49 protein-coding genes, 1 tRNA gene, 2 pseudogenes and 1 riboswitch (2 of these 53 cut by a window edge) are annotated in these 56976 nt (G+C 71.5%); of the genes and pseudogenes, 22 read left to right on the top strand and 30 right to left on the bottom strand.

The window, feature by feature from the left end:
* On the bottom strand, positions 1 to 4065 hold the 5' portion of the coding sequence (locus tag C1A17_RS12740; RefSeq protein WP_146000638.1) for a DUF4011 domain-containing protein. The gene continues 930 nt to the left of window position 1, outside the view; the window shows 4065 of its 4995 coding nt (coding positions 1-4065); it begins with the start codon at positions 4063 to 4065; its stop codon lies off the left edge, out of view.
* Positions 4066 to 4216: 151 nt separating this feature from the next.
* On the opposite strand from C1A17_RS12740, the gene C1A17_RS12735 reads away from it, so the two are divergent.
* A tRNA-Arg gene (locus tag C1A17_RS12735) sits at positions 4217 to 4289 on the top strand.
* Positions 4290 to 4333: 44 nt separating this feature from the next.
* Here C1A17_RS12735 and C1A17_RS12730 read toward each other — a convergent pair.
* The 4 genes from C1A17_RS12730 to C1A17_RS12715 form a co-directional block, all read right to left on the bottom strand.
* Positions 4334 to 5071, bottom strand: a complete 738-nt coding sequence (locus C1A17_RS12730) for an EcsC family protein (protein WP_101653326.1) — start codon at positions 5069 to 5071, stop codon at positions 4334 to 4336.
* A gap of 109 nt (positions 5072 to 5180) precedes the next feature.
* A complete protein-coding gene (locus C1A17_RS12725; protein WP_101653325.1) occupies positions 5181 to 6722 on the bottom strand; it encodes a hypothetical protein in 1542 nt (513 codons plus the stop codon).
* Entirely contained in the window at positions 6719 to 7360 is a 642-nt protein-coding gene (locus C1A17_RS12720) for an ABC transporter ATP-binding protein (RefSeq protein WP_245873742.1), read from the bottom strand. Before C1A17_RS12720 ends, C1A17_RS12725 begins: the two co-directional genes overlap by 4 nt.
* A 41-nt stretch (positions 7361 to 7401) precedes the next feature.
* Positions 7402 to 8403: a universal stress protein gene (locus tag C1A17_RS12715; RefSeq protein WP_245873741.1), complete on the bottom strand. Its 1002-nt coding sequence runs from the start codon at positions 8401 to 8403 to the stop codon at positions 7402 to 7404.
* 341 nt (positions 8404 to 8744) lie between these two features.
* Here C1A17_RS12715 and C1A17_RS12710 point away from each other — a divergent pair, with 341 nt between their 5' ends.
* Positions 8745 to 9017: a GlsB/YeaQ/YmgE family stress response membrane protein gene (locus C1A17_RS12710; protein WP_101653322.1), complete on the top strand. Its 273-nt coding sequence runs from the start codon at positions 8745 to 8747 to the stop codon at positions 9015 to 9017.
* A gap of 91 nt (positions 9018 to 9108) precedes the next feature.
* On the opposite strand, the gene C1A17_RS12705 is transcribed toward C1A17_RS12710, so the two are convergent.
* The 5 genes from C1A17_RS12705 to pdxH form a co-directional block, all read right to left on the bottom strand.
* Complete coding sequence (locus C1A17_RS12705; RefSeq protein WP_101653321.1) at positions 9109 to 9612, bottom strand: HNH endonuclease; 504 nt, start codon at positions 9610 to 9612, stop codon at positions 9109 to 9111.
* Between the two features lie 458 nt (positions 9613 to 10070).
* On the bottom strand, positions 10071 to 10949 hold the full coding sequence (locus C1A17_RS12700; RefSeq protein ID WP_180953328.1) for a C40 family peptidase: 879 nt from the start codon (positions 10947 to 10949) through the stop codon (positions 10071 to 10073).
* Between the two features lie 2 nt (positions 10950 to 10951).
* A riboswitch (cyclic di-AMP (ydaO/yuaA leader) is annotated at positions 10952 to 11092 on the bottom strand.
* A gap of 199 nt (positions 11093 to 11291) precedes the next feature.
* The gene (locus C1A17_RS12695) at positions 11292 to 11990 is read right to left on the bottom strand and encodes a metal-dependent transcriptional regulator (protein WP_101653319.1); all 699 of its coding nucleotides are present in this window, start codon (positions 11988 to 11990) and stop codon (positions 11292 to 11294) included.
* A 172-nt stretch (positions 11991 to 12162) separates the two neighbouring features.
* The gene (locus C1A17_RS12690; protein WP_101653318.1) at positions 12163 to 13632 is read right to left on the bottom strand and encodes an aldehyde dehydrogenase family protein; all 1470 of its coding nucleotides are present in this window, start codon (positions 13630 to 13632) and stop codon (positions 12163 to 12165) included.
* Between the two features lie 105 nt (positions 13633 to 13737).
* Positions 13738 to 14409 (bottom strand): pyridoxamine 5'-phosphate oxidase, encoded by a 672-nt coding sequence (gene pdxH / locus C1A17_RS12685; protein WP_101653683.1) that lies wholly within the window; start codon positions 14407 to 14409, stop codon positions 13738 to 13740.
* 149 nt (positions 14410 to 14558) lie between these two features.
* Here pdxH and serC point away from each other — a divergent pair, with 149 nt between their 5' ends.
* On the top strand, positions 14559 to 15692 hold the full coding sequence (gene serC / locus C1A17_RS12680) for a phosphoserine transaminase (protein WP_101653317.1): 1134 nt from the start codon (positions 14559 to 14561) through the stop codon (positions 15690 to 15692).
* A 104-nt stretch (positions 15693 to 15796) separates the two neighbouring features.
* Here the strand turns inward: serC and C1A17_RS12675 are convergent, their stop codons facing one another.
* The 4 genes from C1A17_RS12675 to C1A17_RS12660 form a co-directional block, all read right to left on the bottom strand.
* The gene (locus C1A17_RS12675) at positions 15797 to 16303 is read right to left on the bottom strand and encodes a DUF456 domain-containing protein (RefSeq protein WP_101653316.1); all 507 of its coding nucleotides are present in this window, start codon (positions 16301 to 16303) and stop codon (positions 15797 to 15799) included.
* A gap of 1 nt (position 16304) precedes the next feature.
* Positions 16305 to 17234, bottom strand: coding sequence for a DUF3027 domain-containing protein (locus C1A17_RS12670; RefSeq protein WP_101653315.1), 930 nt, complete (start codon positions 17232 to 17234; stop codon positions 16305 to 16307).
* Positions 17234 to 17608, bottom strand: a complete 375-nt coding sequence (locus C1A17_RS12665) for a cold-shock protein (RefSeq protein WP_101653314.1) — start codon at positions 17606 to 17608, stop codon at positions 17234 to 17236. The genes C1A17_RS12670 and C1A17_RS12665 overlap by 1 nt, the downstream gene beginning before the upstream one ends.
* 97 nt (positions 17609 to 17705) lie before the next feature.
* Positions 17706 to 17921 (bottom strand): hypothetical protein, encoded by a 216-nt coding sequence (locus tag C1A17_RS12660; RefSeq protein ID WP_101653313.1) that lies wholly within the window; start codon positions 17919 to 17921, stop codon positions 17706 to 17708.
* A 160-nt stretch (positions 17922 to 18081) separates the two neighbouring features.
* On the opposite strand from C1A17_RS12660, the gene C1A17_RS12655 reads away from it, so the two are divergent.
* Together C1A17_RS12655 and C1A17_RS12650 are read left to right on the top strand one after the other, a co-directional pair.
* Positions 18082 to 20289 carry a helicase-associated domain-containing protein gene (locus tag C1A17_RS12655; RefSeq protein WP_101653312.1) on the top strand — a complete coding sequence of 736 codons (2208 nt, stop codon included), beginning with the start codon at positions 18082 to 18084 and terminating at the stop codon, positions 20287 to 20289.
* Positions 20286 to 21992 (top strand): DNA repair helicase XPB, encoded by a 1707-nt coding sequence (locus C1A17_RS12650; RefSeq protein WP_101653311.1) that lies wholly within the window; start codon positions 20286 to 20288, stop codon positions 21990 to 21992. Before C1A17_RS12655 ends, C1A17_RS12650 begins: the two co-directional genes overlap by 4 nt.
* 68 nt (positions 21993 to 22060) lie before the next feature.
* On the opposite strand, the gene C1A17_RS12645 is transcribed toward C1A17_RS12650, so the two are convergent.
* Complete coding sequence (locus C1A17_RS12645) at positions 22061 to 23026, bottom strand: EamA family transporter (protein ID WP_101653310.1); 966 nt, start codon at positions 23024 to 23026, stop codon at positions 22061 to 22063.
* A gap of 182 nt (positions 23027 to 23208) precedes the next feature.
* Between C1A17_RS12645 and C1A17_RS12640 the strand changes: the two genes are divergently transcribed.
* The 11 genes and pseudogenes from C1A17_RS12640 to pspAB all read left to right on the top strand — a co-directional run bounded on the left by C1A17_RS12640 (position 23209) and on the right by pspAB (position 33049).
* A complete protein-coding gene (locus C1A17_RS12640) occupies positions 23209 to 23760 on the top strand; it encodes a CGNR zinc finger domain-containing protein (protein ID WP_101653309.1) in 552 nt (183 codons plus the stop codon).
* Between the two features lie 45 nt (positions 23761 to 23805).
* Positions 23806 to 25545 (top strand): FMN-binding glutamate synthase family protein, encoded by a 1740-nt coding sequence (locus C1A17_RS12635; RefSeq protein WP_101653308.1) that lies wholly within the window; start codon positions 23806 to 23808, stop codon positions 25543 to 25545.
* Between the two features lie 87 nt (positions 25546 to 25632).
* Positions 25633 to 26394 (top strand): response regulator transcription factor, encoded by a 762-nt coding sequence (locus C1A17_RS12630; protein ID WP_101653307.1) that lies wholly within the window; start codon positions 25633 to 25635, stop codon positions 26392 to 26394.
* Positions 26395 to 26490: 96 nt separating this feature from the next.
* Positions 26491 to 27399, top strand: a pseudogene (locus C1A17_RS14850) (histidine kinase dimerization/phospho-acceptor domain-containing protein); the annotation flags it as partial.
* A gap of 3 nt (positions 27400 to 27402) precedes the next feature.
* Positions 27403 to 28122: pseudogene (locus C1A17_RS14845) on the top strand (sensor histidine kinase); the annotation flags it as partial.
* Between the two features lie 38 nt (positions 28123 to 28160).
* On the top strand, positions 28161 to 29705 hold the full coding sequence (locus C1A17_RS14720; protein WP_101653305.1) for a S1C family serine protease: 1545 nt from the start codon (positions 28161 to 28163) through the stop codon (positions 29703 to 29705).
* A gap of 249 nt (positions 29706 to 29954) precedes the next feature.
* Positions 29955 to 30245, top strand: coding sequence for a WXG100 family type VII secretion target (locus tag C1A17_RS12615; RefSeq protein ID WP_101653304.1), 291 nt, complete (start codon positions 29955 to 29957; stop codon positions 30243 to 30245).
* Positions 30246 to 30397: 152 nt separating this feature from the next.
* Positions 30398 to 31216, top strand: a complete 819-nt coding sequence (locus C1A17_RS12610; RefSeq protein ID WP_101653303.1) for a PspA/IM30 family protein — start codon at positions 30398 to 30400, stop codon at positions 31214 to 31216.
* A complete protein-coding gene (gene pspAA, locus C1A17_RS12605) occupies positions 31213 to 31497 on the top strand; it encodes a PspA-associated protein PspAA (protein ID WP_101653302.1) in 285 nt (94 codons plus the stop codon). The genes C1A17_RS12610 and pspAA overlap by 4 nt, the downstream gene beginning before the upstream one ends.
* 38 nt (positions 31498 to 31535) lie before the next feature.
* The gene (htpX, locus tag C1A17_RS12600) at positions 31536 to 32453 is read left to right on the top strand and encodes a zinc metalloprotease HtpX (protein WP_101653301.1); all 918 of its coding nucleotides are present in this window, start codon (positions 31536 to 31538) and stop codon (positions 32451 to 32453) included.
* A gap of 14 nt (positions 32454 to 32467) precedes the next feature.
* Complete coding sequence (gene pspAB / locus C1A17_RS12595) at positions 32468 to 33049, top strand: PspA-associated protein PspAB (RefSeq protein WP_101653300.1); 582 nt, start codon at positions 32468 to 32470, stop codon at positions 33047 to 33049.
* A gap of 46 nt (positions 33050 to 33095) precedes the next feature.
* Here pspAB and C1A17_RS12590 read toward each other — a convergent pair whose 3' ends face one another.
* The 3 genes from C1A17_RS12590 to C1A17_RS12580 all read right to left on the bottom strand — a co-directional run bounded on the left by C1A17_RS12590 (position 33096) and on the right by C1A17_RS12580 (position 35190).
* Entirely contained in the window at positions 33096 to 33311 is a 216-nt protein-coding gene (locus C1A17_RS12590; RefSeq protein WP_101653299.1) for an RNA-binding S4 domain-containing protein, read from the bottom strand.
* 114 nt (positions 33312 to 33425) lie between these two features.
* Complete coding sequence (locus C1A17_RS12585) at positions 33426 to 34238, bottom strand: hypothetical protein (protein ID WP_101653298.1); 813 nt, start codon at positions 34236 to 34238, stop codon at positions 33426 to 33428.
* Positions 34239 to 34431: 193 nt separating this feature from the next.
* Positions 34432 to 35190, bottom strand: a complete 759-nt coding sequence (locus C1A17_RS12580) for a sulfite exporter TauE/SafE family protein (protein WP_101653297.1) — start codon at positions 35188 to 35190, stop codon at positions 34432 to 34434.
* Between the two features lie 39 nt (positions 35191 to 35229).
* On the opposite strand from C1A17_RS12580, the gene C1A17_RS12575 reads away from it, so the two are divergent.
* The gene (locus C1A17_RS12575) at positions 35230 to 35919 is read left to right on the top strand and encodes a DUF1707 SHOCT-like domain-containing protein (protein WP_101653296.1); all 690 of its coding nucleotides are present in this window, start codon (positions 35230 to 35232) and stop codon (positions 35917 to 35919) included.
* A 189-nt stretch (positions 35920 to 36108) separates the two neighbouring features.
* Here the strand turns inward: C1A17_RS12575 and groL are convergent, their stop codons facing one another.
* From groL to mmsB, 6 genes are all read right to left on the bottom strand, one after another.
* On the bottom strand, positions 36109 to 37740 hold the full coding sequence (groL, locus tag C1A17_RS12570) for a chaperonin GroEL (RefSeq protein WP_101653295.1): 1632 nt from the start codon (positions 37738 to 37740) through the stop codon (positions 36109 to 36111).
* 252 nt (positions 37741 to 37992) lie between these two features.
* On the bottom strand, positions 37993 to 38196 hold the full coding sequence (locus C1A17_RS12565) for a cold-shock protein (RefSeq protein WP_101653294.1): 204 nt from the start codon (positions 38194 to 38196) through the stop codon (positions 37993 to 37995).
* Positions 38197 to 38498: 302 nt separating this feature from the next.
* Positions 38499 to 39098, bottom strand: coding sequence for a LytR C-terminal domain-containing protein (locus tag C1A17_RS12560; RefSeq protein WP_101653293.1), 600 nt, complete (start codon positions 39096 to 39098; stop codon positions 38499 to 38501).
* Positions 39099 to 39101: 3 nt separating this feature from the next.
* A complete protein-coding gene (locus C1A17_RS12555) occupies positions 39102 to 39401 on the bottom strand; it encodes a DUF3263 domain-containing protein (protein ID WP_101653292.1) in 300 nt (99 codons plus the stop codon).
* A gap of 185 nt (positions 39402 to 39586) precedes the next feature.
* The gene (locus C1A17_RS12550; RefSeq protein WP_219618281.1) at positions 39587 to 41053 is read right to left on the bottom strand and encodes an aldehyde dehydrogenase family protein; all 1467 of its coding nucleotides are present in this window, start codon (positions 41051 to 41053) and stop codon (positions 39587 to 39589) included.
* A 45-nt stretch (positions 41054 to 41098) separates the two neighbouring features.
* Positions 41099 to 41995, bottom strand: a complete 897-nt coding sequence (mmsB, locus tag C1A17_RS12545) for a 3-hydroxyisobutyrate dehydrogenase (protein WP_101653291.1) — start codon at positions 41993 to 41995, stop codon at positions 41099 to 41101.
* 171 nt (positions 41996 to 42166) lie between these two features.
* On the opposite strand from mmsB, the gene C1A17_RS12540 reads away from it, so the two are divergent.
* Complete coding sequence (locus tag C1A17_RS12540) at positions 42167 to 42847, top strand: uracil-DNA glycosylase (RefSeq protein WP_101653290.1); 681 nt, start codon at positions 42167 to 42169, stop codon at positions 42845 to 42847.
* On the opposite strand, the gene C1A17_RS12535 is transcribed toward C1A17_RS12540, so the two are convergent.
* Both C1A17_RS12535 and C1A17_RS12530 read right to left on the bottom strand, forming a co-directional pair.
* Positions 42812 to 44632, bottom strand: coding sequence for a threonine/serine exporter family protein (locus C1A17_RS12535; protein ID WP_101653289.1), 1821 nt, complete (start codon positions 44630 to 44632; stop codon positions 42812 to 42814). The genes C1A17_RS12540 and C1A17_RS12535 overlap by 36 nt on opposite strands.
* The gene (locus tag C1A17_RS12530) at positions 44629 to 45900 is read right to left on the bottom strand and encodes an amidohydrolase (RefSeq protein WP_101653288.1); all 1272 of its coding nucleotides are present in this window, start codon (positions 45898 to 45900) and stop codon (positions 44629 to 44631) included. Before C1A17_RS12530 ends, C1A17_RS12535 begins: the two co-directional genes overlap by 4 nt.
* Before the next feature lie 28 nt (positions 45901 to 45928).
* On the opposite strand from C1A17_RS12530, the gene C1A17_RS12525 reads away from it, so the two are divergent.
* The 3 genes from C1A17_RS12525 to C1A17_RS12515 are packed head-to-tail and all read left to right on the top strand — an operon-like array spanning position 45929 to position 48756.
* The gene (locus C1A17_RS12525; protein WP_101653287.1) at positions 45929 to 46978 is read left to right on the top strand and encodes a ketopantoate reductase family protein; all 1050 of its coding nucleotides are present in this window, start codon (positions 45929 to 45931) and stop codon (positions 46976 to 46978) included.
* 24 nt (positions 46979 to 47002) lie between these two features.
* The gene (locus C1A17_RS12520) at positions 47003 to 47824 is read left to right on the top strand and encodes an SGNH/GDSL hydrolase family protein (protein WP_101653286.1); all 822 of its coding nucleotides are present in this window, start codon (positions 47003 to 47005) and stop codon (positions 47822 to 47824) included.
* Complete coding sequence (locus C1A17_RS12515) at positions 47821 to 48756, top strand: alpha/beta fold hydrolase (RefSeq protein ID WP_101653285.1); 936 nt, start codon at positions 47821 to 47823, stop codon at positions 48754 to 48756. The genes C1A17_RS12520 and C1A17_RS12515 overlap by 4 nt, the downstream gene beginning before the upstream one ends.
* A gap of 110 nt (positions 48757 to 48866) precedes the next feature.
* On the opposite strand, the gene C1A17_RS12510 is transcribed toward C1A17_RS12515, so the two are convergent.
* Complete coding sequence (locus C1A17_RS12510; protein WP_101653284.1) at positions 48867 to 50207, bottom strand: hemolysin family protein; 1341 nt, start codon at positions 50205 to 50207, stop codon at positions 48867 to 48869.
* A gap of 87 nt (positions 50208 to 50294) precedes the next feature.
* The gene (locus C1A17_RS12505) at positions 50295 to 51773 is read right to left on the bottom strand and encodes an NCS2 family permease (RefSeq protein WP_101653283.1); all 1479 of its coding nucleotides are present in this window, start codon (positions 51771 to 51773) and stop codon (positions 50295 to 50297) included.
* A 221-nt stretch (positions 51774 to 51994) separates the two neighbouring features.
* Between C1A17_RS12505 and C1A17_RS12500 the strand changes: the two genes are divergently transcribed.
* On the top strand, positions 51995 to 53143 hold the full coding sequence (locus C1A17_RS12500; RefSeq protein WP_101653282.1) for an SPFH domain-containing protein: 1149 nt from the start codon (positions 51995 to 51997) through the stop codon (positions 53141 to 53143).
* 344 nt (positions 53144 to 53487) lie between these two features.
* Here the strand turns inward: C1A17_RS12500 and C1A17_RS12495 are convergent, their stop codons facing one another.
* Both C1A17_RS12495 and C1A17_RS12490 read right to left on the bottom strand, forming a co-directional pair.
* Entirely contained in the window at positions 53488 to 55203 is a 1716-nt protein-coding gene (locus C1A17_RS12495; protein WP_101653281.1) for an HNH endonuclease, read from the bottom strand.
* Between the two features lie 756 nt (positions 55204 to 55959).
* Positions 55960 to 56976: the 3' portion of a S1 family peptidase gene (locus C1A17_RS12490; protein WP_146000637.1), read on the bottom strand. The gene runs 798 nt beyond the window's last position; only the last 1017 of its 1815 coding nucleotides appear in the window; the start codon falls outside the window, past its right edge; the stop codon is at positions 55960 to 55962.

Genomic DNA, 56976 nt, shown 5'->3' with positions numbered 1-56976 from the left:
CTCACCCCGCGGTGCGGCACCGCGACCGCCGGAGGCGGCGTCGGCGAGCAGGCCGGGGAGCGCCCGTGCACCGTGGCGCAGCCGGGCCATCTCGAAGTCGTCGGCCTCGAAGCACGAGACGATGGTGAGCTTGCGCCGGGCCCGCGTCACCGCGGCCGCGAGCAGCCGCTCGCCGCCCGGCCGGGACAGGGAGCCGAAGTTGTAGACGACCCTCCCCTGCCGGGTCCGCCCGTAGCCGAGGGAGAAGATCACGGCGTCGCGGGCCATGCCCTGGATCCGCTCGCAGTCGGTGACGACGAACGGCTCCTTCGTCGTGTCGGTGAAGAACGAGGCGACATAGGGATAGGCGCGGATCGCCTTCTGGATCGCGGTGGCCACCCGCTGCGCGTGCCACGGGGTGAGCGTGACGACGGCGAGCGACTGCCGGGACCGGGTGCGCGCGTGCTTGAGGACGAGATCGACGACCCGGTCGACCTCGGCATCGAGGCTCTCGACCTGGCCGGTGGCGGTGTCGGGGCTGCCGAGCGCATCGGGGACGAAGGAGAACTCGACGCCCGAGCCCTCGTTCGTCAGCGCGGTCGGCAGGCTCGAGATCGTCGACCCGTAGAAGCGCCGGTTGACGAGGTCGACGAGGCCCGCCGGCGAATGGCGGTAGCTCGTGTGGAGCCGGAAGGACGGGAGGAACTCCGCGAGCGCGCCGAGCACGCTCGGTGTGTCCTCGCTGTCGCGCTGCCCGCGCCGGTCGACGGCGACGCTGAATTCGCGGGGACCGAGCAGCCGATCGTCACCGAGGGCGATGACCTGCTTCGAGCGGGCGATCGCGGGGAGCACCTCGGTCACCGACATGCGGCCGGCGTCGGCGATGATCACCGTGTCGAACAGCGGCACGTCGGCGAAGTACTCCGGCACCTGGAACGGGCTCATCATCCACACCGGGGCGAGCGCGGTGAGCACGTGCGGCGCCTGCTCGCTCAGCGGCTCGACGTGGAGGTGGCGGGCGCGCAGCGCGTCGCGCACGGCCTGCGCCTCGTCCCGGTGCTCCTCGATCGCCCGCTTCCAGCCCTGCCCGTGGCTGAATCGCAGGCGTGCGGCTCCGGCGGCCACGTACTGCTTGTCGCAGATCCGGTAGTCGGCGACGGTCCGGTGGAGCTCGGCGCCGTCATGGCCGCCGACCTGCGGATCCGCGGCGGCGAGCTGCTTGAGCACGGTCGCCCAGTAGGCGAGGTCGAACTCCTGGACGACGAGGTCGTGGGGCACCCGCCGGTCGCGGAGGTCGGTGAGCAGGTCGCCGAGGCCCCGGTCGCGGAGATCGGCGTCGATGCGGGTGCGGGCGGGGAGATCGGCGAGGCTCTCGCGGTCGTCGCCGAGCGCCTCGAGCCGGGCCTGTGCCTCCTCGACGAGCATGCCGCCGAGGTCGCCGCCGTCGGGGGTGTCGGCGAGCACCGGCTGGAGCTTGCGGAAGTCCGCGTCGATCTCCTGGTGGAGCTCATCGGCCTCGAGCAGTCCGCGCGGGATCTGCGGCCGGATGTCCCGGCCGGCGATCTCGCGGAGCTCGGCGCGCTGCTCGGCGACCGCGCGGAGGGCCGCGTGCATGTCGTCGACGGTCGAGCCGGGGCGGAGGAACTCGCGCGCGGCCTTCTTGTAGCGGTTGCGCTCGAACATCCCCATATCGACCCCGTGCTCCCGGCGGTACTCGGCGCTGCCGGTCGCGGCGATGAGGTCGCTGAGATTGTGGTCGTAGACGTCGGGCGAGAAGCGGTCGAGGGTCCTCCGCACGCCGAGCAGCACGCGCAGGCAGCGGCCCCAGGCGTCGACGGTGCGCGCCGGGTTGAGTCCGGCCTGGCGGAGCAGGGGTTCGACGAGCTCGACGAGCGCCGGGATCTTGCGTCCGGCGCGCTCGGCCACGCGCCGGGCGGCTTCGGCATCCTCGTTGCTCGCGAACCGGGCGCCGAACCACACGGTGTCCTCGACGTCGAGGATGAACGCCCCGAGCCGGGAGAGCTCGACGAGCCGGGAGCGCAGCTCCTCGCGCTCGGACGCGCTCGCCTCGACGACCGAGGACGGGAACCGCACGGCGGTCGACGGCCCGGGCTGCTCGGCGGTGAGCCGGGCGAGGTGGCGCATGGTGGACACCACGGACACACCCCAGGGCTCACGGATCCGGTGGAGCGATTCGGCGTGGTCGGCGAGGACCGCGCGCTGCTCGTTGAGCGTGGCGAGCAGGCCGCCGAGGTCGGGGCGCGGCGAGCGCTCGGCCCCGGCGATGAGTGCGATGAGGCGAGCATGGAGATCCGTCGGGGTCATTCGGCCGTCGACGGCGAAATCCCCGAGGCCGACCCGCTCGAGCCGGGCGGCGAAATCATCGAGCGCGTCGGAGTTCTGCGCGAGGTAGAGCACGCTGCGCCCGGTGTGGGCGAGGGTCGTGGCGATCGCGACGGCGACCTGGGTGGCGCCGGTGCCCGGAGGCGTGTCGACGACGACGGACTCCCCCATGACCGCGGCATCGACGACGGCCTGCTGGTCACCGTCGACGTCGATCGCGAGGAACTCCTCCTGCGGCTTCCGGTCGGGCAGCGGGCGCGGGAGCTCACGCGGACCCGCGGCGACGGGCTCGTCCTCGGATCCGTCCTCGTCGGCGGCTTCCGCGGAGGCGCGCTCGGCGGCCCGGGCCTCGGCGGCGGCGCGCCGCTCGGCGCGTTCGCGGGCGGCGGCCTTGCGGGCCGCGCGCTTCCGCTCTTTGACGCCGACCGGCACAGCGGTGCTGCCGGTCGATGCGGTGCCTGTGGATCCGGCGGGCTCGTCGCCGGAGGCGGAATCGTCGCTCGCTGTGGACTCTTCATCCGCAGCGGACTTCTCAGCGGCCGACTGCGGAGCGGGAGCGGCGGTCGCTCCCCCCGCCTCGGGGTCGATGTCCCGGGCGCCGTCCGAATCGGACTCGACGTCACCGGTCTCCCCACGGGCAGAGCCGTCCGCCTCGCCGGCACTACCGGCCGCGGCGCGAGCATCCGAACCGGCGTCGTCCGCATCCGCGCTCGCGCGCTCCGCGTCGGTGCCGGATTCATCGTTCGCGCGCCGATCCGCGGACCCGGCCGCGGAGCCGTCGGCGCCGGCTGCGGTCTCGTCGGACCCAGCGGACTCATCTGCGGTGCTCGCCTGCGCGGCAGCGGTCGGCCTCTCCGCGTCCGCGGCACCGGCCTCACCGGCCGCGGACCGGGACGCCCCGGACTCCGCCGAGGGGTCGCCGGAGCGATCAGGCGCCGGGCGGTCCCCGACGGCGAGCGGCTCGGTCGGCTGCCCCTCGTCCGCTGCGGGAGCATGGGCGGCGGGACCGCCGAAGCTCCGGCGGGCGGCCTCGTCGCCGGCGAGCGCGCGGAGCACCGGGTGCCCGGCCGGCAGCTCCTCGCCGACGAACGGGCTCGTGATGTTGGCGAAGGTCGAGACGACCAGCCGCTGGTTGACGAGCAGCCCCGGGATGCCCTTGGCGAGCGCCCGCAGGCGCTCGAACACCGGTGCCGGGTCGAAGCCGTGGCTGTATCCGGTCGACTCGACCCATTCGTCGACGTCGATCGTCACCCCATGATGGCGCTCGAGATACGCCACGAGCGCGGGGTTGATCGTGATCTCGTCGTCGAGCACGATCTCGAAGTCCTCGACCCGGCTGCCGCGGGGCACGAGCTGCACGTGGCGGAGCATGACCGGGGCGATGTACTCGGTACGGGTGCCGGACTCCTCCCGGTTCCACGTGGCGAAGCCGATGGCGAGGTGGGCGGTGTTGATGCCGCGCTCATTGGCGAGCTGCTCGGCCTTCTGGCGGATCGAGCGGGCGCGCCGCCGGGCGTCGGACAGCAGCTCCTGGTCGCGGATCAGGCTCGACAGGCGGGTGGGCCGGCCGGCGAGCAGCTGCGCCAGCCCCGAGGGGTGGGCGCCGGTGAGCTCGATCGAGCCGTCGCGGGAATCGCGGAACTGGAGCATGGTGTCCCGACCGCCGATCCGGGCAGCCTGTTCCTTCCATGCAGCGAACGTCGCGCCGACGGAGGTCTGGGGAGTCGAATCGGAATATGACACAGGGCGAGCCTATCGGGATCGGCCCTGCGATCACCGCCCGGCGCACCGTTCCCCGGGAAGTTTTCGCCGTTCCCAGGCTGGTAGACTTGCCGTGCGCCGAACCCGGTGCGCCCCCGCTCTCCGGGAAGGCGCCCTGTTCCGTGCGGCGCGGGCCCCCGTAGCTCAGGGGATAGAGCACCGCTCTCCTAAAGCGGGTGTCGTTGGTTCGAATCCAATCGGGGGCGCACTTCCTTCTCACCGGGGCGATGACGCCCCGCACCTGCGGACCTCAGGTCTGCGGGAACATCGTCTGCGCGGCCTTCGCGATCTTCTTCAGCTGGCTGCGATCCGTCGCCGCGCCGATGACCCCGCCGAGGCCCGGGATCGCCTTGCCGAACAGCCGCACCGACCGCAGACCGAAGCGACGCCGGATGCGTCCGCCGATCGCGCTCGCCACCGCGGAGATCTGCGGCTGCGGCAGCCGCTTGGCGACCTGTGGGCTCGCGAACCCGGCCACCGGACCGAGGCCGATGTTGCGGAGCACGTCCCCGGACTCCTCCCCGACGAGAGCGGCGAGCACCCGGGTGCGGACCTCGTCGTCGGACAGGTCGTAGCCGCGGACCGCGGCGATCGCGGCGACCATCCGGGTCGCCTGCACGTAGAACTCGAAGACGTTCGTCGGGAGCAGCACGGGCAGCGTGATCGCACCGCCGAGCCCGGTGAGGAACCCGCCCGCGGTGACTCGGCGCCGGTGGCTGCGGATGATGCGCCTGATCGCGAGATCGGGGTTCCGCTTCGCGCGTCCCCGCTGGGCCTTCCTGGCGAGCTTCTCCGCGGAGTCGAAGGTGAACTTCCCGTCGATGCCGATGTCGCGGAACGCCTCGACCATGCGCTGCAGCGCACCGCCGTCCTCCGCCTGGGGGTCGGCACCGGACTCGGAGCGCGGAGCCTTCTTCGCCTCGGCGACGGCCCGGCGCGTGGTCTGTGTGTCCGCCTGATCACGGCGCAGGAGGTTGAGGATGCCCATGGCGACTCCGGTCTGAGGTAGGTGGCTGGTCCCCTCCATTCTGTCGTGCCCCGGCCCTCCGCGCATCTCCGGTCGGCAAGGCGACTGGTCGGAATGACCGGCCCGGACCTCACTCCGCGGCGCGCGCGGCGAGCCTGGATCGCAGTCCGACGAGGAGCACCGCGAGCATCCCGCCGAACACGGCGCACGCGATGACGGCTCCCCCGGCGGCGAACTGGCCGACGATCACCGCTCCGGCCGCTCCGACGAGAAGCACCGCATCGAAGTGCCAGAGCACGACGAGGACCATGACCGGGTCGCCCACCGGGCTCGGCACGGAGGATGACAGCAGGGAGGCCGGCATCCGACCCTTCGCACTGTCGTACGCCCGCGCGGCGACGACGAGGAGGCCGAGGAGCACCGCGGCGGGCACGCCGGCCCACCCCGCCCCGGCGAGGAGGGCGGCGAGCAGCGCTCCCGCCCCGGCGGCCGCCGGCACCGCACCGAGCGGCAGGAGCGCGTGGAGGACGTAGAGCCGGCGCGTCGAGTACCCGTAGAGCGGCGGTGCGCCGACGGTCTCCGCCGCGTGCCGGAACCCGGCGCAGAGCACCGCGGAGGCCGCGAACAGCAGCGCGGCGGCAGGTGCGGCGAGCACCCACACGGGGACGAGCGCGGTCGACGCGGCAGCCACGCACAGCGCTCCCGCGACCGTGACCCCGGCCACACCCACGAGGAGGGCTGCGGGCGTGCGGGAGGCGCCCACGAGATCGCGCAGCAAGAAGCGGAGGGCGGCAGAGCGCGCCCGCACCGCGCGTCGGCGCCTGCCGGTGACCGGCGCCGCGCGATAGACCGCGAGTGCGGCGGTGAGGTCGCCGGCCCCGGCCGCGGCTCCGGCCGCCTGCCGGCGTGCGGCCTGGGCGGCGAGGTCGTCCGCCTCGATCCGGTCGAGCAGCCGCGGCACACCGGGGACGAGCGACCCCGCGAGTCCGCAGAGGAGCACGACGGGCAACCAGGCGAGAGGCCCCGCGGCGCTCGCGGGCCAGGCGAGGCCGAACCAGCCCCAAGGCCCGAGCCACCGCAGCGGCCAGACAGCTGCCGCGGCCGCCGCGAGCACCGCCGCGGCCCCGGCTCCCGGGCCGATCCCCGGCACGCGCGCCTGCCCGGCGAGCCAGACGACCGCGCACAGGATGCCCAGACCCGCCGCCGCGACGACGAGCCGGACGACGGCGGGCACGGGCACCCCGGCGGACACGACGAGCACCGCGCCGACTCCCCCGGCGACGACCGCGAGGACGCCGGTGACGAGGACCGCGGAGACCAGGAAGGCGCGTCGCAGCGCGACCCGCCTCGGCACATCGGTGCGGGCGAGGAGGAGGACCGCGAGCGGGGCGAGCGCCACCGGCCCGCGGAGCCGCCCGAGCAGCGCGGATCCGGCGAGGAGCGCCCCCGCCGCGGCGCACGCCCAGCCGGATGCCGCGGAGGACAGGAGAGCGGCGGACGCCTCGGGGGAAGCGAGGACGAGCACGGCGCCGCGGACGAGCGGCACCCCGAGGACGAGCACGAGGAGGACGACGGCATAGGCGATGACGGTGATGTCGTCCCGGGTCGGCGCCGCGCCGCGCTGCCGGTGGAGCCGGCGCAGGAGCGCGAGGCGGGAGTCCGCGGTCCTCACGAGGGCGGCGCGGCGAGTGCGACGACGTCGTCGGCGACGGCGTCGACGAGCACCGGCGAGTGGCTGACGAGCACGATCGTCGTCCCGCGATCCCGCCGCCGGCGCAGCGCGGCGGCGACGAGCCCGCGGTGCTGCTCGTCGAGCCGCTGCTCGGGTTCGTCGGCGAGCAGCACCGCGAATGGCCGCACGAGCGTGAGGACGAGGGCGAACAGCTGCCGCTGGCCCGAGGACAGCTCGTGCGGGAAGCGGGCGGTGAGATGGCCGATGCCGAGTTCGGCGAACACGGCGTCGACCCGCTCCTCGGCGTCGGGAAGGTCGATGCCCCAGGAGGCGGCGACGAGCACGGCGTGCTCGCGGAGGGTGAGATCGCGGGCGAACGGCGGCGGCCCGAGGTGCGCGGCGACGGTGCGCCGGAACTCCGGGCTGCGGTCGCAGGCCGACCGCCCGGCGATCGTCGCGGTCCCGGTGGTCGGTCGGCTCAGGCCGGCGAGCACCCGCAGGAGGGTGGTCTTGCCCGCCCCGTTGGGTCCGGTGACCGCGAGGGCACGCCCGGGCTCGAGGTCGAAGGACGTCGGTGCGAGGAGCACCTGCCCGTCGAGGCCGACGCCGAGGCCGCGGGCCTCGACGCCGGGGTGCACGGCACCGGGATGCGGACCGACGGGGTCGGCGACACCGGCGCTCAGCGGGGCACCCGGACCACCATGGTCGGGCAGGCCGAGTACGGCAGCACCGACTGCGAGGTCGAGCCGAGGAGCAGGCCGGCGAAGCCGCCGCGACCGCGCGAACCGATGATGAGCACGTCGGCGGTGTCGGAGGCGCGGACGAGCACCTCAGCCGGCTGCCCGTCGAAGAGCGTCCACTGCACCTGCAGGTCCGGATGCTTCTGGACGACGGCCGAGCGCGCCGCCTCGAGCTTGTCGGCTCCCTCGTCGAGGAAGCGCTTCATGTCCCCGGTGCTCGGCAGCCACTCGGGGCCGACGACGGTCGTGGTGAGCACGCCGACGATGTCGAGCGGGGTCCCGCGGTGCAGGGCGTGCTCGGCGGCCTTCCACAGGGCCGGCGACCCCTTCGCGAGCGAATCGACGCCGACGACGACGGAACCGGTGAAGTCGAGGCCCGGGACCGCCTCGGCGGACTCGTCGTAGGGCCGCAGCTCTCCGCGGCTCGACCGGACCGGGCGCGAGGAGCTGTGCTTGGGAGCACCCTCCCGGTCGGGCGTCCAGCCGACGGGCACGACGATCGTCGGGCAGTGGGAGTGCGCGGGCAGCGCGCTCGAGACCGTGCCGAGGAGCCGACCGGCAAATCCGCCGCGACCGCGCGAGCCCACGACCGCGAGTGAGGCCTGACGGGACTCCTCGACGAGCACGCCGGCGGCGTCGCCGATCTCGATGACGGCCTCGACGGGCACTCCGGCGGCCTTGACCTCGGCGGCGGCCTCCTTGAGCGACGCCGTGACCGAGGCGCGGATCGCGGTGTCGTCGATCGGCACGTAGGACACGTCGATCGTCGCGGCGGCGACGCTCGGAACCGTGTACGCGCCGACGAGCCGGATCGAGCGGCCGAGTGCCTGCGCCTCGCTGATCGCGAACCGGAGTGCATTGCGACTCGCCTTCGAACCGTCCACTCCGACCAGCACGGCCTGGGGATCGGCGACATCGGGTGAGCTGTGGTCGTCGGTCACGGCGTCTCCTTCGGGGTTCGGCCGGCACGGTGTCCGGCGGAGCTGCGCGGTGTTCTCGATCACACCGGTGCGACCACGATACCTGCACCGCGCGCCTCTGTGTGCGGCCCTCCGGGAGCGTGATTGCGGGCATCTCGCGCTTCGAGCACGCGGAAGCGGAACCGGTCGGCCCGCCCGTTCCGCGACGCGTCGCGGACGGCGAACATTGAGGCTCACAAGCATCCTTGATATGTTTATCCGGTAATCGTCAGGATCTACTCCTGCTCGGCGCGGAACCGCGCAGCGCAGGGAACCGGCAGTCGCAGACGGCCGTCGGACGTCCAGAGACAAAGGAACAACTCATGGGTATTCTCGCTTTCCTCATCCTCGGCCTCATCGCCGGCGCCATCGCCAAGGCGATCCTCCCGGGTCGTCAGGGCGGCGGCTGGCTCGGCGCCCTCGTGTGCGGCGTCATCGGCGCCCTGCTCGGCGGCTGGATCGGTTCGGCGCTCTTCGGCGTCGGAGTCGACAAGTTCTTCTCGCTGAGCTCGTGGCTGCTCGCCATCGGCGGTGCGCTCATCGTGCTCGTCATCTGGGGCTTCATCTCCGGTCGCGGAAGCCGCGCCAACCGCTGATCTCCCAGCCTGACAGGGCGGTGCAGTTCCTCCGGGAACCGCACCGCCCTTCTGCGTTCCCGGGCGGTATCGCCGTCCGGCACCGCGCGCCTCAGGCGGCGGAGCCGTATTCGAGGAAGGGTCGCCACGCCTCCGCCGGGGAGTCGAGGTCGCGCAGCCACCACCGGCCGGTGCGCGGCGCATCGGGGACGAACCCGAGCCGCCAGCCCATCTCCTCCGGCGTGCGATCGCCCTTGACGTTGTTGCAGCGCCGGCAGCAGGCGACGAGGTTGCGCCACGTGTTGCCGCCGCCGCGCGAGCGCGGAACGACGTGATCGACCGTGGTCGCGTGTCCGGCGCAGTAGGCGCAGGCGAAGCCGTCCCGCCGGAGCACGCCGCGCCGCGAGAGCGCCACCGACCTCCCCGCGGGAGGACGCACGTAGCGGCGGAGGATGATCACCGAGGGCTGGGCCATCGCGAGGTGGGCGCTGCGCACGGGAGCGGAGTCGTCGGCGGCGAGCACCGAGGCCTTGCCGGCGAGGACGAGGACGACCGCCCGTCGGAACGACACCACCGACATCGGCTCGTAGCCCGCATTGAGGACCAGGGTCTTCATCCCCGGCCCCGGAGAACGGAGAAGGCGCCGCGCACACGCGCAGCGCCTTCGAGGCAGGGTTCGATCGCTATCGAGTCGGTGTGGTCGTCGACGAGCAGATCGGAGATCGGACCGGGACCGGGGCGCACGCCGCTCACCGGGCCCGCGCTGCGGGCCGACGGCCGCTGTGGATGTGGAACGGCGCTCACGCGACCCCCTGGGCTTCTCGCGATGTGTTTCCGGCTGGCACCAGAGTAGCCGAGCGATGCCGTCGCGCAAGGGCTCTGCACTGCGACGATGCAGGCCGGCACCGTGATTTCCCCGCCGGTTCACCCGCCGTTCGGCGGCCGGCCGCGGACCCCGGAGACGACACACTCCAAAGCACAACACGCTCCCGGACACGACGGAACCCGCTGCCGGGTGGACCATGACCCGGGCAGCGGGTTCCGTGCGGTGGCCGGGCGCGCCCGGCGGGTGGATCAGAGAACGCGGATGTACTGGACCGAGCCCATCCACGAGTGGCTGCGGTACGAGGTTCCCGAGCTCGAGGAGCCCGCGTCGTACATCATGCCGTTGCCGGCGTAGATGCCGATGTGGCCGGGACGGTAGACGAGGTCGCCGGGGCGGGCCTCGGAGGCGGAGACGACCTTGCCGGCGGCCTTCTGCGCACCGGAGGTGCGGGGCAGGTTGACGCCGACCTTCTTGTAGACGTAGCTCGTGAAGCCGGAGCAGTCCCAGCCGCTCGGGGTGGTGCCGCCGTAGACGTAGGGCACGCCGGTGTACTGCTTGGCGATCGCGATGACCTGCTGGGCCTTCGAGCCGTCCGGCACGGAGACGCTGTCGCTCTTCTCGGACTTCTCCGAGTCGGAGGAGCGCTCATTGCTGCGCGAGGTCGAGGACCCGCGGTCGGAGGACTCCGAGGAGCCGGAGGTCGACTCGGTCGCCTCGCTGCTCTGCGCAGGGGCCGGCTCGGGCTCGGGCTCGGGCTCCGGCTCGGGCTCGGGCTCCGGCTCGGGTGCGGCGGTCGAGGTGGTGTTCGAGACGGTCGAGGTGCCCGGCAGCGCGGCATCCTCGTCCTCGGCCTCGGCGGCCTCGGGGACGACGGTGGCGGCCTGGTTCGAGAAGGCGGTGTCGGTGTTCGCGTCCGCGGCCTCGGCGGAGACGACGGCGTCGGACTTCTCCTCGCCCTGCGTGGCGGCCGGGAGGCCGACGGTGACGATGAGTCCGCCGGCAGCTGCGACGACGGCCGCACGGCGGCCGACGACACCGGAGTTGGCGCTGAGCGCCTCGGTGAGCTCGGTGAGCGGGGTCTTGACGGGGGTGCTGGCCGCGCGGCGGCCGTGCTTCTTCTGTGCCACAGGTGTCCTCTCCATGAACCTACGGGGTGAGCTGTCGGGCTCGAGCTGGAGATGCTCGGCCACTCGTGAGTGGACTTGGCCCCGAGTCCCGTGTCCGGGACGGTAGGTGGTTCCCCCGCTGCCGCCTTCTGGTCCTGGTGTGTCCGGGGAGGAGCGGCACTCGGTTGCCTCCGCGGAGACGGACCCGGTGGGATCCGACTGGTCAACCGTAAACGATCCGTCACCCCAATGTCACATTTGGATCACGAGATCTGGACCACCGTGGGGCCCTTCTCACCATCACCCCTGGTGAAAGCCGTGATCGCGAGGCGAAATTTCTGTTACGAAACCTCGTGTCGACCGTTATGAAGCCGTGTCCGAGCGGCTCACGAAGACGTTCTGCGCGGTCTCGATGGGCAGATCGAGCACCGTCGCCGCCTCGGGCGCGCGCAGGGTGATGTACTCCCCTGCCGGCTCGCAGGTCACGGTGACGCCGGGCAGGATCCCGGTGTCGCGCAGCTGGGCCAGCAGATAGGTGTCGACCTGCAGCGGCTCGGCGAGCCATTCGATCCGCACCTCGGCCCGGCCCTCGCCGGGACACGCGGCGCTGAGCGGCTCGACGGACACCCCGGCCGGAACATCCGCATCGAGCTCCGCGAGGCCGGGGATCGGGTTGCCGTAGGGACTCGTCCGGTGCTCGGGGAGCATCCGCACGAGGCGCCGCTCGACCTGCTCGCTCATCACGTGCTCCCAGCGGCAGGCCTCGTCATGGACGAGCTCCCAGTCGAGCCCGATGACGTCGGCGAGCAGCCGCTCGGCGAGGCGGTGCTTGCGCATGACCGAGGTCGCGAGCGCCCGCCCGGTCTCGGTGAGCTCGAGGTGCCGGTCGCTGCCGACGACGAGGAGTCCGTCGCGCTCCATCCGGGCCACGGTCTGCGAGACGGTGGGGCCGGAGTGGCCGAGGCGTTCGGCGATCCGGGCGCGCAGCGGGACGATGTCCTGCTCCTCGAGCTCGACGACGGCCTTGAGGTACATCTCGGTGGTGTCGATGAGATCGTTCACTGGCGCTGGCCCTCCTCTGCGGTCACCGGATCAGTCTAGCCCGCGCCGCGCCCCTGCCGGGGCCGCCCGCAGCGCATCGAGAGCCGCCGCGGCCTCCCCCGCCGGGACATGCCGAGGGGCGTCCGCGCACCCGCGGACGCCCCTCGGCTCGGTCGATGGCCCGACTCCGGTCTCACCCGGCGTTGATGTACGCGGTCTTGTGCACGGTGAAGAACTCGCGTGCGGCACGACCCTGCTCGCGCGGGCCGTAGCTCGATCCCTTCCGGCCGCCGAAGGACGTGTGGTAGTCCACGCCGGCGGTCGGTGCGTTGACCATGACCATGCCGGCGTTCGAGTGGCGCTTGAAGTGCGCGGCGCGAGCGAGCGAGGTGGTGAAGATCCCCGAGGACAGCCCGAAGGACGTCCGGTTGGCCACGGCCAGCGCCTCGTCGTAGTCGGCCACCCGGATGACCGAGGCGACGGGACCGAACACCTCCTCGCGGTTGATCGTCATGTCCTCGGTGGTGTCGGTGACGAGCGCGGGTGCGAGGAAATAGCCGTCCGTGCCGGTGTCGACGACCGCTCCCCCGTGCACGGTGCCGCCCTCGGAGGCTGCAATCTCGAGGTACTTCCGGTCGGTGTCGAACTGCGACCGGGACACCACGGGGCCCATCGTCGTCGCCGCGTCGCGGGCGTCGCCGACGACGAAGGCGTCGATCCTCTCCTTGACCCGGGCGACGAACTCGTCGTGGATGTCGGCGGTGACGATGAGCCGGCTCGAGGCCGTGCACCGCTGGCCGGTGGAGAAGAACGCGCCGGTGACCGCGGCGTCGACCGCGGCGTCGAGGTCGGCGTCGCCGAGCACGACGAGCGGGTTCTTGCCGCCCATCTCGCACTGCACCTTCGATCCCGCCGCCGAGGCGTTGGCGATGACGCCCTCCCCGACCCCGACCGAGCCGGTGAAGGTCACCGCGTCGACGTCGGAAGACCCGGAGATCGCGTCGCCGACCACGCGGCCGGGACCCATGACGAGGTTGAGGACGCCGGCGGGCAGTCCGGCGTCGACGAGGATCCGGACGAGCTCGTGGGCGCTCGCCGGGACGAGCTCGGCGGGCTTGAACACCACGGTGTTGCCGTAGGCGAGCGCCGGGGCGATCTTCCACGCGGGGATCGCGATGGGGAAGTTCCACGGGGTGACGATCCCGACGACGCCCACCGGCTCGTGCGTCATCTCGACGGTGAGGCCGGGCCGCACCGACTCGACGATCTCCCCGGTGTTGCGCAGGGTCTCGCCGGCGAAGAACTTGAAGATCTGGGCGGCGCGGGTGACCTCGGCGGTGGCCTCCGCGATCTGCTTGCCCTCCTCGCGGGCGAGGAGCTCGCCGAGCTCGCCCGCCCTCTCCTTGAGCGCGGTGCCGGCGGCGTCGAGGATGTCGAAGCGCTGCTGCACGGGCCCGGTCGACCAGGCGGGCAGCGCCTCCCGGGCGGCGGCGATCGCCTGCTCCACGGTGCTCGCATCGGCCCGCGCGAAGCGGCCGAGCACGTCGGAGGTGTCGGAGGGGTTGACGTTCGCACTGCGGTCGTCGCTGCCGACCCAGCGGCCGGCGATCCAGTTGTCGAACTCGGCGTCGGGTCCGTAGGCGGGAACGGTCGTGTCGGTCATCGCGGTGTCCTTGTCGGTGAGAAGGGGTGGGCGGCTGCGGTCATCGGAAGGTCGGGGCGGTGCGGTGCAGGGACCGGATCGGCGCCAGGGCGGGGCACCGGTCGCTCAGGGGTCGAGGCGGGTGAGGGTCCAGTCGCCCGCCTCGTCGAGCGCGGCCGGCCCCTGCACGGCGGTGTAGGCGAACCGGTCGTGGAACCGGTTGGCCTGTCCCTGCCAGAACTCGATCCGGTGCACCGCCACCCGGTAGCCGCCCCATTCGGCGGGGCGCGGGACGGCGGTGTCGGCGAACTCCGCGGCGACCCGGTCGTAGGCCTCCTGCATCGCCTCCCGCGAGGCCACGGGCTGCGACTGACGGGAGGCGCGGGCTCCGATCTGGGCCCCGCGCGGGCGCTGCGCGAAGTAGGCGTCGGACTCCGCGGCCGAGGTGCGCTCCGCGATCCCCTGCACCCGCACCTGGCGGTGCATTCCGTGCCAGGGGAAGACGAGTGCGACGCGGGGGTCCGCCGCGATCTGACGGCCCTTGGCGGAGCCGTAGTTGGTGAAGAAGGTGAATCCGGCGGGCGCGAACCCCTTGAGGAGCACGATGCGGGCGTCGGGCCCGTCCGCCGCGGCGGTGGCGAGCAGCATCGCATTGGCCTCGCCGATCTCGTCCTGCGCCTCGCGAAACCACTGGGTGAAGAGGGCGAACGGGTCGGTTCCGGCGGCGGCCCCGCCGCGGGAGCCGTATTCCACGCGCTGCCCGGCGAGCGCGGACAGGGATGAGCGGTCATCGGTCATGGTGACCACAGTACTGCCGGGCGGACGCCGCCGCACCACCTCCGGAGCCGCGAGCTGCGACCGGTGCGGAGCGCTCCCGGGCACCGGGTGTCCGAGGGGTGATCCGGAGCGCGGCGGCACCGATGCACCCAGGTAGGATCCTCGGTGTGATGAACGCAGAGCAGACCGTGAAGATCCCGTCCGAACTCCTCCCGGCAGACGGGCGCTTCGGCTCCGGCCCGGCCCGGATCCGCCCCGCCCAGCTCGAGGCCCTGCAGAAGCTCGGCGTCGAGGTCATGGGGACCTCGCACCGCCAGGCCCCGGTGAAGAACCTCGTCGGGCGCATCCGCACCGGGATCACCGAGCTCTTCGACCTGCCCAGCGGGTACGAGGTCGTGCTCGGCAACGGCGGCTCCACGGTCTTCTGGGACGTCGCCGCCTTCGGCCTCGTCCGCGAGCGCGCCGCCCATGCGGCGTTCGGCGAGTTCGGCGCGAAGTTCGCCAAGGCCACCCGGACCGCTCCGCACCTCGCCGACTCGGCAATCACCGAGGTCGAGCCCGGCACCGGCGCGGTGCCGACAGCGGTCGAGGGGGCCGATGTCTACGCGTGGCCGCACAACGAGACCTCGACCGGCGTGGCGACGACGATCGCACGGCCGACCGGGATCGACGAGGACGCCCTCGTCGTCGTCGACGCCACCTCCGCGGCCGGCGGGCTGCCCGTCGACATCCGCGAGACCGACGTCTACTACTTCGCCCCGCAGAAGAACATGGGCTCCGACGGCGGCCTGTGGCTCGCGATCATGTCCCCGCGCGCGATCGCGCGCGCCCACGAGATCAAGGACTCCGGCCGGTGGATCCCGGCCTCGCTCGACCTCGTCACAGCGATCGAGAACTCGGCGAAGAACCAGACGTACAACACCCCGGCGGTGGCCACGCTCGCGCTGCTCGCCGAGCAGATCGAATGGATCAACGGCAACGGAGGGCTGGCGTGGGCGACCGAGCGCACCCGGCGCGCCTCGGACGCGGTCTACGCGTGGGCCGAGGAGAACCCGGTCGCCTCCCCGTTCGTCGCCGATCCGGCCGACCGCTCGGCCGTCGTGTGCACGGTCGACTTCGCCGACGACGTCGACGCCGCGGCGATCGCGAAGATCCTCCGCGCCAACGGCATCGTCGACGTCGAGCCCTATCGCAAGCTCGGCCGCAACCAGCTGCGGATCGCGACCTTCGTGTCGGTCGATCCCGACGATGTCACGGCGCTCCTCGGCTGCATCGACTACGTGCTCAGCGCCCTCGGCAGGTGATCATCCGGCCGCTTCCGCCGGGCCGGTGAGGTCCGGCGGGAGCGCTGAGCCGGTGACGCCCGGCGGGCGTGGCCGGATCAGAGCATCCCGGCGGGAGCGTCGGATCAGAACATGAAGTGGGCGATCGTGCCGGCGGCGAACGCCCCGGCCGCGACCGCCGCACAGCTGAACTCGACGACGATCCCGATGCCGGCGGCCTTGATCGCCGCCCAGCTCGAGTCCCAGGCGGTGCGCGCCTCGCGCACCCGCAGGTATTCCGCGAGGTAGAGGCCCGCGACGAAGCCGACGAGCAGACCGACGACGGGGATGACGAAGAACCCGACGACGGCGAGCAGTCCGCCGATGACGAGCGAGGAGTTCGGCACCTGCTTGGCCTTGAGGCGCCGGCCGGTGAGGACGAGCGAGGCGCTCATCCCGATCGCGACGAGCACGACGACGACGGCGAAGGCGACCCACACCGGGGCGCTGCCGAGGACGAGCGCCCAGATGAGCGCCGCGATCGCGATGAGGATCGAACCCGGAAGCACGGGGACGACGATGCCGACGCAGCCGACGAGGATCGCCGCGCCGGCGAGCACGGTGGTGATGACGTCGACGGTCGTCGTGTCCACGTCAGCTCCCCGGGTGCGCGGCCCCGGCGGAGACCGTGCCCGCGGAGTCCGCGGGGTCGGAGACGTCGACCGTGTCGGCGAGGTCGTCGATCACCGGCTCCGCCGAGTCGGGCGTCTGCCGGTCGACGTCGGTCTCCGAATGGGCGCCGCAGCCGGAATCGAGCGCGACGACCCGGCCGTCGAACGGCGACCAGCCGTTGGCGCACACGCCGAACTGGGTGCGCAGGCTCCCGGCCATGGGCATGAGGTACCCGCACGTCGAGCACTGGGCGGAGGCGCGCTTGGCGTACTCCCCGTCCGGACCGGCCTCGGAGTCCTGCCAGCGCAGCGCGGCATTCGAGATCCCGTGGGCGGACAGCACGCGCCGCCGGCCGAGTCCGAGCTCGAAGATCGGCACCTGGTCCACGGCGTCGTCCTCGTCGAGCGGAACCTGCTCGAAGCCCTCTTCGAGGTTCGGGTCGTCGTCGACCTTGGGCAGGGTGTCGCGCGCGCCGAGGTCGCCGGGCCGCAGGCGGTCCTCCCACGGCAGCCAGCGCGGTGCGACGAGCGCGTCCTCACCGGGCAGCAGCGCGGTCTCGCACACGGTGATCCGCTTCGAGCGCGGGGCGCGGGCGAGAACGGCGACCCAGTGCCAGCCGCGGTAGGCCCGCGCGGTGCAGGCGAAGGAGTGGGTGGCGAGCCGCTGGCCCTCCATCACCGCGCCGAGGTGCGCGCCGATGTGATTCGGGTCGGCGGCCTCGGCGATCGCCTCCCGGGCGATGTCGACGGCGTCGAGGAGCAGGGCGTCCGCCGCCGGCCGTGCCTGGCGGCGCGGGGCGGTCCGGCGATCCTCGGGAGCCGGGGCCTGTTCAGCCGACGCGGGCGCCGGGGCGTCCGCGGATCCGGGCGCGGATTCCACGCCGGACTTCCAGCGGGAGAAGAGTTCCGACATCAGCCCTCCAGGTCGTCGGCGATGGCGCGCAGTACCTCTGCCACCTTATGCGAATGCCCGCTGTCGGGATAACGGCCCTTGCGGAGGCCGTTCGAGGTGTCGTCGAGGAGGCGGATGACGTCCTCGATCATCATCGCGGTCTTCTCCGGATCACGGCGCATGCGCTTGACCGCCGGGGTCTCGATGAGCCGGGCCTTGAGCACCTGCTTGCCCTTGCGCCCGTCGACGATGTCGAAGTCGAGGCGGGTGCCCTGCTTGACCTCGGCGCCGTCCGGCAGCGCGGTGGAGTGGAGGAACACCTGTTCCCCGTCGTCGGCGGTGATGAATCCGAAGCCCTTGTCGGTGTCGAACCATTTGACTCGTCCGGTCGGCATGATGTCCTTTCCGAGGTGCGGTGTACGGGTGGCGGCGGGTGCGCCGAGGAGGTGCGGCGGAGACGTCTCCGGGCCGGCGGGGCGGGCGACCGGGCGCTCAGGCCCGGCGGCGGCGTCCGATGGAGCGGACGAACTCGACCACCAGCAGGAGGAACGCCACCGGCAGCGTGATCATTCCGATCCACGTAGCGACGGCAGACGGCGTGCCGCCGGAGACGCCGACGATGACGACGAGCGCGAGGGCCGCGAAGCCGACGATGCTGAGCACCACCGCGGTCGCGGTGATGACGGTGTCGGTCGTCGTCGCTGTCATCTCGGCACCTCCTCCAGTGCGCTGCATCGGGTGCGCCGCGGGCGCGGCGGGCCGCGCGGTCCGGCGAGCGGACTCGCGCGCGGGCTCCCCCAGTGTAGCCGGATCGCACGCACCCCGGCCGTCCGGGGCCCGCCCGGCGCAGCGGACTACACTGGATGCGATGCCGCAGCTCATCTCCTTCGCCTCCTGGCTCGCCCGTGCCGAGGACTCCTGGTTCGTCGCCCTGTGCGAGGCCCGGCCCGATCTCCTGCGCACCGACACCCCCGATGTCCGGGCGCTCGCCGCCCGCGCGGCGTCCCGGGCCGCCGTCGCCGCCGCGGTGGAATCCCTCGACACCCCCGCGCTGCGCGCCCTCCATCGCGCCGCGGTCGCCGCGCGCGTCGACCCCGCGGTGCCCGGTGCGGAGCTCGGTGCCGATCCCGCGGCACTGCGCCGCCTGCTCGAGCTCGGCCTCGTCTGGCCGGCCCGCGCGGCCGACGTCGCGACCCCGCTCGACGCCGCGTCCTATCGGATCCACGCCGAGGTCGTCGGCCTCCTCCCGACCTCGGCGGCCGACCGCGCGCAGGAGATCCCGTGGCTCACCGGCGAGGCCCCGGCGCCGGCACCGGCCGTCCGGATCCCCGGGCCGCTCGTCGCCAATGCGCAGGCCGCGGCGGTGTCGGGGGTGCTCGCCGGCGTGCTGTCGGTGCTCGACGCGGTCGACGACGACCCGCCCTCCCAGCTCACGAGCGGCGGGATCGGCAAGCGCGAGGTGCAGGTCCGGGCCCGGGCCGCGCGCCTCGAGGTCCCGCACGCGACCTTCCTCCTCGAGCTCGCCGGCGCCGCCGATCTGCTCGGCGTCGGCGGATCGGACCTCGACCCCCAGTGGCTTCCCACCGCGGAGTACGACGCCTTCATGGAGCTCGACAGCGCGGAGGCCTACGGCAGGCTGCTGCGCACGTGGCTCACCGGCACCGTCGACACCACCCATGTGCTCGCCGGCCGCACCGGGCGCGGCGAGCGCGTCCACTCGCTCACCGCGGCCGCCGGGCGAGGCCGTCTCAATCCCTATGCCGGGTTCCCTTCCGCACTCCCCCAGCTCCCCTATCTCAAGCACCTCGTGCTGTCCGCGCTCCTCTCCGCGATCCCGGACGACGACCCGCAGCCGGCCGCGGCGGAGCCCGCGCACGACGACGGATCCCCCGCGGCGCACGCGGTCGCGTTCCCCGCGTTGCTCGCCCGTCTGCGCTGGGAGCGGCCGCTCGCCGCCGCGCTCTCCGAGGACACGCTCGCCCAGGTGCTCCGCGAGGCGCAGGCGCTCGGTCTCGTGTGCAGCCCGCTCGGCGATCCGCACGCCCACGGCCTCACCGCGTTCGGCCGGCTCACCGCCGCGGCGCTCGCCGCCGCGATGGAGCACGCGGCGGCACCGGCCGGGTACGAGCCGGGTCGGGTCGACCTCGGCACGGAGCTGCTGCCGCGCATCGCCGCCGCGCTGCCGGAGCCGCGGACGACGGTGCTCGTCCAGTCCGATCTCACCGCAGTGGCGGCGGGTCCCGTCGCGCCCCGGCTCCACGCCGAGCTCGACGACATCGCGACGGTCGAGGCGCGCGGCCAGGGCACCGTCTACCGCTTCACCTCCGAGTCGGTGGCGCGCGCCCTCCAGCGGGGCCGGTCCGCCGCCGACGTCCTCGCGTTCATCGAGCGGATCTCCTCGACCGGGGTCCCGCAGCCGCTGCGGTACCTCGTCGAGGAGGAGGCCGCCCGGCTCCGCCGCGTCCAGGTGGCGGCGGCGCGCGCGGTGCTCGTCGTCGACCGCCCCGACGATCTCGACCCGCTGCTCGCCGATCCGCTGCTCGCCGGTGCGGGACTCGAGCGCGTCGCTCCCACGGTGGCCGTGGCGGCCGTCTCCCGGGACCGGCTCGCCGCCCTCCTCGCCGCGGCGGGACAGCCGACCGTCACCCACGGCCGTGCTTCGACCACCCGGCAGCGCGCCTCCCGCCGCCGGGCTCCGACCGCCGTCACCCGGACCTCCCTGCGGGTCCCGGACGCCGAGCGCGCCGCTTTCATCGACGGCCTGCGCCGGTCCCGGTTCGCGGCGCCGGGAGCGGACGGCGGGACCGGGGACGACTCCCCGCTCGGGGTGCTCGACGTCCTGCGCGAGGCCCGCGCGGCCGGGCGCACCATCGACGTCGACGTCGTCGCGGCCGACGGGACCCGCCGGCGCCTCGCACTCACCCCGACGCAGATCACCGCGGGCCGGGTGCGCGGGATCCGGCGCGCGAGCGGCCGCGACACCGAGATCGCCCTCGCGGTGTCCCGGATCGCAGCTGCCACCCCGCACCCCGCGGAGCCGGCGGGCTCCGACGCCCCGGTCCGAGGTGCCGGATGAGCGGCCCCCTCATCGTCCAGTCGGATCGGACGATCCTCCTCGAGGCCGCACACCCGGACGCCGCCGAGGCGGCCGTCGCGATTGCGCCCTTCGCCCAGCTCGCCCGCACGCCCGAGCACGTCCACACGTACACCATCACCCCGCTCGGACTGTGGAACGCGCGGGCCAGCGGGCACGACGCGGAATCCGTCGTCGACACCCTGCTCGAGTTCGCCGGCCACCCGGTGCCGCACGAGGTGCTCCTCGACATCGTCGACATCATGGACCGGTTCGGCGTCCTCACCCTCCTCGCCTCCCCGGTCCACGGGCTCGTCCTCGAGAGCGCCCGGCCCGAGCTCCTCGACGAGCTCGTCGACCGGCCGGAGACCGCGGGGATCCTCGGATCCCGGATCGACGCCTCGACGGTCGCCGTCCACCCCTCGGAGCGCGGCGAGCTCAAGCACCGGCTCCTCCGGCTCGGCCACCCGGTCGCCGACCACGCCGGCTACGTCGACGGCGAGGCGCATCCCATCGGCCTCACCGCGGACTCCGCACCCGGCGGCGCCGGTCCGGACCGCACACCCGGCGGCGCCGGCACGGCGGGGACGATGGAGCCGGCCGGGACCTGGCACCTGCGCGACTACCAGCAGCGCGCCGTCGACGCCTTCCTCACCGGGGAGTCCGGGGTCGTCGTGCTCCCCTGCGGGGCGGGCAAGACGGTCGTCGGCGCGGCGACCATGGCCGCGGTGGGGACGACGACCCTCATCCTCGTGACGAACTCGGTGTCGGCCCGGCAGTGGAAGGCCGAGCTGCTGCGCCGCACCTCGCTCACCCCCGACGAGATCGGTGAGTACTCCGGCACCGTCAAGGAGATCCGGCCGGTGACGATCGCGACGTACCAGGTGCTCACCACCCGGCGGAAGGGGTCGTATCTCCACCTCGAGCTCCTCGACGCCCGCGACTGGGGACTCGTCGTGTACGACGAGGTGCACCTGCTGCCCGCCCCGGTGTTCCGGCTCACCGCGAGCCTCCAGGCGCGGCGGCGCCTCGGGCTCACCGCCACCCTCGTCCGCGAGGACGGCCGGGAGGAGGAGGTGTTCTCGCTCATCGGGCCCAAGCAGTTCGAGACGCCGTGGAAGGAGATCGAGCGGGCCGGCTACATCGCCCAGGCGACCTGCCACGAGGTGCGGGTGCGGCTCGATTCGGGCACCCGGATTGCGTACGCCCGCGCCGACGGCGAGGACCGCTACCGGCTCGCCGCGTGCTCGGATGCGAAGGTGCCGGTGGTCGAGGACCTCGTCGCCGCCCACCCCGAGGCCCAGGTCCTCGTCATCGGCCAGTACCTCGATCAGCTCGAGGAGCTCGGGGCCGCGCTCGGGGCACCCGTGCTCACCGGGCGGATGCCGGTGAGCGAGCGCACGCGGCTGTTCGACGCCTTCCGCACCGGGGAGATCCGGGTGCTCGTCGTGTCCAAGGTCGCGAACTTCTCCGTCGACCTCCCCGAGGCCTCGGTGGCGATCCAGGTGTCGGGCGCCTTCGGGTCGCGGCAGGAGGAGGCGCAGCGGCTGGGCCGGATCCTGCGGCCCAAGGCGCATGCGGAGCCCGCGACGTTCTACACCGTGGTCGCAGCCGACACCGTGGACGAGCACTTCGCCGCCCACCGGCGCCGCTTCCTCACCGAACAGGGGTACGCATACACGATCCGCTCCGCCGACGACGTCTGAGGAGCCCGCGCGGGCCGGTGCTCCCCGGCTCGCGGCTCGGAGATCCCCGACCCACGGATCGGAGCGCCTCAGCTCACGAGTCGGAGCTCCTCGGTGCGCGGCGCGACGTCGTCGACGACGACCTCGCGCACCGGCGCCCGGTCCTCGCCGAGCTTGATGAGGACGACGCCGGCGATGATGCACACGCCGCCGATGAGCTGCACGAAGCCGGGCAGCTCGGCGAGCACGAACCAGGCAACGACGACGGAGAACGGCACCTCGGTGAGGTTGACGAAGCTCGACACCGTCGCGCCGATGAGGCGCAGGCCCATGACGCCGGTGAGGTAGGCGCCGGCGGTCGCCGCCACGAGGAGGCCGACCGCCGCCCACCACGGCACGCTCGCCCCGCCGAGGTCGACGGGAGCGGCGGTGAAGGTGAAGTCGAGGATCCCGGTGGGCCACAGGAGGAGCATGGTGCCCGCGCCCACGCCCATGCCGAGTCCGGTGAGGGCGACGGGCGGGATGCCGATGTCGGACTTGGCGCCGATGAGGAAGTACGCGCACAGGCACACCGCGGCACCGAGCGCGAGCAGGACGGCGCCGACGTGGAGGTCCGCTCCGCGCGGGTCGAGGACGAGGACGAGCCCGGCCATCGCGGCGACCATGCCGGCGAAGGTCGCCGGGGCCGGGCGCACGCCGGTCCGCATCCACAGCCAGAACACGATCATCAGCGGCGCGGTCATCTCGAGCAGCAGCGCGACGGCGACGGTGAGGTGCTCGACGGCGAGGAAGTAGAGGAGCTGCACGCCGACCATCGCGACGACGCCGTAGAGGACGACGGTGCGCCAGTGCTCGACCACCGCGCCCCAGCGGCCGCGCATCGCGATGAGGGTGGGGACAGCGAGCACGATCGCGCAGCCGAGCAGCCGGAGGAGCACCACCGCCCCCGGGGTCCAGCCGACCGCGTACATCGCCTTGGCGACCGGGCCGGACGCGGCGAACAGGAACGACGACAGGAGGGTCAGTCCGAGACCCAGATAGACCTGCTGCTTCATGGTGTCCTCCTCACGGGATCATCACGGGAGTGACCTGCGTCACTCATGAGTGTTCGATGGTTGACTCCTGACACGGAGCCGCCGAATCTCAGTAGACACGACGACGGAGTCATGAGTCAAGTACATGACGGTACTGACATCATTGGCCGCCGCATCGACCCTCCGGGTAGACTGTCCGGACCATGTCACTCACCCACGAAGTGCGGACCAATCTGCTCATGCTCGTCGACCTGGTCAACAGCGGCCGACCGGGCGTCGAGGAGCTGCCCGACCCCGAAGCGCTCGCCGCGTTCACCGCGCGGCACGGGTTCACCGGCACCCTGACCGGGACGGAGGTCGAGCTCGAACGGGTGCGCGAGGTGCGCTCGGAGTTCACCACGGTGTTCGATGCGGACTCCGTCGAATCCGTCGCGGCGCTCGTCAACGCCACCATCCAGCGGTGCAATGCGCTGCCGCAGCTCGTCATCCACGACGGCTGGGGCTGGCACCTCCACGCCGTGGCCCAGACCGCCCCGATCTCCGACCGGATCGCCATCGACTCCGCCCTCGTCCTCGTCGATCTCATCCGCGAGGAGGAGCTCTCGCGCCTCCAGCGGTGCGCCGCCGAGGACTGCGACGGCGTGTTCGTCGACTTCTCCCGCAACCGCTCGAAGCGCTACTGCGACCTCGGCAACTGCGCCAACCGGACCCACGTCGCCGCCTACCGCAGGCGCCAGGAGTCCGTCGACGCCTGACAAGCGACCCTGCCGGGGGTCCCGGCCCGGCGCTATGGTGGATCCATGGTCGCCATCGCAATCCTCATCGGACTCCTCGCCCTGGTCGCCGCAGCCGTCGCGCTCGCGGTCCTCGTCTCCGGCTGGTGGTGGCTGCTCGCCGGACCGGCGATCCTCCTGCTCGTCGTCGCGCTCGTCGACATCACCCAGCGCGAGCGCGCGATCCTCCGCAATTTCCCGCTCCTCGGACGCGGCCGGTACCTCATGGAGACCATCCGGCCGATGATCCAGCAGTACTTCGTCGAGCGGAACTACGACGGCAAGCCCTTCGACCGGGACGTCCGGCAGCTCATCTACGAGCGCGCAGCGGGCACCCACTCGGTCAAGTCGTTCGGCACCGAGCTCGAGGTGCGCGCACCCGGGTACGAGTACCTCGTCCACTCGGTGCAGCCCGGCCGGATCCCCGAGGGCGAGCACCGCGTGCGCCTCGGCGGCCCGCAGTGCACCCGGCCCTACGACGCCTCGCTGCTCAACATCTCCGCGATGAGCTTCGGCTCGCTGTCGAAGAACGCGGTGCTCGCGATGAACCACGGCGCGGGCAAGGGCGGCTTCCTCCACGACACCGGGGAGGGCGGGCTGACGAAGCACCACCTCGCCGGCGGCGCGGACCTCATGTGGGAGTTCGGCAGCGGGTACTTCGGCTGCCGCGACGCGGAGGGGAACTTCTCCCCCGAGGAGTTCACCCCGAAGGCGCGGCTCGATGCGGTGAAGGCGATCACCATCAAGCTCTCGCAGGGGGCCAAGCCCGGGCTCGGCGGCGTGCTGCCGGCGGACAAGGTCACCGCCGAGATCGCCGAGGCGCGCGGCGTGCCGATGGGCCAGGACTGCATCTCCCCGCCCGGGCACTCCGCCTTCGGCACCCCCCGGGAGATGATGGAGTTCATCGGCCGGCTGCGCGAGCTCTCCGACGGCAAGCCCATCGGCTTCAAGCTCTGCGTGGGCATGCGCCGCGACCTCCTCGCGCTGTGCAAGGCGATGCTCGAGACCGGGATCCTGCCCGACTACATCATCGTCGACGGCTCGGAGGGCGGCACCGGCGCGGCGCCGCTCGAGTACGAGGACCACATGGGCACCCCGCTCGCCGAAGGGCTCCGACTCGTCCACAACGCCCTCATGGGCTGCGGGCTGCGCGAGCACATCCGGCTCGGCGCCGCCGGCAAGATCGCGAGCGGCCACGACATCGTCCGGATGCTCATCCAGGGCGCGGACTTCTGCATGTCGGCCCGGGCGATGATGATGGCCGTGGGCTGCATCCAGGCCCAGAAGTGCCACACCAACCACTGCCCCACCGGGGTCGCGACCCAGGATCCCAAGCTCGCCCGCGGCCTCGACGTCACCTCGAAGTCCGAGCACGTGTACCGGTACCACAGGGCGACGATCGAGGAGACGAAGCAGATGCTCTCGACCCTCGGCGTCGAGAGCCCCGCGGAGCTCGACTTCCGGATGCTCCGCCGCCGCATCAGCCAGACGGAGGTGGTGTCGTACCAGACGCTCCACAACTGGCTCCGGCACGAGGAGCTGCTCACCGATCCGCCGCGCGGCTGGGCGGCGGACTGGCAGGCCGCCTCAGCCGACCGGTTCGGCCCGGATCCCGCGCTCCGCGGCGCCCGCTACTCCGGCGACCGCGACCGCGACGGCATCCCCGACGTCGGCCTCGAGCAGACCGCCGGCTCCGGCGACTCCTCCGGCTCCGAGGGCAGGGACATCCTCCAGGACGCCCCGGACGAGAAGAGCCACCATGCCTGAGCACTGCGCTCCATTATGTGACCCAGATCACATTCATGTCCAGGTGACGTCCAGGAGACTCCCAGACCGAGGCTCCATACTCGAATCATGAACTCCACGCATCATGACGCCCAGGACGTCGAGGCCACCCTCCTCGTCGTCGACGACGAACCCAACATCCGCGAACTGCTCTCGACCAGCCTGCGGTTCGCCGGCTTCGACGTGGTGTCGGCCGCGAACGGCACCGAGGCCCTCCGACTGGCGGAGCAGACCGAGCCCGACCTCCTCGTCCTCGATGTCATGCTCCCGGACATCGACGGCTTCACCGTCACCCGCCGTCTGCGCCAGGCCGGCCGCCACATCCCGGTCGTGTTCCTCACCGCGCGCGACGACACCTCCGACAAGATCACCGGCCTCACGGTGGGCGGCGACGACTATGTCACCAAGCCGTTCTCCCTCGAGGAGGTCGTCGCCCGCATCCGCGCCGTGCTGCGCCGGACCCACAGCCTCGAGGAGGAGGAGACCGCGGTCATCGAGGTCGGCGAGCTCGAGCTCGACGACGACACGCACGAGGTGCGCCGCGGGGGCATCCTCATCGACCTCTCCCCCACCGAGTTCAAGCTCCTGCGCTACCTCATGCTCAACGCCAACCGGGTGCTCTCGAAGTCCCAGATCCTCGATCACGTGTGGGAGTACGACTTCGGCGGGGACACCGGCATCGTCGAGTCCTACATCTCGTATCTGCGGCGCAAGATCGACACCGCTCCGACCACCGACGAGGCGGGCAACCCGGTCGAGCTCACGTGGACCCCGATGATCCAGACCAAGCGCGGTGTGGGCTACATGCTCCGCACCCCCGACAGCAAGTAAGCGGACCCCGTCATCTCCGCCCCCGTCAGACACCGCCGCCGGGACCGGACGGTCATCTGGGAGGAATGGTCGCTCACGACCAAGCTCCTCACCATCATGATGACCCTCATGGTCCTCGTGCTGTCCGGCACGAGCGCCTGGGTCCTCGAGAACCTCCGGGCGAGCCTCATCGAACGCACCGACCAGCGGCTCATCCAGGCCTCCGAGGCGCTCGCGATCCAGGCCGCCGACCAGGTGCTCGTCCCCTCGCCGCTGCGGACCCCGGAGAGCACGACGCCGTCGGAGAGCTCGCTGCGCAGCCTGCTGCCGGGCTCGTACTACGTGCAGTTCTACACGACGGACGGCGAGACGATCTACGATCCGGTGGCGCCGGAACCGGACAACACCCCGCGCCTGCCGACCATCGACTCCGACACCGTGACGACGATGCAGGGGCGCCCGTTCACCGTCAACGGCACCGGATCGCAGTGGCGCGCCCGCGCGCTCACCGTGAGCGGATCCGACCTCCTCGTCGCGATCGCGGTGCCCTTCGACCGCGAGGTCGACGCGATCAGCGAGCGCGCCCGCAACACCATGGTCGGCATCGGGCTGCTCGCCCTCGCTCTCGTCGCCGGGGTCGGGTACTTCGCGATCACCAACACCTTCCGGCCGCTCAAGGCGATCGAGGAGACCGCCTCGCGGATCGCCGCCGGCGACCTGAGCCAGCGCGTCTCGACGTACCCGCCGGGCACCGAGCTCGGGCGGCTGTCCTCCGCGCTCAACACCATGCTCGGTCGGATCGAGGACTCGTTCGACGGCCAGACCCGTTCGGAGAAGCGGATCCGGCAATTCGTCTCCGACGCCTCCCACGAGCTGCGCACCCCGCTCGTGACGATCCGCGGGTACGCGGAGCTCTACCGGCAGGGCGCGGTCACCGACCCGGAGCACATCGCCCAGGCGATGGACCGGATCGAGGCCGAGGCCAAGCGGATGGGGGTCCTCGTCGACGATCTCGTGCTCCTCGCGCGGATGGACGAGCTGCGGCAGACGGAGACCGGCCCGGTCGACCTCGCGGCGATCGTCCGCGATGCCGCCGCGGACGCCGCCGCGCAGGACCCCGACCGCGACATCAGCTTCATCGGGCTCGACGGCGAGGACGCCCGTCCGGTGCCGGCGGTCATCGGCTCCGACTCGAAGATCCGCCAGGTCATCGTCAACCTCGCCGGCAACGCCGTACGCCACACGCCCCCGGAGACCGCGATCGAGTTCGCGCTCGGCGTCGTCGGCCTTCCGGACCCGGAGCCCGCCGCCCCGGAGTCGAAGCCCGAGCGCGGCTTCGTTACCGGGCCGGTGCGGATCTTCCGCCGCGACTCCGCCGAGGAGCGCAAGCAGGCGGCGGAGAAGAAGCGCGGGGCGAAGGCCGAGAAGGCCGAGGAGCGCGCCGCGGCCAAGCAGACCGGCGTGGTCGTGCGGACCCGCACCGAGGAGCAGCCGATCGTGCCGGACTTCTCCGCCGCGGGCGGCGTGAGCGTGAGCGAGAACCTCCGCGGATTCCCCGCCGGTCGCGTCCGCTTCGAGGTGCGCGACCACGGCGAGGGCATCGACCCCGAGCTCGCTCCGCGGATCTTCGAGCGCTTCTACCGCCTCGATTCCTCCCGCAACCGCGACACCGGGGGCTCCGGCCTCGGTCTGTCGATCGTCAAGGCGATCATCGATTCGCACCGGGGCGAGATCTCCGTGCACCCGACCCCGGACCCCGAGTCCGATCCGACGAGAAAGGACCAGGCATGAGCAGCAATCCCCCCTTCCCGGGCACCGGCGGAGGTCACCCCGGCGGACCGGGCCGGCACTCCCAGCAGCAGCCCCCGACCTTCGGCCCCGGCACGGGCGCCGGCTCCCCGCCCCCGCAGGGGGGTGCCGGGCAGCCGTATCCTTCCGGCCCCGGCCGGCCGTACCCGCAGCAGCCGCCCGTCGGCACGGGATTCGGCAGCGGCGGCGCACCCGGTGCCACCGGCCCCGCGCACGGAGGATCCGGAGCGCCCGGCGGCCGGCCGGCGGGCGCGTCCGGTTTCGGCTCGCCCGCCCCGGGAGCCGGCGGATACGGCACTGCCGCCCCGGCCCACACCTCGAGCAGCGCTCCGACGAGCAGCTACGCCGCGGCCAGTCCCGGCCCGCAGTCCGGCGGCGCTCCTGCGCAGCAGCCGCCCGAGTCGGCTCCGGCTGCCGCGCAGACCCGCCGTCGCGGTCCCGGCTGGCTCCCGCTCATCGCTTTCGCACTCCTCGCGGCGCTCATCGGCGGCGCGCTCGGCATCGGCACCGCGTTCTACCTCGACGCGCAGGACGATCGGCAGTCCCAGGAGGAGGTGACGATCGAGACCCCGGACTGGACGACGATCGCCGCCGAGGCCTCGAAGAGCGTCGTCGCGATCCAGGTCGGCGTCAACGGCCAGATGTCGGGGGTGGGATCCGGGTTCGTCTACGGCGACCAGGGCTACGTCATCACGAACAACCACGTCGTCGCCGCGGCCGACACCGCCGGCGGCGAGGTGCAGGTCGTGACGAACTCCGGCGCGATGGTCACCGCCTCGATCGTCGGCCGCGATCCGGAGACCGACATCGCCGTCCTCCAGCTCGACCAGCAGCCCGAGGGCGTGACGCCGCTGCCGGTCGGCGCCTCCGACGCGATGCAGGTGGGCGATCCGGTGATGGCGCTCGGCAACCCGCTCGGCCTCGCCGATACGGTGACCACCGGCATCGTCTCCGCGCTCAACCGCCCGGTCACCACGTCGAACATCGGGGAGAACCCCTCAGAGGAGGACGTCGCCCTCACCATCACCAACGCGATCCAGACCGACGCGGCGATCAACCCGGGCAACTCCGGCGGTCCGCTCGTCAACGGCCAGGGCGAGGTCATCGGGGTGAACTCCTCGACGGCGACCCTGCAGCAGCCGGGCTCCGGCGGCCAGAGCGGCTCGATCGGCATCGGCTTCGCGATCCCGATCTCGCAGGCGACGAACATCGCCGACCAGCTCATCTCCACCGGCACGGCCGTGCACCCGCACCTCGGCGTGAGCATCACCTCCGGCGAGGTCGAGGCCGGCGGCATCTCCCGCGGATCCGCGGTCGTGTCCTCCGTGGAGGGCGGTTCTGCCGCCGAGCAGGCCGGCATCCAGCAGGGCGATCACATCATCGCGCTCGACGACACCCCGGTGAACTCGAGCGTCTCCCTCCAGGCGCTCGTCCGGTCCAAGGCGGTCGGCGACACCGTGTCCCTCACGGTCGTGCGCGGCGGTCAGGAGACGAACGTCCAGGTGACGCTGGGCTCGAACTGAGCGAGCGGCGCCGCCTGCCGACGGGCGAGCGACGCGTGCTCCGTGGGCGGGCGGCGCGCGCTCCGCGGCGGTCGCCCGGCCGCAGGGCACGGGCACAGCAGCCCGGTGACCACAGGGCACGGCCGCGCCACCCCGTGCGACCGCAGGCCTGTGGACGGATCCCCTCCGTCCACAGGTCTGCGGCGTCTCGCAACCGCGGCCGGCCCCGGTTCCACACTGGGATCCCCAGCACCGGATCAGGAGGTCCCCATGTCCGTGTTCGAAGTCGATTCCGAACGCATCCTCGCCACCGCCGCCACCGCTTCGCGATCGGTCTCGGTGCTCGGCGGCGAGGTCGACGCGCTCCTCGGCCACCTGCGCTCCCTCAACGAGTGCTGGCGGGGCAGCGCGTCCCAGAACTTCACCGCAGTCGTCGAGGACTGGGAGGCCGTCCAGCGCCGCGTCCACGAGTCCCTCGACTCGATCAAGGAGGCGCTCCAGCTCGCGGGCCGGCAGTACACCGAGGTCGAGGAGGCGAACACCCGGCTGTTCCTCCGCTGAGGCCCGGGGCGGGGCTCACGTCCTCGGCGGAAATTTCCAGGCTCACGCAGTAGGCTGGATCGCGACAGCATCCGACCCGTGCGCCGTGGCCGCCTGCGTCCCGCGAACGCACCACCGCGGTCGCGGGGCCGGCCTCGAAGGAGACTCCCAGCATGAGCATTTTCAAACGCATCGCCATGATCTTCGGCGCGAAGGCCAATTCGGCCCTCGACAAGGCCGAGAACCCCAACGAGACCCTCGACTACTCGTACCAGAAGCAGCTCGAGCTGCTCCAGAAGGTGCGGCGCGGGGTCGCGGACGTGGCGACGAGCCGGAAGCGCCTGGAGCTCCAGATCGGACAGCTCGAGCAGCAGCAGTCCAAGCTCCAGTCGCAGGCGCAGAAGGCGCTCGAGGTCAACCGCGAGGACCTCGCCCGCGAGGCCCTCACCCGCAAGTCGGGCCTGTCCCAGCAGATCTCCGACCTGCAGACCCAGCACCAGAACCTCCAGGCCGAGGAGCAGAAGCTCACCACCGCCTCGCAGCGCCTGCAGGCCAAGGTCGACGCGTTCCGCACCCGCAAGGAGACCATCAAGGCGACCTACACCGCCGCAGAGGCGCAGACGAAGATCGGCGAGGCCTTCACCGGCATCTCCGAGGAGTTCGGCGACGTCGGCCTCGCGATCCAGCGCGCCGAGGACAAGACCGCCCAGCTCCAGGCCCGCGCCGGTGCCGTGGACGAGCTCATCGCCTCGGGTGCGCTCGACGACATGACCGGCAGCTCCAAGGACGACATCTCCGCCCAGCTCGACGCGCTGTCGAGCGAGAACGACGTCGAGACCGAGCTCGCCCGGATGCGCGAATCGCTGCCCGGCGGACAGTCGGCCCGCCGCCCGGCGCTCGAGGCCGAGGACGCCGAGGTCACCGACCCCGCGCAGGGCTCGGCCGGCGACACGGTCGACGGCACCGTCGAGGGCCGCGGGGGTGCGCAGTGATCGTCCGCATCATGGGCGAGGGCCAGTTCGACGTCGCCGACGTCGAGCAGGAGACCCTCCAGAAGTACGACGACGAGGTCGAGGCCGCGGTCGAGGCCGGCGACGCCGACCATGTCCACCGAGCGCTCGAGGCGCTGCGTGGGTACATCTTCGACCACGCCCAGCCGGTCGCCGACGACTACCTCGGCGGCTCCGACATCGTCATCCCTTACCCGGATGCCGAGATCGAGGACATCCGCCGCCTCCTCACCGGCGACGGGCTCATCCCCGACCTCACCTGAGACCGCACCCACCTCAAGGAAGCAGGCCCGCACCGCACATGTCCACCTCGCGCTTCATCAAGGACCGCGGACTGACGTTCCGCATGGGTCTCACCGTGTTCCTCAACGGTCTGATCTACGTCGTCCTCATCCTCGCGATCTGGTGGATCCTCGGCCAGAGCACCGCCGGGGTGATCGGAGCCCTCATCATCAGTGCGGGCCTGTTCTTCTTCCAGTGGTACTTCTCCGACACGATCGCGCTCAAGTCGATGCGCGCTCGGGTCGTCAGCCCGGAGGAGGCGCCCGAGCTCCACGTCATGGTCGACCGGCTGTGCCAGCTCGCCGACTCGACGAAGCCGCGGGTCGCGTACTCCGACTCCCCCGTGCCGAACGCGTTCGCCACCGGCCGCTCGCCGAGCCACTCGGTCGTGTGCGTGACCCGCGGGCTCCTCGAGCAGCTCGAACCGGCCGAGGTCGAGGCGGTGCTCGCCCACGAGCTCTCCCACGTCGCCCATCGCGACGTCACGGTGATGACAGTCGCCGGGGTCACCGGCGTCATCGCCGGCCTCATGATGCGCAGCTTCCTCTACGTCGGGGGCGGCCGCGGCCGCGGGAACTCGAACACCGGCGGGATCCCGATCCAGCTCGCCATGGTGCTCGTCGGCGTCGTCGTCTATGCGTTGAGCTTCGTCCTCATCCGCGTGCTGTCGCGCTACCGCGAGCTCGCCGCCGACCGCGCCGCCGCCTATCTCACCGGCAGCCCCTCGACTCTCGCCTCGGCACTCACCAAGATCAGCGGCGAGATGGGCCGGATCCCCGCGCAGGACCTGCGCGCCTCGTCCGGCGCGAATCACCTCGCGCTCATCCCTGCCGCGAACGGCCGCGACGTCGTCCAGTTCCTCAGCACCCACCCGAGCCTCGAACAGCGGCTCGCCCAGCTGCAGCGGATCTCCCAGGAGCTCTCCCGCCCGATGTGAAAGGAGGCTCCCCCGTGGGATTCCTCGATGCCCTGCTCGGACGCAGCACGCCGCGGAAGGCCAATCTCGACGACCTCTTCGCCCTCCCCCCGGCCGCGCTCACCCTCGAGGTGGCGAGCGGGCTGCGGCCCACCGGCACCGCCGCGGTGGCGTTCCGCGAGGTCGAGGGCGGGGCGTTCGCCCAGGTCGAGCAGGAGTCGCGCGCGCTCATCGCCAAGGACCCCGCCTGCACCGTGCGGCAGGAGAACGACGGCTACGGGTACACCTGGCAGGTCATCACCGACGCGGACGCGGACATCTCCAACCTCGTGACGAACGTTCACGCGGTGAATTCCTCGCTCGAGATCCAGGGCTTCGGCCCGATGCTCCTGTGCTCGACGCTCTACTTCGCCGACGCCGAGGGCGCGCAGGCCGCTCTCGTCTACCTCTACAAGCGCGGGACCTTCTACCCGTTCGTGCAGACCGGGCGCCACACCCGGGACACCGCGCGCGAGATCCAGATCCGCGGCATCGTGTCGCAGGAGCTCAGGATCGAATCGGACCTCTCGAAGTGGTCGCCGGTGTGGGACGCACCGGGCATGCATCCCGCGGGCTGATCCGGGAGCGCACCTCCGGAAGCCGGCGTCCGGATGCGCCCGCCGGTCACTCCGCCTGAGCGATGGCGAAGGTCACGCCGAGCACGCCGACCTCGTCGCCGGGCACCAGGCTCCGGCCTCGCCGGGTCTCGACGTCGCCGTTGACCTTCACTTCGCCGGTGCTGATGAGCTGCTTGGCCAGCGCACCGTTCTCGGCCACGCCGTGCAGTTTGAGCGCCTGGCCGAGCGTGATGCTCTCGTCCCGGATCTCGACGGTCTCCATCGTGTGCTGTCCTCCGGCGGGTGTCGGCGTCATCGATTCTGCGGTGCGGCGTTGGGCGGGCACCGCGTTGACGACTGTACCGGGTCGAGCGGGATTCCGCTCCCGGCCGCCGGATCAGAATCCGAAGTCGAAGCCCCCGCCGAAATCGCCGCCCATGTCCTCGTCGCCGAAACCGCCGGCGTCCTCGGCACCGCCGCCCTCACCGGCCCCGAGGCCGTCCTGGTAGCCGTCGGCGTAGGAACCGTCCCAGCCCCCGCCGAAGCCGCCGAACATCATCGCGCCCATGAGCACGCCGGGCAGGAGCCCGGATCCGGCATAGGAGTTGAAGTAGCCGCGGTTGTACTCGGCGTAGGCCGGGCCTGCCTCCCAGTAGGCGCGGCGCGAGTACCCGTCCCCGGTGACGACCTTGCGCACCGCGGGCTCCGCTCCGACCGCCACGCGCTCGGCGTCGGCGGCGCAGACCGGCACCGGGCGGGGCTGTCCGCCGACCGGCGCCCAGTCGATGTCCTGCACCGAGGGGCCGTGCTGCGGGTTGAAGAAGCAGGGCGGGCGGCGCACCGGCAGCGGCTTGCCCTCCACTCGGGCGCGGACGCACTTCGCGGCGTAGCGGCCGTCCTCGAGCGCCTCGGTGACGTGGCGGATGTCCTCGGGATCGTCGACCCTCTCGAGGGTCTCCTTCGCGGTGTCGTAGGCATCGATCGCCCGCTGGTAGTCCTGCCGACCTCCCTCGTCGAGCTCGACGCCGGTGGTGACGATGTCGAGATCGGCGACCTCCTCGCCGAACGAGGTGACGTCCTCCGCGGCGGTGGAGCGGACGAGCTCGAACTCGGCGGTGCGCTGTTCCAGAGCACGGTTCCGCTCCCGCCGGGAGCCGATGAAGAAGGCGACGCCGATGATGACGAGCAGAGCGAGGAACACGTATCCCATTGCCGAACCCTTCCCGGGTGCTTTCGATGTCTCGGACTGCCTTCGATTATCGGCGGTCAACCTGGCAGGGCTCTGTGTCCGACCTGCACTCATGCCCCGTATCCGGGCCTCGCGAACGGCCGCGAGCGGACGGCGTGCGAGCGCCGCTCAGCGGCGTGCAGACCACCGGTCTCCGGACGGGCACCGGCCGGGCTCAGCCGGCGAATACCTCGGTGAGGCCGATGACGAGGGTGAGCAGGCCGCCGCCGAAGGCGAGCACGATCATGATGATCCGGGCGATGCCCACCGGCAGCACGCGCGACACGAACTCGCCCGCGACCTGGCCGAGGACGAGGGCCGCGAGGATCGCGAGCCAGATGACCACGGGCAGCTCGGGGATCGCGTGGCGGCCGTCGAACAGCACCTTGGCGACGACGGCGGCGATGCCGGTGATGATGAAGTACGGCTGCAGGGTGGCGGCGAAGGGCCGCTGCTCCCAGCGGGTCATGATCGCGTACACGCTCACCGCGGGGCCGCCCACACCGGCGGAGCCGCTCATGAACCCGGAGAAGAACCCGGCGGTCGCCGTCCGCCCCGGGGTCGGCGCGACGGGCCTGGCGTAGCGGCTGCCGAGCAGGGAGACGGTGAGGGCTGCGACGACGAGGACGCCGATGAACACGTGGACCGCCCAGCCGGGCAGCACCGAGGTCAGGAGCGCTCCCGGGACCGTGCCGACGAGCGCGCCGACGGCCATCACCCAGGCGCGGGGCCACTGGATCTCGCGGAAGGTCCGCGACAGGACGATCGTCGAGGAGACGACGCCGCACAGATTGACGAGGACGACGCCCGGCACCGGGTCGAGGAGGACGACGAGGAACGGTCCGGCCACGAGGGCGAACCCCATCCCGGTGGTCCGCTGCATGAGGGCGCCGACGAAGACGAAGACGACGATGAGCACGACGACGGGATCCACACCTCGATGGTAGCCGCGCGCGGGGAGTAGTCTGACCGTATGGCTCTCGACGGATCCCTCTGGTCGTCGTTCAGCGCGGATCCCCGCGCGGACAGCCGGCTGCGCGCGTCGGACGCGGACCGCAGCGCCGTGTTCGAGATCCTCAACGACGCGCTCGCTCAGGGCCTCATCGATCTCGACGAGCACGGCGAGCGCCTCGATGCGGCCGCCGGGATCCGCGAGCTCGGCGAGGTCGTCCCGCTCATCGAGGACCTCGTCCGCGCCCCGGAGACGCTCCCCGGCAGCACGCTCGCGGTGCGCCCCGAGCTCGCCGCGCTCGACGAGTACGAGGGCACGCCGACCACCCCCGAGGCGATCGACGCCGCTGCGCTCGAGCTCTACCGCTCCGATCTGCGCACCGCGCTCGCGGGTGCCGCGACCCCCTCGCTCATCACCGTGCTCATCTGGGCCATCACCTCGATCGCGGCAGGCAGCCTGATCTTCTTCTGGCCGCTGTTCGTCATCCTCGGCACCGGGATCGGCGTCGTCACCACGCTCTCGTCGAAGCAGTCGATCATTCGGCGCAAGCGCGAGATGCTCACCGTCCGCGCGCGGGCGAAGCTCGGCGATCCCCGGGCCCAGGCCGAGATCGAGGCGAACCCCCGGGTGTTCCGGTACCGCCCCGAATCCTCCCGCGACGCGCGCCGGGAGCGCCGCCGGGAGATCCGCCGGCGCACCGGCGAAAGCTGAGACCGCGGCTCCGCGAGGCGACCGGTACGGGTCAGGCGACTGCGTCTCCGGACCTCGGCGTTCGCGACCACACGAGCACGAACCTCGGCGCGCGCGACCGCGAGCACGGACGACGGAGCCCCGGTGCGTCCGAGGGACGCACCGGGGCTCCGGGCTGCGGCAGGGCAGCGGATCAGCCGTGGGGCCGGATCACATCATGCCGCCCATTCCGCCCATGCCGTCCATGTCTCCGCCCATCGCCGGAGCGGGCTCCGGCTTGTCGGCGACGACGGCCTCGGTGGTGAGGAACAGACCGGCGATCGAGGCGGCGTTCTCCAGCGCGGAGCGGGTCACCTTGACCGGGTCGTTGATGCCTGCGGCGAGCAGGTCCTCGTACTCGCCGGTGGCGGCGTTGAGGCCGTGGCCGGCCTCGAGGTGGCGCACCTTCTCCGCCACGACGCCGGGCTCGAGACCGGCGTTGACCGCGATCTGCTTGAGCGGGGCGTCGATGGCGACCTTGACGATCTGCGCACCGGTCGCCTCGTCGCCCTCGAGCTGGAGGGTCTCGAAGGCGGTCTTGCCGGCCTGGATGAGGGCCACGCCGCCGCCGGCGACGATGCCCTCCTCGACCGCGGCCTTCGCGTTGCGCACGGCATCCTCGATGCGGTGCTTGCGCTCCTTGAGCTCGACCTCGGTCGCGGCTCCGGCCTTGATGACCGCAACACCGCCGGCCAGCTTGGCCAGGCGCTCCTGCAGCTTCTCGCGGTCGTAGTCGGAATCCGAGTTCTCGATCTCAGTGCGGATCTGGGCCACGCGGCCGGCGATCTCGTCCGAGTCACCCGCACCTTCGACGATGGTGGTCTCGTCCTTGGTGATGACGACCTTGCGCGCGGTGCCGAGCAGGTCGACGGTGGCGTTCTCGAGCTTGAGGCCGACCTCCTCCGCGATGACCTGTCCGCCGGTGAGGATCGCGATGTCGGCGAGCTGGGCCTTGCGGCGATCGCCGAACCCGGGAGCCTTGACGGCGACGGACTTGAAGGTGCCGCGGATCTTGTTGACGACGAGCACGGCGAGCGCCTCGCCCTCGACGTCCTCGGCGATGATGAACAGCGGCTTGCCCGACTGCTGCACCTTCTCGAGGACCGGGAGCAGATCCTTGACGTTGGAGATCTTCGAGTTGACGATGAGGATGTAGGGATCCTCGAGCACCGTCTCCTGGCGCTCGGTGTCGGTGACGAAGTAGCCGGAGATGTAGCCCTTGTCGAAGCGCATGCCCTCGGTGAGCTCGAGCTCGAGGCCGAAGGTGTTCGACTCCTCGACGGTGACGACGCCCTCCTTGCCGACCTTGTCGATCGCCTCGGCGATGAGCTCGCCGATCGCGGGGTCGCCTGCGGAGATGCCGGCGGTCGCGGCGATCTGCTCCTTGGAGTCCACGTCCACGGCGGACGCGAGGAGCTTCTCGGTCACCGCTGCGACGGCCTTCTCGATGCCGCGCTTGAGGCTGAGCGGATCCGCTCCGGCGGCCACGTTGCGCAGACCCTCGCGCACGAGCGCCTGGGCGAGCACGGTGGCGGTGGTGGTGCCGTCGCCAGCGACGTCGTCGGTCTTCTTGGCGACCTCCTTGACGAGTTCCGCACCGATCTTCTCGTACGGATCCTCGAGTTCGATCTCCTTGGCGATGGAGACGCCGTCATTGGTGATGGTCGGCGCTCCCCACTTCTTTTCGAGCACGACGTTGCGGCCGCGCGGTCCGAGCGTCACCTTGACGGCGTCGGCCAGGGTGTTGAGCCCGGTCTCGAGTCCGCGACGTGCTTCTTCGTCGAATGCAATGAGCTTTGCCATAGTGGCTGGGGTCCTCCCTGTACGGGGTGGATTGTCGATCTCGTCTCCGCAGTGCCCGCGACGGCCGGACCTCGTTCCGCTGATTCCCTTCCACAGCGGCGCTCGGTCCGCTGCGCGGAGGCGAGTCACACCGGTACTAGATTTAGCACTCTCACCCACCGAGTGCAAATGCGGGCCGGGTGTCCCCGACCCGCTTCCGGGCAACAGAAAACCGGGGGTCGAAACCCCCGGTCCACTGTCTGTGTCTGCCGATCAGGCGAGAGTCACGGACTCCGCCTGCGGGCCCTTGTCGCCCTGGCCGACCTCGAACTCGACCTGCTGACCCTCTTCCAGCGAACGGTAGCCGTCCATCTGGATCGCGGACCAGTGGACGAAGACATCCTGCTCGCCGCCGTCAACGGTGATGAAACCGTATCCCTTTTCGGCATTGAACCACTTGACAGTACCTTGCGCCATTATTTCTCCAAAACAACTGAAAGCGCGCGTGATGCGCATTGAAACAGCCCCTGAAGCTCCGCACCGGCGCCGATACTTCGTCACTGCCGCACAGGTGTCACGCGACTGAAAAGATGTAACGGAAGCCACTCCGGGCTTCAGCTGACTGTCACCAATCCTAGACCCGGGGCCGGGCCAAAACAAGCCGCCTTGATGAACTTTCGGCGAACGGCGTCCCCCGTCGCCTCTTCCCGACAACCGGACTTGCCGCAGAGCGGGCGATGTCATCGCAGGTGAGGGGCACACTCCGGAGAGGGCTGCGTTCAGGCTCCGGTGTCCTCTGCGGCGTCTCCGGTCCCCGCCGGGGCGGGCGGATCGTTCGCGATGTCCGAGCACACGACGACGGTGATGTCGCCGGTGAACTCCTCGGAGAGCTCGATGTCGGCGATCCCGAGCAGCTCGCCCAGGGCCTGGGCCTCCTCGGCGGAGGCCTCGTCGGCGTAGTGGATCGAGGACACGGTGTCGGAGGTCGAGTGGTTGCCCACCCGGCCCAAGGTCCAGCCGGCCTCTTCGACGGCGTCGCCGAACGCTCCTCCGGCACCGGAGACGCCGGAGGCGTTGAGCACGGTGACCTCGGCGGTCTTCTCGACCTGATCGATGTCGACCGAGGTATCCTCCTCCGCCGTCGGGTCCGCGGTGGATTCTGCCGTGGGCGCCTGCTCGGCGACCTGCTCCTCGGGGTCCGCGGTCGAGGACCGGATGATGTTGATCGCGCCGAGCACGAGGAGGAGCGCGGCGATCGCAAGGATCGCGACGAGGGCGATGGCCCCGGCCTGCGTCGTCGGACCGCCGTCGCGCCGGTGGGCGCCCTTGCGGCCCGTCGGCGCGAGGTCGTCGAACTCGTCCCTGGGGTACTCGGCCATGCGCTACCTCGCGATCCGCGCCTGCGCGCGATCGCGCTGGCGGCTGTCGCGGATGCGCCGCAGCCGCTTGATGAGGATCGGATCCGCGGCGTAGGCCGCGGGGTTCTCGAGCAGGGAGTTGAGGACCTGGAAGTAGGCGGCGGCGGACAGGTCGAAGCGCTCGCGGATCGCGTGGTCCTTCGCACCGCCGTAGGTGTACCAGCGGCGCTCGAACTCGAGGACCGCCGATTCCAGGGTGCCCAGCTCGCCGTGCGGCGCCTGCGCCTCACGGGGTCGATCCGCTCCTGCGTTCTCGCGGTTCATGTCACCTGCTCTCCGTCCGGGTGCCGCCATTCTACCCGGAATCACACCGCTGTTGTTCGCTCCGAGCCGACGACTGCGACACTCACGATGCGCGGGCCTGCCGAAGCGACGGGCGATCCCGGGGTGAATGCAGAAGTCGCCCGCACCATGCCGGACGTGCTGCATGGTGCGGGCGACCTGCCGGCTCAGCGGATCTTGACGTTGATCTGCTTGATCTGGGTGAAGCCCTCGAGCATGCCCTCGAGCGAGGCCTCGCGGCCGAAGCCGGAGGTCTTGTACCCGCCGTAGGACTGGCCGACGACCTGGCCGCCGCCCTGGTTGACCTGGACCCAGCCGGACTCGATCCGGTTCGCCATCCGCAGCGCGGTGTCGATGTCGCGGCAGAACACGTAGGCCGCGAGCCCGAAGTCGCTGTCGTTGGCCATCGCGACGACCTCGTCCTCGGTGGTCCACGGGATGACCGAGAGCACGGGGCCGAAGATCTCCTCCTGGCTCGTCCGCCATTCGTTCTTCGCCTTCGAGAACACGACCGGGGCGTGGTAGAAGCCCGGCTCGCCGACCTCGAGGTCGTCCGACCCGTCGTAGGCGATCTCGACGCCGTCCATCGACTTGCCCATCTCGATGTAGTCGGCGATCTGGTCGTACTGCTTCTTGTTGATGACGCAGCCGATGTCGCTCGCCTCGTCGCGCGGGTCGCCGACCTTCATCCCCTTGATCCGCTCGACGAGCTTGGCGAGGAAGTCGTCGTAGATCTCGGTGTGGAGGAACAGGCGCGAGCCCATGGTGCACGACTGGCCCTGGCGGGCGAAGCGGGTCGAGAGGAGCACCTGCTCGAGGACGTCGTCGGTGTTCGAGTCGGGGAACACGATGTTCGGGCTCTTGCCGCCGAGCTCCATCGAGGAGTGCGCGAGGCGCTTGCCGGCGACCTCGGCGACGTGCCGTCCGATCCCGGTCGAGCCGGTGAAGGACACCTTGTCCACGCCCGGGTGCTGCACGAGGGCCTCGCCGATCACCGAGCCCTTGCCGGTGACGACGTTGAACACGCCCGGCGGCAGGATGTCGCCGATGACCTCGGCCATCTTGACGATGGTGAGCGGTGCGTCCTCGGCGCTCTTGAGCACGAGGGTGTTGCCGGCGGTGAGCGCGGCCGGGGTCTTGAACGCCGCGATCATCAGCGGGGAGTTCCACGGCAGGATGCCGGCGACGACGCCGAGCGGCTCCCGCTTGGTGTAGTGGAGGTCCCCGTCGCCGGCGGGCAGGGTGATTCCCTTGACCTCGCCGGCCACGCCGCCCATGTAGCGGAACAGGTCGACGAGCACGCCGGTCTCCGGACGGGCCTGGGTGCGGATCGCATTGCCGGTGTCGATCGCGGTGAGCTGGGCGAGCTCCTCGGCGGCCTCCTCGAGGGCGTCGGCGCAGCGGAGGATGAGCTTCTGGCGCTCCTTGAAGTGGAGTCCCGCCCAGGCGGGGAACGCGCGCCGGGCGGCCTCGACGGCCCGGTCGGCGTCCTCGGCCTTGCCGTCGGGCACGGTGGCGACGACCTGGTTGCGGTCGATCGGGGTGATGACGTCGGTGCGTCCGCCGTCGGCGGCCTCGACCCATTCGCCGTCGATGTACATCTTCCAGTAGGTGGGCTCCGGGAAATCGGTCACAGTGGTCCTCTCCTCGCGGTTCGGTTGCGGTATGGGGGGGTGGTGTCAGGACTCGAACGAGCCGTCGACGAGCTTCTTGACGATCGAGCAGTCGCGGTCTCCGGCGCCGGCGTCGGACACCTTCTGGAGCATCTCCTGGACGATCGAGCCGAGCACGAGCGGGGTATCGGTCTCCTCGGCCGCGGCGAGCGCGAGCCGGATGTCCTTGTTCGCGAGATCCGCGGTGAAGGTGGGTGCGAAGTCGTGGTTCGCCGGCGAGGACTCGACGACGCCGGGGTACGGGTACCACGTGCGCAGCGGCCACGAGTCGCCCGAGGACACCGTGGCGATCGAGTAGAACACCTCGTGATCGAGGCCCAGCCGGTCGGCGAGCACGGCGGCCTCGGAGCTCGAGACCATGTTGATGAAGAGCATGAGGTTGTTGCAGATCTTCGCGGCCTGACCGGTCGTCGCCTCACCGGTCGCGATGATGTTGCCGGCCATCGGCTCGATGAATGGGCGGGCCTTCTCCACGACGGCGGACTCCCCGCCGATCATGAAGGCGAGCGTGCCCTTCTGCGCCCCGGCGATGCCGCCGGACACGGGAGCATCGAGGAACTCGAAGCCGGCGGCGGCCGCCTCGTCGTGGAGGGTGCGCGCCGAGGCGACGTCGATCGTCGAGCAGTCGATGAGCAGGGTGCCGGGGGCGGCGTTCGCGAAGATCCCCTCGGGCCCCTGGTAGGCGGCGAGCGCGTGCTCCCCGCGCGGCAGCATGGTGAACGCGATCTCCGCGCCCTCGAGCGCCTCGGTCGAGGATCCCACGGCGACGACGCCGTCTGCCGCTGCCGCCTCGAGCGCCGGGGCCGACAGGTCGAAGCCGCGCACGGTGTGCCCGGCCCTCACCAGGTTCGCAGTCATCGGGTGGCCCATGTTCCCCAGGCCGATCCAGGCGATCGTCGCCATCTCGTCAGTCCTTCCGCAGCGGTGAATTCGTCAGTGAACTCTCCCCCGAGCATATCCGCCGCCGGCCGAGCCGGTCACTCCCGTCCGGGAGCCTGCTGTGCACACCCGGTGTGCACCGGGCGCACCGGGAGCTCCGGAGCGCGCCGCCGGGACAGGCACTACTCTGTGGGCATGGCCGACTCCCCGCCCCCGCTGTCGCAGATCATGGCCCCCGACTGGGCCGCCGCGCTCGCCCCGGTGTCCGCCGACATCCGGCGGATGGGCGACTTCCTCCGTGCCGAGGTCGCCGCCGGGCGCCGGTACCTGCCGGCCGGGGACCAGGTGTTCCGCGCCTTCGCCGAACCGCTCGCGGAGGTCCAGGTGCTCATCGTCGGGCAGGACCCGTACCCCACCCCCGGGCATCCGATCGGCCTGTCGTTCGCTGTCGCCCCGGACGTGCGGCCGCTCCCGCGCTCGCTGCAGAACATCTACACCGAGCTCGAATCGGACCTCGGGATCCCGCGACCGGAGTCCGGGGACCTGCGACCGTGGTCCCGGCAGGGCGTCATGCTGCTCAACCGCTCGCTCACCGTGGCGCCGGGCTCCCCGGCCTCCCACCGCGGCAAGGGCTGGGAGGCGGTGACGGATCGCGCGATCGAGGCGCTCATCGAGCGCGGCGGCCCGCTCGTCGCGATCCTGTGGGGCCGGGACGCCCGGTCGCTCGCACCGCGGCTGGAGGGAGTGCCGATCATCACCTCGGCCCACCCCTCGCCGCTGTCGGCGTCGCGCGGGTTCTTCGGCTCGCGGCCCTTCAGCCGTGCGAACGAGCTGCTGCGCTCACACGGCGGGCGCGGGGTCGACTGGCGGCTGTGACCGCCGCGGCGACCGCAGCGGCCGGGCGAGCACGTCGCCGAAGATCGCCCCAACGGCGAGCGCGGCGTTGGCGATGATCGCGGCGAACAGCGAGGACAGGCCGGCCGACAGCGGCACCTGCTCCTGGGGCTGGATGATCTCGTAGACCGCGGAGAAGATCGACAGCCCCTGGAGGAGCGGGAAGATCGCCGGGAGGAGCATGACGATCGCCGGCGCGCTCCGGCGCAGGGCGATCGGCCGGCACAGGAAGCCCACGACCGTCGCGGACACGAGGCTGGTGATGATGTTGCCGAACCCGGCGATCGACATCGCCATCATGGTCCCGAAGCCCGCGAGGCCGACGAGCGCGGCGGGCACGACGATCCGCCGCGAGGCCTGGTGGCCGACGGCGCCGGCCGCAGAGACCGCCGAGGCGGCGAGGAGCGAGATCACGACCGAGAGCGCCGCCATGCCGGTCGGCTCGACGACGATCTCGATGGGCGACAGTCCCACGAGCAGCCCGATGCGCAGCCCGAGCGCGATGCCGGAGACGATGCCGGCCATCGTCACGAGCACCTCGACGGTGCGGCTGGCGGCGGTGAGGGGGAATCGGGTGAGCGAGTCCTGGACGGCGGAGAGGAGCCCGACCGTGGGGAGCAGGAGGACGATGCCGCTCGCGACGAGGAACTGCGGGCCGGCGATGAGGTCGAAGGTCCACGCGGCCATCGCGACGAGGGTGGTGAACATCGACTGCCCCGCGACGGTGAAGAACACGGGGATGCCGGTCCGACCGAGCAGGGCGCCGAAGCGGTCGTTGACGACCGCCATGAGGAAGCCGAGCAGGGCGGCGACGTACCCGCCGCCGAGCAGGAGGACGAAGCAGCCGGCGAGGATGCCCCGCGCGAGGGTGACGAGGGCTTCGGTGTAGGGGCGCCGCTGACGCCGGATCGCGTCGATCCGCTCGCGGGCCTCGAGGTAGTCCGTCCGACCTTCGGCCATGTCGGACACGAGAGCGTGGACGGACGCGAGCTTCGCGAAGTGGAGCGACTCCTCGCGGTTGACCCGGAGCACGGTCATGAAGGACCCGTCCGGATTGGCGTAGTGGACCGTGAGGGAGTTCGAGGTGAGGTCGACCTCCGCATCGAGGAGTCCGAGCGAGGTGCAGGTCGCGATGACGGAGACCTCGACGTCGGCGGAGCCGGCTCCGGCCCGGAGCATGATCGCCCCGATGTCGACGGCGAGGTCGAGGATCATCCGCGCCTCGTCCTCGGACTTCGCCGTCGACTCGACGGGCGCCTGGTACGGCGTTCCCTTGAGCGCGGCGATGATCGGGATGGGCTGGGTCGATGCCGAGGAGTCGCTGACGATCCTGCCGACGGCCTTGCGGGCGATCCTGCCCGCCCGCCGCGTCGAGCTCGACCCCACCGGCTTCGCCTTGTCGATGATCCGGCGCGCCCGGGAGGCGGTCGATGAGGGCGCGGTGTCGGTACCGGCGGAGGAGCCGGAGTCGTCGGCGGGCTCCTCGGCCTCCTCCGACTCCTCGGCCTGCGGTTCGGCGACCGGCTGCTCGGAGCGCTGCTGGAGCGGCGAATCGGCCGTCGGGGTCGCCGTCGTCGCTCCCCCGGCCGGGGTCGGGGACGTGGGCTGCTCCCCCGGATCCTCGAAGTCCTCGGGATCGCCTTCCCCGGTGGGGCCGGGTGCGACCGCGGTGGACCCGGTGGCCGCGGGATCGGCCGCGCCGTCGCCGGAGGGGGGCTCCTCGGCGACGACTGGGATCTCCTGGGTGTCGTCGTCCTCGTCGATCACGGCAGGTGGATGTAGGTCGTCCCGAAGGGGTCGGCGACCCGCGCCTCTCCGGTCTCCCAGTCGTGGGTGTACACCTCGCGGCCGTCGACGAAGACGTGGGCGGTCCGGGACTCGAGCTCGAGCGGGTGCCCGGACCACACGACGACGTCGCCGTCCTTGCCCGGCTCGAGCGAGCCCACCCGGTCGTCGAGTCCGAGCATGCGCGCAGGATTGATGGTGAGCGCCTCGAGTGCGGTCTCGGGATCGAGCCCGGCCCGCACGCACAGCGCCGCCTCGTTGATGAGGAGGTCGATCGGGACCACCGGATGATCGGTGGTGAGCGCGATCCGCACCCCGGCTGCGGCGAGCACCGCGGGAGTGCTGATGGCGCGGTTGCGGAGCTCGATCTTCGAGCGCGAGGTCAGCAGCGGGCCGACGATGACGTCGACGCCCTTCTCCGCGAGGTAGTCGGCGATGAGGTGGCCCTCGGTGCCGTGGTTGATGACGAGGCGGTACCCGAACTCCTCGGACAACCGGATCGCGGTGGCGATGTCGTCGGCCCGGTGGCAGTGCTGGTCGAAGGCGAGCTCGCCGCGCAGCACCTGGCACAGGGTCTCGAGCGCGAGGTCCTCGTCGTGGATCACGCCGAGCTCGCGCGCCTCCTCCTTGTGCGCGGCGTAGTTGCGCGCGGCGACGAAGGCCTCGCGGATGATCCGGGACACGCCCATCCGGACCGAGGGCGTCTTCTGCTGCCGGCCGTAGACGTTCTTGGGGTTCTCGCCGAGAGCGGCCTTGACCGACACCGCCTCGCTGATGAGCATCTCGTCGACGACCCGCCCCCAGGTCTTGATCGCGGCGGTGCGCCCGCCGATCGGGTTGCCGGAACCGGGCTTGATCACCGCAGAGGTGACGCCGCCGCGCAGCGCGTCGCGGAAGCCGACGTCGGCGGGATTGATCGCGTCGAGCGCGCGCAGGGCCGCGCCGTTGGGGTTCGTCTTCTCGTTGACGTCGTTGTCCGCGTCCGACTCCCCCTCCTCGTGGAGGCCCAGATGCCCGTGGGACTCGAGGAGCCCGGGGGTGATCCAGCCGCCGCCCGCATCGACGGTGCGCACGCCGTCCGAGATCGTCACCGACCGCGCCGGACCGACGGCGGTGATCCGGCCGTTCTCCACGAGGACGGTGCCGTTCTCGATCGCGGCGGCCCGCTGCTCGCCCGCCGCGATCGGGAGGACGGTGCCGCCGGTGATCGCGACCGTCGTGCCGAAGCGGACCGGGACGGGCTGGTACATGCGCGTTCTCCTTGGCTAGCGTTGTCGTATGAGCAGGTACATCGTGATCGGCGCCGGAGCGATCGGCGGAACCATCGGAGCGGCTCTCGCCGACAGCGGCACGGAGGCGGTCCTCGTCGCCCGCGGGGCGAACGCGGACGCCGTCGAGACCTCCGGAGTGCGCCTCCGGACCCCCGACCGGACCATCACAGCACATCCCACGGTAGTCCGGAAACCCGCCGAGGTCGCCCTCGGCACGCACGACGTCCTCATCCTCGCCACGAAGACCCACCAGGCACTCAGCGCACTCCAGGACTGGGCGGACCTGCCCGTCCACGACGACTCCGAGAACCCCGTGGGCACCGCCGGGGAGCACCTGCCCCTCGTCCTCATGCTCAACGGCGTCGAGGCCGCCCGGATCGCCCCGCGGTGGTTCGCCGAGGTGTACTCGACGACGATCTGGCTGCCCGCCCTCCACATCGAGCCCGGCGAGGTCGTCGTGCGGATGCGGCCCGCTCTCGGCGGGTTCTTCGTCGGTCCCGTGACCGCCGCCGCGCGCTCCGGTTCCGTGCTCGAGTCGATCGCGACGGACTTCCGCGCCGCCGGGTTCGAGTTCGTCCCGGTCGAGGACATCTCCGTCCACGCCTGGGCGAAGCTCCTGTCGAACCTCGCCAACGGGCTCGATGCGATCCTCGGGCCGGGTGCCGACATCGGCGACCTCGCCCGGGCCATGCGCACCGAGGCGAAGACGGTCTACGCCGCCGCCGGCATCGAGCACCTGTCGAACGGCCCGGCGAAGCACGGGATCGCCGACCGCCTGCAGATGAGCTCGGTCCCCGGGGTCGAGTCCTTCGGCTCGTCCTCGTGGCAGTCGCTCGCCCGGGGCACCGGGTCGATCGAGACCGACTACCTCACCGGGGAGATCGTCGCGATCGCGCGGACCGTGGGGGCCGAGGCGCCGCGCTGCGCCCTCGTCACGCGGTGGTGCCGCGCGCTGGCCGCCGACTCGGACCTCGGCGGGGTGATCCCGGCCGACGCCGAGGAGCGCCGGGCGGCTCTCGAGCGCGCCTTCGCGGAGTTCGCAGCGGCGGACGGATGAGCGCGGCGACGTAGAATCATCTCCATGATCGACCGCATCACGAGCTACGTCGCCATCGGCGACTCCTTCTCCGAGGGCCTCATGGACCCCTCCCCCGACGGCACCCCCGACCTCTTCCGCGGCTGGACCGACCGGCTCGCCGAGCAGCTCGTCACGAGCCCGGTGGGCTCGGAGGACCTGCGGTACGCGAACCTCGCGATCCGCGGGCGGCTGCTCGAGGCGATCATCGACGAGCAGGTGCCGCGGGCGATCGAGCTCGCCCCGGATCTCGTGTCGATCGTCGGCGGCGGCAACGACTGCATGCGGCCGAACACCGACATCGACGCCGTCGCCGCCCGCTTCGAAGAGGCCGTCGTCGCACTCCGCGAGGCCGGGATCGAGGTGCTCCTCGGCAACGGCTTCGACACCAAGCAGGCGAGCCCGCTCATCAAGCAGCTCCGCCCCAAGGTCGCGATCTACAACTCCCACCTCTGGACGATCGCCCAGCGCCACGGCTGCACCGTTCTCGACATGTGGGGCCTGCGCTCCCTCTACGCCCCGGAGATGTGGGCGCCGGATCGGATCCATCTGAGCTCAGCCGGGCACGAGCTCGTCGCCGACCAGGCGCTCGCCGCTCTCGAGGGCGCTCCCCTGCCGAGCGCCGGGGTGCGGATGCCCGACCGTCCCAACCGGCCGATCCGGGCGGTCGTCGCCGAGGAGACTCAGTGGGTGCGCCGGCACCTCGCGCCCTGGGTGGGCCGCCGGCTGCGCGGGGCGAGCTCGGGCGACCACGTGCACCCGAAGCTCCCCGAGCTCGTGCGGGTCCGGCCGGAGAGCGCACCCGGGGACGCCGAGCACTCCGCATGAGCCTCGCAGCCTACGCCGCATTCCTCCCGTCCGCCCGCCGCGCCGCGCTCGTCCCCCCGGAGGTCGACGGGTGGGAGTGGCGCGGGCACCGGGTCCGGCTGCTCCGTGCCCGGGATCCCGAGGCCGGCGCCCGGCTCCTCGTGGTCCACGGCGCCGGGGCGCACGGCGAGGCGCTGTGGCCCGTCGCCTCCCTGCTCATCGGCCGCGGGCTCGACATCACCGCCGTCGACCTGCCGCTCTACGGCGGCACGGTCACCCGCAGGCGGTCGCGGGTGCGCTACGAGGACTGGATCGAACTCCTCGTCGACCTCGTCGCCGCCGAGGACGACGGCCGTCCCGTCTTCCTCCTCGGCGGGAGCATCGGCGGACTGCTCGCGGTCGAGGCGGCTGCGCGGCTCGCGCGTACGGTCCGGGACATGCAGCGCGCGGGCGGGCAGGATCCCGTGGCCGCAGTGGCCGCCACCTGCCTGCTCGACCCGCAGGATCGCGCGGCCCGGGTGCGGATGACGCGGTTCGGGCGCCTCGGCCTCGGATTCATGCCGCTGCTCGGACTCGTCCGCGGGCCGCTCGGCCGGATCCCGATCCGGGTGTCGTGGGTGGCCCGGCTGTCCCGGATGGGCCGCAGTCCGGCGCTCGGCCGGCTGTGCGCCGCGGACCCGCAGGGCGGGGGTGCCTGGGTGCCGCTCGAGTTCCTCACCTCGTACATGACGCATCGCCATCCCGCTGCGCGGAGCGTGCCGGTGCCCGTCCACCTCATCCATCCCGAGCGCGACGGGTGGACGCCCCTGGCGCTGAGCACGGCGACGCTCGATCGGTTGCCCGAGCCCACCCGCACAACGGTGCTCCGCGAGTGCGGGCACTTCCCTCTCGAGGAGCCGGGCCTCACCGACCTCATCGACGCCGTCGAGGCGATGGTCCGCGAGCACAGCTGAGCCGGATTCCGGGTCCGGTGCGGAGACGGAATCCGAGCACCGCCTCTGCGCGGTGCCGAACGGCGCACGGCCCCGCCGCGGGCGACGACTCCACATGACCCCGGCGCGGATCAGACCGCCGGTGGGACGTCGTCCCGTGGGGCGTCGTCAGGCATGCGGTCGGAAGCATCACGCGGTTCGACCCGCACGCGCGCGATCCGCCGGTCATCCATCGCGACCACGGTGAGGAGCGCCTCGTCGAGGGTGACGGAGTCCCCTGTGTCGGGGATCCGGCCGAGCAGCGCCATGACGAGCCCGCCGACGGTCTCGTACCCGCCCTCGTCGGGCAGTTCGATCCCGGTCTGCTGGCTCGCCTCCTGAAGGATGAGCGCGCCGTCGACCTCGCTCACCTCGCCGTCGCTGCAGACGTGGTCGTCGACGGTGAGCGCGGCGTCGTACTCGTCGTAGATCTCGCCGACGAGCTCCTCGAGCAGGTCCTCCATGGTGACGATGCCGTCGGTGCCGCCGTACTCGTCGACGACGAGCGCGATCTGGTGGCCGCCCGCGCGCATCCGGCTCAGCGCCGGGAGCACTTCGACGGTGCCGGGCAGGGCGGGCATCTCGCGGACGATCTCGGCGGCCGCGGTGCCGTGCGGGTCGTCGACGTGGAGCAGGTCGCGGACGTGGAGGAAGCCGAGGATGTCGTCGTAGTCCTCCCCGGTGACCGGATAGCGGCTGTACTGGAGCGAGCGCACCTGGGCGCTGACCTCGGCGACCGTCGCGTCCCCGGCGACGAACTCGACGTCGGGGCGGGGGCGCATGACCTCGACGACGGTGCGCTCGGCGGCTTCGAAGACATCGTGGAGCACCTTGCGGTCGAGGGCGTCGAGCTCATCGGAGCTCGAGACCATGGCCCGGATCTCCTCGGTCGACACCGCTTCCCGGTTGACGGTCGGGTCGCCGCCGAGCAGCCGGATGACAGCGTTCGTCGAGACGGAGAGGAGCCAGATGACCGGGCGCATGAGTCTGCCGAACACGACGAGCGGGGGCCCGACGACGCGGGCCACGGTGAGGGCGTTCTGCATGGCGAGGCGCTTGGGGACGAGCTCGCCGAGCACGAGCGAGAGGTAGGCGATGACGAGGGTCATGAGGATGAGCGCGACCGTCGACGCCGCGGCGTCGGGGAGGCCGACACTGGCGAGGAGGGGCGCGATGTCCGGAGCGATCGTCGAGGCGCCGTATGCCGAGGAGAAGAAGCCGGCGACCGTGACCCCGATCTGCACGGCGGAGAGGAACTGGTTGGGATTGCGCACCATCTCCGCGGTGCGCCGTCCGCGCGGTCCGGATTCCGCGAGCCGGGAGATCTGCGATTCGCGGAGATTGACGATCGCCATCTCCGTGCCGGCGAACAGACCGCCGATGAGGACGAAGAGGAGGACCAGCCCGAGGTTGACCGCAGTAGTCGGATCCATGCCACCAGCCTAGAGGGCGGCGGAGGCGAGGGCGATGTGTGGGCGCGGGCGCCTCGGCTCCCGGGGCGAGGGGGCCTTCCCGCTCGCTCAGCCGCTCAGCGCCGCCTGGAGGGGGCCGGACACGAAGTAGAGGACGAACAGCGCGGCGGTGACGTACATGAGCGCGTGGACCTCGGCGCCCTTGCCGCGGAACAGCTTGATGACGACGTAGGTGATGAAGCCCGCGCCGATCCCGTTGGTGATCGAGTAGGAGAAGGGCATGAGGACGACGGTCATGAACGCGGGGATCGCGATCTCGACGTCGGACCAGTCGACGCGCACGATCTGCTGCATCATGAGGAAGCCGACGAGCACGAGGGTCGCGGCGGCGGCCTCGGTGGGGATCACCGCGGCGAGCGGGGCGAGGACGATCGTAGCGAGGAACATCACGCCGGTGACGACGTTCGCCAGGCCGGTGCGCGCGCCGTCGCCCACGCCGACGGTCGACTCGACGAAGCCGGAGTTCACCGAGGTGGACCCCAGGCCGCCGCCGATGGCGCCGAAGGCATCGGCGACCATGATGCGGCGCGACTGCGGGATCTCGCCCTTCTCATCCTTGATGCCGCCCTCGTTCGCGATGCCGACCATGGTGCCGAGCAGGTCGAAGAAGTTTGCGAGCAGGAGGGTGAAGATCGCGAGCGAGGCGGCGATGACGCCGACGTTCTGCCACGAGCCCAGGAGGTTGAAACTGCCGATGAGCGACAGGTCGGGCATCGAGAACCACTGCTGGTCGAGGGTGGGGACGGTGAGGCCCCAGCCCTGCGGGTTGGCGACCTCGCCGTCGGCGCCGGTCTTGGGACCGATCCGGAACACCGCCTCGAGGATGAGGGCGAGGACGGTGGCACCGACGATCGAGTAGAGGATGGCGCCGCGCACCCGGGCCGCCCACATGACGAAGAGCGCGAGGAGGGAGACGAGGAAGACGAGCATCGGCCACCCGGTGAGGAACCCGCCGGTGCCGAGCTCGAGGCCGGCGCCGGAGCCCCGGGAGATGAAGCCGGCGTTGATCATCCCGATGAGGGCGATGAACAGGCCGATGCCCACGCTGATCGCAGTCTTGAGCTGGCCGGGGACGGCGTTGAAGATCGCGGTGCGGAACCCGGTGAGGACGAGGATGAGGAGGATGATCCCCTCGATGACGACGAGACCCATGGCGTCGGCCCAGGTCATGCCCGGCAGCACGACGATGCCGTAGGTAATGAAGGCCGACAGGCCGAGCGACGAGGACACCGCCATGGGGAAGTTGCCGATAACGCCCATGAGGATGGTGAGGATCCCGGAGACGAGCGAGGTCGCTGCGGCGACCGCGGGCAGGTTGGGCTCGGTGCCGCCGCCGAGGAACAGGCCGGTGCTGTCCGCGGCGGCACCGATGATGAGCGGGTTGAGCACGACGATGTAGGACATCGCGAAGAAGGTGGCCAGCCCGCCGCGGATCTCGCGACCCACGGTGGAGCCGCGCGCACTGATGTGGAAGAAGCGGTCGAGCGCTCCGGAGGGCTCGGAGGTGCGTGCGGGGGTCTGGCTCACGGGTGCCGCCTTGTCGCTGGGCCGGATGACCGGGTGGTCTGCGGGTGTCGGAACGCCGGGGCGCACCGGGGCGGATCGGGCAGGCCGATCACCCGACCCAGGATAGGTGATCGGTTCCGGAACGGATGTTCCGACCCGGTGACAACCTCCTGCTCAGGGCGCGCGGGAACCGGTGCCTTCGTTAGGCTGGGCGAAACCGACACCGACATCAAGGGGCATCCATGGACGCGTTCATCGGCCTCGGCATCGCCGCCGTCGTCATCATCGTCATCCTCATCGTGCTCGCCGCGCTGCTGTTCGGCGGCCTGCGCTCGAGCATCTTCTTCACCGTGCGCACGCAGGAGAACGTCATCGTCGAGCGCTTCGGCAAGTTCAAGAAGGTCGCTCGGCCGGGCCTCAACACCAAGGTCCCGTTCATCGAGACCACCACGCGGCCGATCTCGCTGCGCGTCCAGCAGCTCGAGGTCAACATCGAGACGAAGACCAAGGACAACGTCTTCGTCACCATCCCAGTCGCCGTGCAGTACGTGGTGAGCGAGCAGAGCGTCGTCGACGCCTATTACCGGCTGGCCAACCCGGAGGAGCAGATCCGCTCCTACGTGTTCGACACCGTGCGCTCCTCGCTGTCGACGCTCACCCTTGACTCGGCGTTCGAGTCGAAGGACGACATCGCCTCGAGCGTCGAGCAACGGCTGTCGGAGTCGATGGCCCGCTACGGCTTCCGCATCATCAACACCCTCGTCACCGACATCTCGCCCGACCAGCGGGTGCGCGATTCGATGAACTCGATCAACGCCGCCCAGCGCGACCGGGTCGCCGCCCAGGCGCTCGCCGAGGCCGACAAGATCAAGCGCGTCACCCAGGCCGAGGCCGAGGCCGAGTCCAAGCGCCTCCAGGGTGAGGGTGTCGCCGCGCAGCGGAAGGCGATCGCGATCGGCATCGCCGAGCAGTACGAGATGCTCAAGCGGGCCGGGATCGAGCACACCGCCGAGCAGCTGCTCCTCATGACGCAGTACTTCGACACCATGCAGGACGTGGCCCGCAACGGCCGCTCGAACGTCCTGTTCCTCCCGTCGAACCCCGGCACGATCGGGGACATGACGACGGAGATCCGCAACTCGCTGCTCGCTGCGCAGGAGGTCGAGCACGCGCGCGAGGGCGCCGAGGAGTGGGAGCAGGACCAGGAGCGCCAGGAGGCGGCGAAGGAGCGGATGCGCCAAGAGCAGGCGCGGCGCCAGCGCGAGCTCCAGCAGGCGCGCGAGGCTCAGCGGTTGCAGGGGCAGCAGGGCATGGGGCAGGGAATGCATGGTGGGCCGGGCAGCGGTCCCGCGATTCCACCCCGCCCGCCGTGGCAGCAGCCGAACCAGTGACCGCCGGATGACAGGTTGTCGTTCCCGGCTCACGGTTCCCGTGGCTGCCGGATGATGGTTCCCTGGCCGCCGGATGATGGCTCCCCATCACCGGGAGCCTGCCGCCGAGGCCGCCCTTCGACCGATGGGCGGCCTCGGTCGTGTTCGGGCGGGGCTGTCGTGTTCGAGGCGGGCGGTCGTGTTCGAGAGGCGTTGGTCGTGGGCCGGGCGTGGCGGGTTATCGATTCCGCACGCACTCCGCACCGACCAGCTTCCCAGCCACTGCTCGACCATCAGACCCGGTGCGCGGTCCTCCATGACCTGCGGGGCAAATCGCCCAGATTGCTGGGCCGCCCACCCGCTGATCAGATCGCGAGGTCGAACACCCCTACCGGTCTGTGCTGTCGCCGATCGACACGATCCGCATTGATGTGAGCACGCAGGACCTTCTCCTGGCCGCTCCCCCAGCACGGACGCGCGGTCGGCGACGGCTGCGAGCGCGGCTGGATCAGCCGGACCGCTCGACCCGAATCCACCTGCATCGGCGCAGGACCTCCCTGTTGGTCGGAACTGTGTCCCGGTACCGCCCGACCCGGTTCGGATGCATGGCGCTTCCATTCGGGTGCCGGACATCGTTGCTCGGGTGCCCGACATCGCTCGTCGGGTACCGGATGCAGAATGCCCTCCGCGGCCTCGGCAGCGGTGTCTCCGGAGCCGTCGCCGGTCCAAGGGGTGGAATCGAGCTCATCGGGGCTGGCACCGTCGACTTCGTCGACAGTGTCACTGCGAATAGGTGCGGGATCACGGGTGCCAGCCGCGCTGTCCGGTGGGCCGGTGGCGAGCGTCCCACCGCACAGGGAGGCCGTTTCCGCGGTGTAGGAACCGCCGGTCGGAGTGGTGACGACGAGACGCTCCGGATCTGCGCGGTGCGCCCACCCCGGGTTCTCCTTGGCGTAGTTGCACGCCGCGCACAGACCCGAGGCGTTCGTCCAGTCCGTCGCTCCACCGGAACGGTGCGGAATCGCATGATCGATGTGGCGGATCGGCGCATCGCACCAGGGGGTGCGGCAGGTGTCGTCTCGCAGCTCGATCATGCGACGCAGAAGTCCGGTGAACTCCCGCCGACGCGTATCCATGGCGACCAGACCACCGGTTCCGGGGGCGGTGTAGAGACGACGGAGGAATGCCGCCCCTGCGGGATCGGCGAGCATCCGGCGCGCGGCCCCGGCCGGCACGGGGCCGTGTCCGCGGATCCACGCCGGCGCCTCGCCGTCGGTGAGCAGGGTGTCCGCGCTCATCACGAGGTGCACCTCGACCGGCACTGCGTCTGCGGTCTGCTGGCCGGTCACCCGCTCGACGAGCAGGTCGGCCGCGACCTGACCGACCGAACGCCCGCCGGATTCACCAGACCCCACGAGTCCGGCGGCGGCCTGCTGAAGATTCGCATACGCGGCGACCGCCTGGCGCAGCGGCAGCAGAGCGGTGAGATGAGCCATCCCGCCGGGTGCCGGGCGCACGCTCACGCGCCGCTCCTTCTCGAACCGGTCCAGATGCTCCACAGCGGCCTGCTGGTCGAGGCGCTGAGCATGGGCGCGTGCTTCCGAGGCGAGCCTGCGCACTCCGATCCGGTCGAACCTCTCGGACAGTCGCTCATCCACCTCGTTCTGCTTCTCCGGGGGAAGCCAGGACGTCTCGCGGTGCAGGACCTGCGCCTTCTCCTCCGAGAGCACCCCGGACGCCACCGCCGCCATGGCGTGCGGGAGGTCCCGGATGAGTGCACGGGCGAGCCCGAGGAAGCGCGCACCTCGAGCCGGCGACTCCCGCCGGGCCAGGCCGATCTCTGCGCCGAGCCCCTTCCCGCGCGAGGAAGCGGGAACCCCGCGGCGGAACTCCGATTCGAGCCGTTCCCGTTCGAGCACGGAAGCGGCCCGCGCCTGGGCCGCGGTGCAGGCGGCCTTGAGCTCTTCGAGCGCCCGGAGTGCGGCGACGGCTTCGGTCTCCGACCGCGCTTCGAAGTGGACCAGCGCATCACGGATCCGGTCGACCTCGTCGACCGTTGTGATGCCCTGCGTCGTTCTCATACCCCGACGTTATACGGAGGCACGGACACGGGTCTGCCGAGAGTGGATTCCCTGGTCAGGCACCTCGGCCCCGGTGATGGCACTGCTCGGTGCGGCCCTGGTGACGGCGTTGTTCGGTCCGACCCCAGAGACGGCATTGCTCTGATCGGCACCGGAGCCGACCCTGCCGGGATCGGTCCCCGAGCCGCTCGCGCACGGCACGGTTCGGGAGATCGGCACATGCGCGGCTGAGGTTCGGACGACCGACAAGTGCGGGCAGCACGGGGCGACCGCGACCGGGGTCTCGAGCCCTGCAGACTTGCGGTCCGCGCGACCCCACCTGCACTGCTGCCGATCAGACGGCCGGCACAGACAGCTGAGAACCAGACAGTCGGCGATCGCGCAGCTGAGAAGCCGCCCGCCGGCACGTGTGCGACTGCGAGGCAGTCAGCGGGCGTTCCAGTGGACGCGATTCGAGTGTCCGTCTCTCTCGTGCCCGCGGATCGTGAGTGCACCTCGGCGCTCCCGCGTTCCCGGATCCGCGCTCCCCGCGCCCATATCCCCGATTCACTGATCCTCGGACACCGAATCCCCAGCGGTCCATAGGCACACCTGCCCGCTCCCGCCGGAGTTGAGAGCGCACAACCGTCACAGTTGAGATTGCACAATCCGAAGGATTCGTTCTCAGAAACCTTCGGAAATTGCGGGGTGAACGGGGGAAGGACCCCGACACGGGTGAGTGTCGGGGTCCTTCGCGGATCAGGTGATCAGTTCAGATCAGGCCTGGCCCTTCTTGGCGCGACGGGTGGTCACGTAGACCGCGGCTGCACCGACGACGAGCAGGCCTGCGCCGACTCCCAGTCCGGTGAGCTCGGAACCGGTGCGCGGCAGGTCGCTGCCGTTGTCATCGGAGTCCTCGTCCTCGCCGGGGGCGGCGCCCTCGTCGGAGACGACCTCGAACGAACCGGTGAGCGGCTCGTCGGCGTCGCCGGCGGCGTAGGCAGCACCAGCGGCCTCAGAACCGGCGTTCGCGGCATCGTCGTCACCGGCGGTGGCGGCGACGCTCACGTCGTAGGTGCCGAGGTACACGTCGGCGTTGCCGGCGTTGGTGCCGTAGACACCGAAGGTCACGACGCCGTTCTCGTCAGCGGTGCCCTCGAGAGTGAAGTCATTCACCGAGTCGTTCTGCGGGAACACCTCGAGGGTGACCGACTCGCCGGAGGCGTAGCCGGTGGCCGTGATGTTCACGCCGGCATCCTCGTTGACGAAGTCCGAGACGGACACGCGACGCGGATCGATGGTGAGCTCACGCTCGACCGGGGCCTCGTCGGTGGGATCGTCCGTCGGTGCCGGCGAGGTGGGATCCTCAGTCGGAGCCGGCGAGGTGGGATCCTCGGTCGGCTCGTCCGAGGGATCATCCGTCGGGGTGGGATCCGGGGTCTGCGACGGATCGTCGGAGGGATCATCCGACGGCGTGGGATCCGGGGTCTCCGACGGGGTGGGATCCGGGGTCGGCTCCGAATCGTCCTCGGCCACCATGACCTCGTAGCCGTCGGTGAACTCGAGGGCGTGGACGAGCGAGGTGCCCCAGAAGAAGTCTTCCGTCTCGCCGGTTTCCTCGGCAGGAGCGCCGCCGCTCACGACGCCGATCGCCTTGTCGCCTTGGAAGACGGCGCCACCGGAGTCGCCCGGTGCGGCCTCGAGGCCGTTGGCGCCGAATCCGCGGACCCAGCGGAGCGAACCGTCGGGCAGTCCGATCCGGCTGTAGCCGTCGACGATGTCAAGGTCGTCGTC

Source organism: Brevibacterium ihuae, from assembly GCF_900184225.1.
Classification (GTDB): domain Bacteria; phylum Actinomycetota; class Actinomycetes; order Actinomycetales; family Brevibacteriaceae; genus Brevibacterium; species Brevibacterium ihuae.
The sequence above is the reverse complement of the archived record's forward strand: the minus strand, read 5'-3'. Positions and strand labels throughout refer to the sequence as shown.

What these genes read in the sequence shown, in the direction of transcription:
- pdxH (WP_101653683.1), bottom strand. Translation starts at nt 14,409, where the DNA reads ATGACCGATGACCGCTCATCCCTGTCCGCGCTCGCCGGGCAGCGCGTG.
- C1A17_RS12500 (WP_101653282.1), top strand. Translation starts at nt 51,995, where the DNA reads ATGGACGCGTTCATCGGCCTCGGCATCGCCGCCGTCGTCATCATCGTC.
- C1A17_RS12670 (WP_101653315.1), bottom strand. Translation starts at nt 17,234, where the DNA reads ATGTCGGAACTCTTCTCCCGCTGGAAGTCCGGCGTGGAATCCGCGCCC.
- C1A17_RS12665 (WP_101653314.1), bottom strand. Translation starts at nt 17,608, where the DNA reads ATGCCGACCGGACGAGTCAAATGGTTCGACACCGACAAGGGCTTCGGA.
- C1A17_RS12710 (WP_101653322.1), top strand. Translation starts at nt 8,745, where the DNA reads ATGGGTATTCTCGCTTTCCTCATCCTCGGCCTCATCGCCGGCGCCATC.
- C1A17_RS12730 (WP_101653326.1), bottom strand. Translation starts at nt 5,071, where the DNA reads ATGGGCATCCTCAACCTCCTGCGCCGTGATCAGGCGGACACACAGACC.
- C1A17_RS12560 (WP_101653293.1), bottom strand. Translation starts at nt 39,098, where the DNA reads ATGGCCGAGTACCCCAGGGACGAGTTCGACGACCTCGCGCCGACGGGC.
- C1A17_RS12585 (WP_101653298.1), bottom strand. Translation starts at nt 34,238, where the DNA reads ATGGGATACGTGTTCCTCGCTCTGCTCGTCATCATCGGCGTCGCCTTC.
- C1A17_RS12635 (WP_101653308.1), top strand. Translation starts at nt 23,806, where the DNA reads ATGGTCGCCATCGCAATCCTCATCGGACTCCTCGCCCTGGTCGCCGCA.
- C1A17_RS12510 (WP_101653284.1), bottom strand. Translation starts at nt 50,207, where the DNA reads ATGGATCCGACTACTGCGGTCAACCTCGGGCTGGTCCTCCTCTTCGTC.
- C1A17_RS12690 (WP_101653318.1), bottom strand. Translation starts at nt 13,632, where the DNA reads ATGACCGACACGACCGTTCCCGCCTACGGACCCGACGCCGAGTTCGAC.
- C1A17_RS12645 (WP_101653310.1), bottom strand. Translation starts at nt 23,026, where the DNA reads ATGAAGCAGCAGGTCTATCTGGGTCTCGGACTGACCCTCCTGTCGTCG.
- C1A17_RS12610 (WP_101653303.1), top strand. Translation starts at nt 30,398, where the DNA reads ATGAGCATTTTCAAACGCATCGCCATGATCTTCGGCGCGAAGGCCAAT.
- C1A17_RS12495 (WP_101653281.1), bottom strand. Translation starts at nt 55,203, where the DNA reads ATGAGAACGACGCAGGGCATCACAACGGTCGACGAGGTCGACCGGATC.
- C1A17_RS12660 (WP_101653313.1), bottom strand. Translation starts at nt 17,921, where the DNA reads ATGACAGCGACGACGACCGACACCGTCATCACCGCGACCGCGGTGGTG.
- C1A17_RS12555 (WP_101653292.1), bottom strand. Translation starts at nt 39,401, where the DNA reads ATGAACCGCGAGAACGCAGGAGCGGATCGACCCCGTGAGGCGCAGGCG.
- C1A17_RS12590 (WP_101653299.1), bottom strand. Translation starts at nt 33,311, where the DNA reads ATGGAGACCGTCGAGATCCGGGACGAGAGCATCACGCTCGGCCAGGCG.
- C1A17_RS12520 (WP_101653286.1), top strand. Translation starts at nt 47,003, where the DNA reads ATGATCGACCGCATCACGAGCTACGTCGCCATCGGCGACTCCTTCTCC.
- C1A17_RS12525 (WP_101653287.1), top strand. Translation starts at nt 45,929, where the DNA reads ATGAGCAGGTACATCGTGATCGGCGCCGGAGCGATCGGCGGAACCATC.
- groL (WP_101653295.1), bottom strand. Translation starts at nt 37,740, where the DNA reads ATGGCAAAGCTCATTGCATTCGACGAAGAAGCACGTCGCGGACTCGAG.
- mmsB (WP_101653291.1), bottom strand. Translation starts at nt 41,995, where the DNA reads ATGGCGACGATCGCCTGGATCGGCCTGGGGAACATGGGCCACCCGATG.
- C1A17_RS12640 (WP_101653309.1), top strand. Translation starts at nt 23,209, where the DNA reads ATGTCACTCACCCACGAAGTGCGGACCAATCTGCTCATGCTCGTCGAC.
- C1A17_RS12630 (WP_101653307.1), top strand. Translation starts at nt 25,633, where the DNA reads ATGAACTCCACGCATCATGACGCCCAGGACGTCGAGGCCACCCTCCTC.
- serC (WP_101653317.1), top strand. Translation starts at nt 14,559, where the DNA reads ATGAACGCAGAGCAGACCGTGAAGATCCCGTCCGAACTCCTCCCGGCA.
- C1A17_RS12650 (WP_101653311.1), top strand. Translation starts at nt 20,286, where the DNA reads ATGAGCGGCCCCCTCATCGTCCAGTCGGATCGGACGATCCTCCTCGAG.
- htpX (WP_101653301.1), top strand. Translation starts at nt 31,536, where the DNA reads ATGTCCACCTCGCGCTTCATCAAGGACCGCGGACTGACGTTCCGCATG.
- C1A17_RS12705 (WP_101653321.1), bottom strand. Translation starts at nt 9,612, where the DNA reads ATGAAGACCCTGGTCCTCAATGCGGGCTACGAGCCGATGTCGGTGGTG.
- C1A17_RS12540 (WP_101653290.1), top strand. Translation starts at nt 42,167, where the DNA reads ATGGCCGACTCCCCGCCCCCGCTGTCGCAGATCATGGCCCCCGACTGG.
- C1A17_RS14720 (WP_101653305.1), top strand. Translation starts at nt 28,161, where the DNA reads ATGAGCAGCAATCCCCCCTTCCCGGGCACCGGCGGAGGTCACCCCGGC.
- C1A17_RS12565 (WP_101653294.1), bottom strand. Translation starts at nt 38,196, where the DNA reads ATGGCGCAAGGTACTGTCAAGTGGTTCAATGCCGAAAAGGGATACGGT.
- C1A17_RS12655 (WP_101653312.1), top strand. Translation starts at nt 18,082, where the DNA reads ATGCCGCAGCTCATCTCCTTCGCCTCCTGGCTCGCCCGTGCCGAGGAC.
- C1A17_RS12615 (WP_101653304.1), top strand. Translation starts at nt 29,955, where the DNA reads ATGTCCGTGTTCGAAGTCGATTCCGAACGCATCCTCGCCACCGCCGCC.
- C1A17_RS12515 (WP_101653285.1), top strand. Translation starts at nt 47,821, where the DNA reads ATGAGCCTCGCAGCCTACGCCGCATTCCTCCCGTCCGCCCGCCGCGCC.
- C1A17_RS12575 (WP_101653296.1), top strand. Translation starts at nt 35,230, where the DNA reads ATGGCTCTCGACGGATCCCTCTGGTCGTCGTTCAGCGCGGATCCCCGC.
- C1A17_RS12530 (WP_101653288.1), bottom strand. Translation starts at nt 45,900, where the DNA reads ATGTACCAGCCCGTCCCGGTCCGCTTCGGCACGACGGTCGCGATCACC.